This is a genomic window from Bacillus sp. BML-BC051, assembly GCF_019656175.1.
GTDB lineage: Bacteria > Bacillota > Bacilli > Bacillales > Bacillaceae_G > Bacillus_A > Bacillus_A mobilis.
In genome coordinates, this window is record NZ_BPLI01000077.1 from 57,244 (window position 1) to 101,804 (window position 44,561).

Below are 44,561 nucleotides of genomic sequence, written 5' to 3' on the forward strand. Positions count from 1 at the left end.
AGACGATATGTGTATCAATGTTTTTATTTACTGATGTATTTGCATTTAATTTTTTCTCTATTTCACCCATGATGAAAGTTAGTAATTTTTTTTGAAATGATAGTGTGCCGTTACTTTTAAATAACGCCGCGAAAAATGATTTGTGCTCTTTGAAGTATTCAAACCATATGATCGTTCCTTCTATAAACTCTTTGTTTTGCTTCTTGTAGCATATTTCTTTTAATTGGTCTAGATGATCGTCCACAATTTTATCTAATAAATTGTACTTATCTAGATAGTGTAAGTAGAACGTTTTTCTGCCGATGTTTGCTTTTTCGGTAATGTTTTTTACTGTGATTTTGTCAAATCCATCTGTAATTAACATTTCTATAAATGCCGATTGAATGGCGTTTTGTGATTTTATAATTCTTCTATCGATTTTCTCCATATGATGTTCCTCCGTTATTGATACACATATTTCGTTATGTGTGTATTATCACCCAAATGCGTAAATTTGGTCATTGAAACAAGTGGTTGCTCGCTTTATTATAAATATACACGTGAGTATTAACTCTCACAAGTGTAAATGAAAAATAAAGTAAGGGTGGTTTTATATATGGCAGTTACGAAGAGAAATGTTCATTTTTATGCAAGAGGATTACAAGTTGCAGGCATTTTAAATATTCCTGTAGGTGCTGAGGAAAAGAAACAAAATGCAGCGATTGTTTGTGTGCATCCAGGTAGTAGCTGTAAAGATCAAACGGCAGGATTATATGCAGAGAAGTTAGCAGAACAAGGTTATGTAACGCTTGCGTTTGATGCATCGTATCAAGGTGAAAGTGAAGGGGCACCGAGATATATGGAAGAACCAGCTGCGCGCGTTGAAGATATTCGCTCAGCGGTAGATTATGTAACTACTCTTCCTTATGTAGATGAAGAACGTATCGGTGTGTTAGGCGTTTGTGCAGGCGGTGGTTATGCGGTAAATGCCGCAATGACAGAGCGCCGTATTAAAGCAGTTGGCACAGTTGTTGGTGCAAATATCGGCCGATTAAATCGTGAAGCTGATCCAATCGGGGTGTTAGAGGCGATTGGTAAACAACGTACTGCTGAAGCACGCGGAGCAGAGGCGATGATTACAAACTGGATTCCTAAAAATCAAGAGGAATTAAAGGCAGCAGGTATGACGGATATAGATATTGTAGAAGCAGTTGAGTACTATACAACACCGCGAGGGCAAAGTGTTAACTCTCCAAATAAGTTAAACTTTACGAGCATGGGATCGGTAATTGGTTTTGATGCGTTCCATTTAACAGATACATTATTAACACAGCCGTTGCAAATTATTGTCGGCAGTAAGCAAGGTGCATTCGGTTCTTATAAGGATGGTCACGAGTTGTATGAGAAAGCAGCTTCAGAGAAAAAAGATTTACTTGTTGTGGAAGGTGCGAGTCATTACGATTTATACGATCAACCAGAACCAGTAAAAATTGCAGTTGAAAAATTAACAAGTTTCTATAACGAAAATCTGTAAAAGCAATTTTGTTTTGAATTGCACCTCTAATTGTTAGGTTTGCATCTAGCAGTTAGAGGTTTTTATTGTGCTTAATATTTACGCTATAAGTGCATAACAAGATATAATAGAAGAAATCAAGAAGGAGGCTGGCTGTGAAAAATCTTCGTTATTTCAATATATTCACTATTTTAATTGTATACACACTACTCATGTTTTACATCGGCTGGAACGGTTGGGTTTGGCTTCACGCGTTGTTTGGCTGGGAATCTTGGGGATATTACGCTTTCGTAGTCGGTTTTATTTCATATGCGTACATTCTCGTGCAAGTGTTTAAGTTTTTGCCATTTCTACGAACGATAGGTTCGATTTGGTTTGCGGTCATACAATATGCGCTTATGTTGTTGCCGTTAGCAAATATTACGGTCTTTCTTTTACAGTTTTCAGTGGAGAAAGAAGCAGCAATTATTTGGACAGGGACGGCCGTGTTACTTGCGTTTATCTTTATTTTTGCATATGGGGTATTCAACGCATATAGCCCAGTAGTTAGAAAGTACGAGGTGCACATACCGAAAAAAGTAGAGGGACGTAAAAGCTTACGCATTGCGATGGCTTCTGATATGCATTTCGGTAAATTATCTGGCATTTCGCATTTAAAAAGACTTGTCCGTCATGTAAATGAGATGGAGCCTGATATTATTTTACTGCCAGGTGATATTATCGATGATCATCCAGGTGTGTTCATTCAAAAAAATATGGGACCAATTATGAAGCAAATGAAGGCTCCATTAGGCGTATATGGTGTGTTAGGAAACCACGAATATTACGGCCGAGCGGTTCCTGAATTTTTACAAGAGATGGATAAGATTGATATTCGTATTCTGTTAGATGAAGTGATTACAATTGAAGATCATTTTTATCTCGTTGGAAGAAGAGATAAAACAGAGCGAGATCGTCAAAGCTTTGAAAATCTAATGAGTACGGTAGATAAATCTATGCCAGTTATCGCAATGGATCACCAACCATTTGAGTTGAAACAAGCAGCGGATGCTGGCGTCGATTTACTATTATCTGGCCACACGCACCGCGGACAAATGGCGCCGAATCATATTGTAACGAGAAGAATGTACGAATTAGACTGGGGATACGCACAAAAAGGTGCATTCCACGCGATTGTTTCGTCTGGTTTTGGATTCTGGGGGCCACCGCTTCGACTTGGAAGTAGATCTGAGATTGTGCAGGTGGAAGTTACGTTTGAATAGGTGTATAAAATAGAGAGCGAATTGCTCTCTATTTTTCAATAAAAAAAGGCTCCACATAAGGAGCGCTCAATAAAAATAAATGAATTAAAAGAAATAACAGACATGTATAATATACAACATTTATAATTTTATATCAATATATTTTGATTTATAATTTATGTTGATATCGATTTTATAAAAAAGGTACGATTAGAAGACGCTGCTGAAATGAAGGGGGATTATAAGTGGTTATATCAGATGTTATTTACGGTGAGTTTAAAGTGGATCAAGTAGTAGAAGAATTAATTGTAAGCAATCCTGTGCAAAGACTAAAAGGTATTCATCAAAATGGCGCAAGCTACTTACTAAATGAGAACTGGAATGTAACACGCTTTGATCATTCAGTTGGTGTTATGTTGTTGGTTAAAAAACTTGGTGGTTCAGTAGAAGAACAAATTGCAGGTTTACTGCATGACGTATCACATACTGCTTTTTCCCATGTGATTGATTACGTTTTTGATAATAGAAATGAAAGTTATCATGAAGAGATATTTAGTTCTGTTGTGAAAAACTCAGAAATTCCAGCGATCCTTGCGAAGTATGGTTATAACTATGAAGATATTTTGTTAGATGATTCGAAATGGACGTTACTCGAAAGGTCAGCACCAGAATTATGCGCAGACAGAGTGGATTATACGTTACGAGATATGTATACATATGGGTATGTTTCTTTAAAAGAAGTTCACAGTTTTTTAGAGGATATCATTGCTGTAGATGGGAAAATGGTTCTTCAAAGTGTCGAAATGGCAGAATGGTTTACAGAAACGTATTACAAAGAAGTAATTGATTTCTTTATGAAGCCAATGAATATTTACGGAAACGACATGTTAGCGAAAACGCTAAAGTTAGCTCTTCATAAAAGGATTATTCATGCAGATGACTTTCTTCTTGAAGATGATGCGCTTATTTCGAAATTGCAGCAATGTAGTGATCCAGAAGTACATGCTTTATTAAGCAAAGTTCATCCGAATGTAAACGTAAAAGAAGATAGAAACGATTATGATTTGTATCAGAAAAATAAAGTCCGTCTCATTGATCCTCCATTATTTCGTGAAGGTGAAGTTGTCCCATCGTCTGTGGTGTCGGAAAAAATAAGACAGATGAGCGAGGTCGCTTATGAAAAAGCGGTGAGAGGGATGTATGTGAAATTGATTTCGAATTAACAGAAAGAAGGTATCATCACATAAGATGATACCTTCTTTTTATTCATCTAATATTTTCCACTCATTTCCCCAGTCCTTCATCGCGTCAAAAATAGGACGGAGTGTTTTCCCTTTTTTTGTAAGTGAATATTCCACGTGAGGTGGCATAGTTGAATAGATTGTTCTCTTTATAATATTTTCTTGTTCAAGTTCTTTTAAGCGAAGAGAGAGTGTGCGTGGGCTAATGCCACTTAGACGTCTTTCAAGCTCAGCAAAACGTTTAGGACCATAAAATAAATCTCTTAAAATTAAGAAAGTCCACTTTCCACCTATTACAGACATTGTTTTTTCAATGGGGCATTTTAATAAAATCTCTTCATTTACATTTTCCATATAAACGCTCCTTACTATATAAAAGTATAGGTACTATATAAAAAATCAGTACTTTTATAATTAAAGTACTTTCTTTATTATAGTTCTAAAGGAATATATAGGTAAATTACTAATTTTTGAGAGGGGAGTTAGCAAGTGAATGGAGTGGCTAGTAGAAATTTAGATGTTCAAACAAAAGAGAAATCAGGTATCGTCATTTTAATAACTTTGGCAATGGGTTTTATTATGGCAACATTAGACGTAACAGTAGTAAATATTGCAGTGGTGAATATTCAAGAAACATTAGGACTGACATTATATAGTTCAACATGGATTGTCGACGGATATATTTTATCTTTTGCGGCATTATTACTCGCTGGAGGGGCATTGGCTAACCAATATGGAGCAAAAAATATGTATATGGTTGGTTTAATCATTTTTGTATTTGCATCTCTTTTATGTGCGATGGCCACAAATGGGAACACCCTCATTATCGGCCGAGTACTTCAAGGCGTTGGAGCGGCTTTATTTATGCCAAGTTCACTTAGTTTATTAGTAGTATCATTTCCGGATGAAAAGAAGAGAGCTAAAATGTTTGGTATATGGTCGGCAATTGTCTCTATCGCCTCTGGTACAGGTCCTTTTATTGGTGGTCTTTTAGTAAATACATTTGGTTGGCGGAGCATTTTTATTATAAACCTTCCAATTGGGGTTATCGGTGTTCTAATGGCCTTTGTAATTATTCCAAACGTTTTACCGAAAAAGGAGAAAATAAACGTATTAAATCATTTAATCGGTATAACTACAATAACATTATTGGCTTTTACTCTAATTGAAGGTCCAAGTTATGGATGGTCCTCGTTTCAAATTTTAGGAGGGGTAGTGGGAACGGTATTGACTGCTATTCTCTTTGTTTATGCAGAACGAAAATCAAAAAACTCGGTTGTACCAAGAGTATTGTTCCAGAACGAGACGTTTTCCTCAGCAAATATAGTTGGATTTCTATTAAACTTTGCTGTATTTGGCGGCATATTTATGTTTGGGCTCTTTTTGCAAAAAGCATATGGAGCAAGCCCGTTTGTAGCAGGACTACAACTATTGCCAATGATGAGTGTATTTGTTATTGGAAATTTATTATTTGCCAAAATGGTGACTAAGTTTGGTTCAAAATTGCTATTATTTATAGCGTTATTTATAGCTAGTATAGGGTCTTTATTATTAATGTTTATAGTAAATAATGTGAGTTACATAGGAATTGCATTCATATACAGTATTGTTAATCTTGGAATCGGTATAGCAGTGCCTGCCATGACTACCATCGTAATGAAATCTGCCGGTCGTGAAAATGGAAATATGGCTGGGGCAACTTTAAATGTAAATCGTCAAATTGGTGCATTAGTCGGTATAGCAATTATGGGAATCATTTTAAATGAATCATCGAATTGGTACAGAGGGGCAAGCTATAGTTTTTTAGTAATGGGGATCGCCTATTTATGTGCAACAATGTTAGTTTGGAAGTTTGTGGAGAGGAAATAAAAAAGTAGAGCACCACTCCTAGATGCTCTACTTTTTCACATCACTGATCAAACCAATTCCAAACCTCAATATCTCCAAGCGTCGCATAACGAACGTGGGGTGAGTTTTGTAATTTTAATAACTCTTTCGATGGACCAGTAATGACAATGCCGTATACTTTAACGCCGTTATCTTTTACATACTGATAGCGCTTATCTAAGTTCAGCTCTTTTTCAGAAGTCCAAGTAGTTTTACTTACAGTTTTTTTATGCTCAGAAAGAATGCGCATCATTTCGATTACTTCATCTTCTTTTGTCTTCGGTCGTTTTGCTTCACTATCAGGGAGGTTTATATGTTCTGGAAATCCGATAACCTCTCCGCCATGTAGGATGAAATCTTCCTCATCTATTCTTTCTTGCCCTGTGTCTAAAGCGTACCATAAAGGAGTTGGCGGCATTTCTTGTGCTTCAAATGCGCTGTATAGAATTGACTCTACTTCTTGTAAAGTGTAAGCTTTATCGAAAGATATGGCTATTTCTGCAACGGTCCCCTCATGTATCTTTCCAAGTGTATCCCAAATTTTTTTAGATGATTCTTTCAAAGAAGCTTCTTCCTTGATTTTTGGATGAACAAAGGAAAGTTTTTTGGAATAGGGTTTGTTTTCCCATGATTTATTTTTGACAGTTACAGATGATAAGAAGCTACGCGTTGTTACTGTACCAATTGGAATTTCTTTTTTGCCGACCGTTTTAAATAAATTCATTTCAGTTTCTGTACGGAAAAAGGGTTTAACCTTCGTACTTCCTCCAGCGGAACGACTATTCGGCATTGTTGCTTCTAGTGCGAGTGCTGGAATCTCATCTACTTCAGTTAATTTTTTCATATTATAGAAGTAAAAAGAAGATGAAAAATGACCAACAAAATAGATTGCTATACAAACGGCAAGGACAAAACTAACGGTTTGCCAACGCTGTTTCCATTTTATTTTCCAAAATGGGACTTTAAGATTTTGTGGTGGTAGTCTTTTCTTTATCGGTTCACTCTTCGAAAGCAACTCATCTAAGTAAACTTCACACTCTTCACATGTCTCAATATGACTTTCTAACTCTTCTTGTTCATCATGCGTGAGCGTTCCGTTTTCGTATTTCTCCCACAGTTTTTTAAACTCTGTACAACCCATCCTGATCACTCCTTTATGCTTTTCGTTTCTTTTCGTCCCCTGTGTAATTCAATTTTCACTTTCGCTAGTGAGAGACCGGTCATTTCTGCTATTTCCTTATATGAGAATCCGTAGTAATCTCGTAGTAGTAGGACATTTCGTCTTTCAAGGGGAAGAGAAGATAAGCTGTCTAACCAACTAGCAATCTCATGTTTTACGAAATAAGAGTGCTCTGTACTTGGTACGTTTGGTAAATGGAATTCTTCAACTGTCGTTGTTTTATATCTTTTTTCTTTTCGATACCAATCGATAAAGGCGTTGTAGGCAATCGTAAATAACCACGGCCTAATTTCTTCTCCTTTATAATAGTCAATATGGACGAGCATTCGATAAAATGTTTCTTGCATGAGATCTTCCGCGTAGTGGGGATCTCCGGTTAGGGAGAGAAGATAGCGAAATAAATCTTGCATATGTTCGGAGTAAATTTCTTCTAATGAGTGTTTGCTTTTCACTACATTTCCCTCCCTTCATACATAACAACGAAATACATATAAAAAAGTTACAATTTTTTATGGAATTATAGTAAAAAACGTCAAGAATTGGATAGGATTCTCTTTTATCATAATACATATAAGGCGGGTGAACAGAGATGGAAAGCTATGAAACACAAATTCAAAGGTCAATTGATTATATTGAAGAAGATGTCATGGAAAAACAGACGTTGCGTAATTTAGCACGTATTGCAGGTTTTTCTGAGTCGCATTTTCATCGTGTATTTCAGGCGTTAGTAGGTGATACAGTAATGGAGTATGTTCGAAAGAGGAGGTTAGCCCGGGCAGCTTATCAACTTTCTCATACGGATGAAAAAATTATTGATATCGCGTTTGAGCACGGCTTTCAATCTCACGAAACGTTCACGAGAGCCTTTAAAAAATTATTTCAAATGACACCGAGTGAATATCGAAAACAAGAAATTGAAACACCGATGTATTACAGCGTGAATGTAAAGCAAAGAAAATTAAATCCGTATTTAGGAGGCATACAAATGGAATATCGTATTGTAAATAAACCAGAATTTTTAATGGCGGGTTATGAACTGAAGACGACAAGTAAAGAAGGGAAAAACCATCAAGACATCCCAGCATTTTGGCAAGAATATTTACAGAAAGATCTTGGAACGACAATTCCGAATCGTAAAGATACGAGCCAATGGGTAGAGCTTGGATTATGTACTGATTTTAATTTAGAAACAGGGGACTTCACTTATATAATTGGAATGGAAGTTACAGGATTTGAAAATGTACCAAATGAAGTTGCGAAGCGTACTTTCCCAGCAGCGACATATGCTGTATTTACAACGCCGAAAGTTCCTCATGAAGAAATGGTATCGTCTATTCACCAAACGTGGAATGCTGTATTCTCAGAATGGTTCCCGCATTCTGGATACGAACATTGCGGCGTTAATGAATTTGAACTATACGATGAGCGTTCCCATGCAGATAAAAGTGAGTTTGCTCAAATTGAACTTTGGATACCGGTGAAGAAGAAGTAATAGAAGGAAAAGCGAACCATTGAGTGGTTCGCTTTTTTCATATAGGTTGTTATATTTGCCGATTTTTGTCGATAAGTCGATATATCTTGAAAATCGCTGATATATTTTGAGTTGCCCGATATAATTTCATAGACTGTTGAACTTCGCCAAAAGAAAAGACGCCACATAGCGCCTTTCCTACGAATGAAACGGGAACACAAGTATAATCGTCGTTCCTTTTCCAAGTTCGCTATCAATAGAAATTGTTCCGTTATGAGCATGAACGAGCTGTTTCGTAATGGCGAGACCAAGTCCAGTTCCGATGTTGCTTTCTTCTGTATTGGTTCCTCTGTAATATCGCTCAAAGAGAAGTTCTTTCGTTTTATCATCCATTCCTTTTCCGTTATCTGCAATAGAGAGTGTAAATGAAGTAGCGTTTTGGGAAAGTTTTACGCTGACATTTGTCGTTTCATTATTATGTTTTACAGCGTTTACCAGTAAGTTTTCGATAATACGCTGGAACCATTTTTCTTCAATGAAATATTGAATTTTGTTTGAGCTTGGTACGAATTCAATATTTTGATTTTGAAGTGTCGGATTATTAATGAATTGTAATAATACTTTTTGGACGAATTGATTCATTTCAATGTTCACATGCTGCGCAGGAAGACTGTTATTTTTTAATTGATACGTTAAGCTTAAGTCATCAATTAATGTCGTCATATATTGAGATTTCTCTTTCATAACGCTGCCGAATTGTTGAATGTCACGATCAGTCCAGTTGTACTGCTGTGATTCTAGTAATAATGCGTAGCCATATATAGAGCTAAGTGGCGTTTTTAAATCATGTGTTAGACCGGTAATCCATTCTTCACGTGTCTGCTGCAGTACTTGCCTCATCGCATCATTTTTTTTGAGTGTAATAGAAAGATGCTCTAGTGAATTTGTCACATCACTAAATAAACGGAATGACCATTTTTCTTTACCAGATCGCCGGAATCTGACAGGTTTCCCTTTTTTACTAACAGGCTCTTCGTACTTTCCACCAGCTATATTTTTAAGCCAGCGCATCGCATGTAATAACGGTTTTCCAAATTTATTACCGTACCAAATAGAAAGAATGACTAAATAAACAAATACGATAAGAAGGATTAATCCGCATCCGATTAGAAACTTTTTAGTAAATACATCGTCTATTTCATCATCTGGGTAGTAGTACTCATTTTTAGCAGTTACAACAAGAAGATGATTGCTATTTGTGTCGTAAAAGCTAGACGTGTTTTCTTTATGATTCCACGGTTCTTTTTCGCTAAGAGCAGCTTGTATGACAGAAAACGTTTTTTTCTTTCCATCTGGATAGGAGAATACTTCTTCGCCACCACTATTAAAGATTTGAAGTGTTGCTTTTTCTTTAGAAAGTAACTGTTTTTCTTGATCTGTTAATGTGAAAGAATCCATAGATACAGACGGGTGCTCTTTCTTGATTGTTTTCAGTAATACATTGCTTTTTAACATACCGCCGTATATAACAAGTACGTTCTTTTCTTCTAATTCAATTTCCCAATATGTAAATGTATAAGGGCTTTCTACATGATTCTGTATATACGAGAATAGAGATGTTTTCGTATAAGATGTCGGTACGTCACTTGGCGTATTAAAGTGATAGAGAACTTTTCCGTCTTCCTCTACAACTTGAATCCAATCATTTTTCTCTTTAATTAAGTCTTTTACTTCAGCTTTCAACGAAATATCGCCATCTTCTGAAGAGATATATCTTGCAATCATAAAATTCTCCGCATCTGGAATGTTCGGTTCGTATGAAGTACTAGTAACAAGAAAAATTAAATAAGTGAATGCAGCTACTACAGCAATTAGTAATGTAACTAAAACAAATACGTGTTGCATGATAAACTGGATAATGAGTCGTTTATTAAAGTTCATATCGTCACCCTACTTTGTAATGAACTTATAGCCAAGTCCGCGAACGGTTTTTATATATTCTGGTTTACTTGGGTCTTGTTCAATTTTTTCACGTAGTTTTCGAATGTGGACCATAACAGTATTGTCATCGCCATTATAGGCAGGTGCTCCCCAAACTTTTTCATATATTTCTTCTTTCGAAAATACGTAGTTCGGATTCTCGCAAAAGAAGAGTAGTAGCTGAAATAGCTGGGCGGAACATTCGACAACATGTCCATTTACTGTAAGCTCTGCGGAATATCGATCAATTTCAAATCTGCCAAACGAACTGGAGTGTGCTTTTTGTTCATTTGGTACTGCTTGTTTCATATGTCTACGGAGTTGTGCTTTCATACGAGCTACTACTTCAAGTGGATTAAATGGCTTCGTAATATAATCATCTGCACCTTGTGAAAATCCAGATATTTTATCTAAATCAGATGTTTTAGCTGTGAGGAAGAAAATAGGGCAATCTGTTTTTTTGCGAATGATGGGACAAATATCAAAACCAGACTGACCAGGAAGCATGACATCTAAAATAATTAAATCGTAATCGTTTTTTTCGGTGAGAGATAAAGCTATTTCAGCGGATGTTGCAGTTGTAATATGAGAAAAACCTTCTTTTTCAAGAATGGTAGTTAGTAATTGTAAAATTGCTGTTTCATCATCAACGAGCAAAATATTTGCTTCATACATAAAAATCCCTCCTAATTTCCTCGAATATCATATCATCTTTCGGTAACTTATGGAATTTTTAAGGAAATTTTAAGGTTTTCTTTCTCAAAAAATTAAGAATCAAATGATATGATAAAAGTAACATAGGGGAGGAGATGAGTGTGAATCCGTTTCAAACGATGCGAGCTAGATATTTTTTAATTGTATTTGCACTATTAACTTTAGTTGCAAGAGGCAGTAATGAATTGATAGAAAGTACATTTCATATACAAAATTCTACTTTTATAAATATTCTTATATTCTATATCCTTCCGATTACGTGGATTTTTTATGAATATAGAAAACACCGCGTTTCATTTTCATTATTTGTTAATAAAAATGAAACATTTAACCTGGTGCAAGTTTTATACATTGCGATTATGTTATGCGTGTTTAGTTATGGATATCTTATTTTGTACATGTATAGCTTTGCATGGATTACACCGGAATTTATTATGAGCGCGTTACGTGAACCGATTATAGATAGTACAGGGGGATATGTATATCAAGTTATTATGGTCGTATTCATCGCACCAATTATTGGTGAATTTGTTTTTCGGGGATTTTTACTGCAACGCTTTGCAGTAAAATGGGGAACGAGTATAGCAATCATTGTAGTAGCGATGTTGTTTGCGTTGCTACATGTTGATTTCCTAGGCGCAGTAGTATTTAGTGTTGTACTATCAATCGTATATATTCGTACAAATAGCTTACTCATGCCAATTGCTATTCACATGTTAAACAATGCATTTGTAATCGGTGCTTCTTTTCTAATAAATAAAGAAGAGATAATGAGTTTTGCAGATTTCTCAAATTATACGACGTTCTTTCCAGGACTTATTATTTTTATGACGGGATTAAACTTAGTACTCATCTTTCTATTTGTTAACCGCAAATATTGGAATAAAGAAATGCCAGCTATATATGTAGAGCAGGAAAAGAGCTTTTCAGACGTAGTGGGGGATAAATGAGATGAAGAAGACGATTGAAAAAATATTGAAAGACATTATAGATGCTACGTCTCTTACAGATATGTGTGATAAAAGCGTTTGTCATTGGGTGCAACCTGTAGTAGATACGATTGTGTTTCCAGAGTATTACTTATTTTCTAATACTCATGTAAAAGAAAATATTATTTCTCTTCTTATTGTGTTAGGGGTTTTACTACTATTTGGTTTAATTGTAGAAGAAATGATGAAGCGCATCTTCAAAAAAAATGAAGAGAAGTATACGTGGGTTCATAAAGTATTCGAGAAAGTAATGGTGGCTTTCCTTTTGTTTTATAGTATGAAAACAATCATTTACTTTATAGCTTTGAAACATCATTAATTCTAAATTTGAAAGGGATGTATAAAATTATATGAATGAAACAATATCATCAAATAAGTTTTTTTATTTGATTTTACTTAGCATTGTGCTGATCACGACAGTCAATGTTATTCTTCGCTGGGAGGAAGCTTATTTCTTTATGTATTTAGCACTCCATTTGTTAGGAATATTATGTATAAGCGGCGGAATAGTTGCTGAAAAAAAGAGTGAAGAAAGCGTTAATTATATGTGTGTGACCGGTCTTATTTTACTTTTAGCAGTGCAAGGTATTATGAAATATAGTTCTTTTTCTTTACAAGATTTTAGTTTATTAGTGGATGTACTTCCTTAAGGAGGAACGTTATGTTATCTAAGAAGCAAATAGGATACGTACTAGTTTTAATTGGTTTTTTTACGCTTATTGTAACGACGTTATTTTTTCAAGACTATGAATATATACGCTATATAAAAGGCGCTGGTTTCATATGTTGGGTTGTAAGTATATTTCTTATCCCAGAGTATGAACCGAAGAAAGTGTCTAAAGGTAGGTAAAACTCTTCTTTTTGTAGAAGAGTTTTTTTTGTAAGCAGAAGGCTCGCGAGCAATTCGCATAATAAGCTTGTTCTAATTTAGCATGTACGAACTTACAATAATAATAGACAGGCAGCATAGAGGAGGGAATAGCGTGAGGAAGGTTATTGGGTGGTCGCTTTTTTTGTACGTTGGGTTTGCGTTGCTTATATATTGGTATTTATTTGGATGGAATCATGAACTGATTCCGGACATGTATAAAGGAACAAAGGCAGATCCAGAAACGTTTATGAATGCAAGGGAGCTTACGCTAAGCCAAGATTATTCGCGCGTGAAAAATTTACTGTACTTTTTAGCGACGCCTCTGGAATGGATTATTTTATTATTTGTACTTGTGCTCGGTGTTTCAAGAAAGTTTGAGAAATGGTCGAAGGAAACGACGAAAATAAGTGTCCTGCAAGTTGCGATTTATTTCTTTTATTTATCACTACTCACAACAGTTCTTGCTCTGCCGATGCAATGGATTAGCCGAAAAGTGTCCGTTGATTACGGCATTTCAACGCAAAGTACACAAAGCTGGATAAAAGATCACGTTATCGATTTTTGGGTGAATTATGCGACTATGTTACTCATTGTTACTGTTTTGTTATGGCTTATCCGTAAATTCCCGAAGAGATGGTGGCTAGCAGGATGGGCGCTCTCTGTTCCATTTACAATCTTTTTAACATTTGTGCAGCCAGTCGTTATTGACCCACTTTATAATGACTTCTCGACGCTACAAAATAAAGAATTAGAAACGAAAATTTTAGCACTTGCAGATAAAGCTGATATTCCATCTGAACACGTATATGAAGTGAATATGTCAGAGAAAACGAATGCATTAAATGCATACGTAACGGGGCTTGGAAAAAATCTTCGCATTGTAATGTGGGATACAACGCTTAAGCAATTAAAAGATAAAGAGATTTTATTTATAATGGCCCATGAAATGGGGCATTATGTTATGAAACATATATATTGGGGCGTTGCGAGTTATGTATTGCTATCGTTTGTAGGGATGTATCTTATTAGCCGTATTATAAATATGTGTATTCGAAAATGGGGGGATACGCTAAAAATTTCAAAAGTAGCATGTTTCTCAATTTTACCTTTATTTTTCTTAATTTCTTCTGTACTATCTTTTGCATCGCAGCCAGCAACAAACTATGTTTCTCGTATAGAAGAACGAGCGGCAGATCAATATGCTTTAGATATGACGAAGGACGGGAAATCTGGTGTAAAAACGTTTCAATATTTATCAAAAACGAGTTTAAGCCAAGTAAATCCGCCTGCGTTAGTGAAGTTTTTCTTATACACACATCCACCAATTTTCGAAAGAATCCATGCGTTTGAACAATATGATAAACAAAGCAAAAAGAAGTAGCGATTATGCTACTTCTTTTTTAGAGATATAAGTTTTATATTGGGAATATTTATCATTGCTTTTTATTGCGATTTTGTAAATAATAAGCTATAAAATTCTAAAAATCTATATATAAAGGAATAAAGGTGGAAAAATGTATTTTTTAAAAAATTTAAAAGTGAAATATAAATTATTATCGCTTATTTCATTAGCAGTATTTAGCATGGTAATTATGAGCTGCGTAGCAATTAATTCTATTAACAAGATTAAGCATGATACAGAGGTTGTAGTAGATGATTATCAACATTCTGTAGTGTTATTAGAAGGAATGCTTCGTACACAAAATTCACTAGAGTATAACTTACTAGAATTAATTACAGCGTCACCAAATGAGGCGACAAATAAAGAGGGGATTATTGGTAATATTGAAAAGGATCTTGAAAAATATGATTCTTTATTAAAAGAATATGATGATGGCTTCAATTTAAGTAAGCAAGAGGATGAACTGTTTCAGAAGATGGAGAAATCTTTGCCAAGTTATATGGATACATATAAGAAGTTGTTTGATAAAGCGAAGCTAACAAATGAATCTCAAATGGTAAACGAATTTCATAAGGAATTAAAACCGAAGGGAGTAGAGTTAGCTAGTTATGCTGTAGATCTAGAAGCGTATGTTTCAAATTTAGCTGACCAAGTATTTAAAGATTCTCAAAAAATGATAGAGCGGTCTGTTATTACTTTTATCATTCTTGTAGTAGTTACTACAGTCATTATATGTATAGTAAGTTATATTATTAGCAAGCTTATAGTTGCCCCTTTACAAACGGTTAGTCTTATGATGGAAAGAGCAAAAGATGGGGATTTAACTGTACATGGTGAGTATAATGCTAAGGATGAATTAGGTGTATTAGTAAGTGATTTTAACGAAATGATTGCAGGGCTAAGAACAAATATGCAAGAAATAGAGAATAATATTCAGCTTTTATTCCAACATGCAGACGGAGTAGTATCTGCATCGGAAGTATCTAGTGGTGCAGCGAAGAAAATCACTATAGATATTGAAGAAGTTGCAAATGGCGCAGAGAGTCAAATGCAAGCAATGGAGCAAACTGCGGGTGCGATGGAAGAGTTGACACAAGGAATGCAGAGTATAGTGAATACAGCATCCTCTGTAAATGAATTGTCTGCTCAATCAGCATTAGATGCAGAGAGTGGTAACAAATTAATGAAACAAATGATTCAACAGATGGATACAATCCAAAATTCAGTACATAACGGTGTGAAACAAGTAGAGACTATGAAAGAACAATCAGAAGAAATTGTTAAAATCATTGATGTTATGCAAGGTATTACCTCTCAAATTAACTTATTAGCATTAAACGCCGCAATTGAGGCTGCACGTGCTGGGGAAAGTGGTAGAGGATTTGCAATTGTGGCAGATGAAGTAAGAAAATTAGCAGAACAATCCAGTGATTCTGCAAAACAAATTGAGAAGCTTATTACTCAAGTTATGGGAACAACGAACCATACGGTACATATGATGGGGAAAGTAGATAATGAGGTACAGGCAGGTACACAAGTAGTAATGCATACAGAAAAAGTATTTGGAAAAATTACAGAAAAAGTACAGCAAGTATCTGAGCAAATTCAAACGGTATCTATGTCTACAGATGAAATTGCAGCGAGTAGTGAAGAGATTTCGGCTTCTGCAGAAGACATGGCTCAAATTTCCCAAAGATCATCTGACCGAACTGATAGGGTAAAAGAGTCTATTCAACAGCAAGAAAAATCTGTTCAAGAGATCTCAGTTTCAATTGAACATATGCATAATGCAGCAGGAGGATTAAAACAAATAGTTGCCCAATTTACTCTTCAAAAGTAGTAGTATATTTAAGTTTTAATATAGAAAAATTCCATTCAATAAATAAAAAAATCATCCTATATAACAAAGGGTGATTTTTTTTATGGGAATTTTGTGCAGATATCACTTAATATATTCTAATTTTTTACAATTTTCCGATTGTAATATATAATAATACGTAATGTTTTGGAGATTTTTCATTTGTAAAAGATAGTTTATAGGAGGAGAGAAAGGGTGTTCAATAAAAAATCAATGCCGGCTATAAAAATGATCCTTTCGATGTCTATTTTCGGATCAATTGGATTTTTTTCTGTTCAAACAGGTTTACCGTCTTTTGAATTAGTATTCGTTCGTTGCATTTGTGCGACTATATTTTTAGCATTATGTTGGCTCGTAACAGGACAGTATAAAAGTGAGAAATGGAATAAAAAAGAAGTAATGCAAATATTAGCATGCGGTGTATTTCTCGTTTTTAACTGGGTATTTCTATTTAAAGCGTTTGAAGTTATGTCGATTACAATTGCGATTTCAGTTTACCACCTTGCACCTATTATCGTATTAATGATTGGTAGCATTGTATTTAAAGAGAGACTTACAGTATTTGCGGTTATGTCCATTGTCATTTGTTTTATCGGAACCGTTCTAGTAGCTGGAGTAGATGGAAGTCTATCGCTCGAAAAACTGATGTCATCTGGAATGGTATGGGCACTTCTTGCAGCTGTATTTTATGCTTTTACCACCTTATTAGGAAAAGGGATTCAGCATACGAGCGCATATGCGATGACATTTTTACAAACATTTTTAGGTATATTTTTATTGCTACCATTCGTAGATTTTGGCAAGTTTCAAGGGTTAACAGAGATGAACTGGATGATGATCACAGCGACAGGTCTTATACATACGGGATTTGTATATTACTTATTTTTTGACAGTTTAAGAGATTTATCGACGAGATTAATTTCGGTATTAGTGTTTTTAGATCCTGCGGTTGCAATACTATTAGATACAGTCTTTACCGGCTTTAGACCGACTAGTATGCAAGTAGTAGGGATTATTCTTATATTTGTAGGAATGGCATTTACTTTTCGAAAAACGAAGGAAGAAAAAATAGCGATAAAAGAAAATTTGTATTCTGAACTTTAAATATTCTCACCTACATTCTATTGATAATCTCCTAATTTTTTGTACAATAAAATTTGTAGGAAAATAAAGGGAAAAGTGGGTGGGAGAGATGAAAAAACTAGTAAAGATAATGTCATCATTAACTTTAATGGGAGGAATATTTGTAAGTGTAAATGGTGTGTCTGCAAATGCAGATATTATACAAAAATCTGGTCCGATGATAGAGTTTGATGATGTAACAACAAATCATTGGGCGTGTGATGATATTAAATATTTAGTATATCATCGAATTATGTTTGGATATGGAAATGGTAAGTTTGGTGTAGAAGATCATATAACACGTGAACAAGCGGCGGCAGTATTATATCGCGCACTTCATGTAAAAGGAACTGCGGATATTGGGAATCCATATAGAGATATTAGTGTGAAATCAACCATGTTCCCTTACGAAATTTTACGCTTAACACAGCTTGGTATTTTTAAAGGAGACGAAAATGGAGATTTCCGTCCGAAAGCAACACTGACTCGTGCAGAGTTATCACAAATTTTAACGAAAGCATATGAGTTGAAAACAAAGCGTCCGCATACATTTACAGACATCCCAGAAAACTATTGGGCAAGAGACGCAATTAGCGCATTACAGTCTAATAAAGTGGTGATTGGAACGGGAGATGGCAAGTTTGATCCTGAAATGCTCGTAACACGCGGGCAATTTGCGAAATTTTTAAAACGATCCATTGATAATTCTCCAGGGAAAATGGAATAGAGAAAGAGAAAGCTCATAATTTGTAGAGGAGACATCCTTCGCTCATTGTGAGCTTTTATTAATTAGGTAGGTTATTATTTTCGTATGTTGTAGTCCAGTTGATATCCTTTGTCGAAACGTCGATATACACGGAGTAACAACATATATTGGCGGTTTTTGTCTAGAAAATGAACTTTAAAAATGTGAAGGATTTCTTTTTAAAAAAGTAGAATATTTAATGTATAGAAACACCTTTAAATGACCATAGGAAAGGGATATGATTTGCGTACAATTCGGTATAAAAATTGAAATTGAGAGCGAATTGGCTCTCCTTTAGTAGTGATTTTCACAATAATAGATTTTTTAAATGTAATATATTGCATAATGGGTGTGGAGGCAACATATGTAATATTGGAAAGGATTTCATTCTATTATTTTCCGTTTTTTTTAATGGAGATAAAGGGGAGAGGGCAATGAAAAAGAACATGTTACGTATAATGGCAACGGTAACTATTATGGGCGGCTTGTTTGTAAGTACAAATGTTCCAAACGTAAAAGCAGAAGAATATCCAGAAATGATTGTGTTTGATGATGTTCCAGTAAATTACTGGGCATATGACGATATAATGGACGTAGTATACAATAAAGTAATGTTAGGCTATGGAAATGGTAAGTTTGGTGTAGGAGATAATGTAACACGAGAACAAGTAGCAGCAGTACTTTATCGTACATTGAATTTGAATAAAGAAGGACCCTTAAAAAATCCATACAAAGATATTTCTGAGAGGGCAACAATGTTTTTAGATGAAATTTTAGTATTAACAGAGCATGGTATTTTTAAAGGCGATGAAAAAGGAAACTTTAGACCAGCTGCACCAGTAACACGTGCAGAAATGGCGCAAATTCTTACGAATGCATTTACATTTGAGGTGAAGAAGAACCATACATTTAAAGATGTACCAAATAATCATTGGGCAAAAAATGCGATTAGTGCACTGCAGTCTAATCATGTCATAGTAGGAACAGGAAATGGGAAATTTGAACCGAATAAAGCTGTAACACGTGAGCAATATGCAACGTTTTTAAATAAAGCTGTTTTTTATTTTCCAGTAAAAGATGAGGATTATGAATAAAAGTTAAAATATAAGGATGTTTAAATTATATTAATATAATATTTATCGAGAAAAAAGCGCGGGAATTCCACGCTTTTTTCTTATTTTAAATTATTTATAATTATATCGATTTTCTATTCATAATTTAGTTTTTGGGATTTATTGGATAAGGAGAAATTGAATAAAGTAACTTTTTTCTGTTTAAATATATGGTTTAGTAACTTTATTGTTAATAGAGTGTAAATAAAATTATATGAAATATAGTTCATAAATCAGACAAAAATCACATGGGAATTGTATTGTTACGCTTCCATTAATTCTTTATATTAGAAAAAAATATGTTTTTAGGGAGAGAATACTTTGAAGAAAAAAGTTTTAAAAGTAGCAACAGCTTTAACAATTATGGGTGGAGTAGCATTTAGTGCTGAAGGTACAGTAAATGCTGCAGCAGCTCCGAAGTCACAACAAACAAGCCCGGCAATCTTTAAAGATGTACCAGCAGGACATTGGTCTTATGAAGCAATTCAAATTTTAGCAGAACAAGAAATTATGCTTGGTTATGGAAATGGTGTGTTTGGTTTTGGACATAACGTAACACGTGAACAAGTAGCTGCTTTAATTTATCGCACAATCGATTTCAGTGAAGCATTCGAGGAAGGCGATATTCTTGAAAATCCATATAAAGATATTAATGAAAAGTCAACAATGTTCTTAGAAGAAATTTTAGTATTAACAGAGTTAGGTATCTTTAATGGTGATGGAACTGGAAACTTTAGACCGAAAGATACATTAACACGCGCAGAAATGGCTCAAGTACTTACAGAAGCATATGAATTAGAAGTGAAAGAAACAAAAGGATTTAAAGATGTACCAAAGGGACATTGGGCAGAAAAAGCGATTAATGCAGTAGGTTCAAATGGTATTTCAGTAGGAGACGGGAAGGGTAACTTCGCTCCGAACATGAAAGTAACACGTGAACAATATGCGCAGTTCTTATTTAAAACAATTTTTGAATAAATAATAAAAAAGAAGCTGGTGTTGTATAACACTAGCTTCTTTTTTATGTGTAATACGGGTGGAAGAATACAGTTTTGTAAAAAAATCAATTAAATTTTCGAAAAAAACTTCCTTTTCTGAAGATTTGTTATATAATATAAATCATAAAATCAAATCTGTTATAAAACAGTTTAAGAAGGGGATGCTAATATGTCGACGCAAACTTCACGGGTTACATTGCCCGGAGAAATGTTACCAGCGTACAACGAAATATTGACACCTGAGGCGCTTAGTTTTTTGAAGGAACTACATGAAAATTTCAATGAGCGCCGCATAGAACTTTTACAAAAGCGTGCGGAGAAACAAAAGAGAATTGATACAGGAGAGTTTCCAAAGTTTTTAGAAGAAACAAAGCACATACGTGAAGCGGATTGGACAATTGCCAAATTGCCAAAAGATTTAGAGGATCGCCGCGTAGAGATTACTGGACCAGTAGATAGAAAGATGGTTATTAATGCTTTAAATTCAGGAGCACATCTTTTTATGGCAGATTTTGAAGATTCAAATTCACCAACTTGGCAGAATGCGATTGAAGGACAAATAAACTTACGAGATGCTGTGCAGGGGACGATTTCACATAAAAATGAAAACGGAAAAGAATATCGTTTAAATAGTAAAACAGCAGTATTAATTGTGCGTCCAAGAGGATGGCATTTAGAAGAAAAACATATGCAAGTTGATGGGAAAAATATGTCTGGTAGCTTAGTAGATTTCGGACTTTATTTTTTCCATAATGTGAAAGCTCTTTTAGCAAAAGGAAGCGGTCCATACTTTTACTTACCGAAAATGGAAAGCCATTTAGAAGCAAGGTTATGGAATGATGTTTTCGTATTTGCTCAAAAATATATCGGTATTCCAAACGGAACAATCAAAGCAACGGTACTACTGGAAACGATTCACGCTTCGTTTGAAATGGATGAAATTTTGTATGAGCTTAAAGATCATTCTGCTGGATTAAATTGCGGAAGATGGGATTATATTTTCAGCTTTTTAAAGAGTTTCCGTAATCATAATAAATTTTTACTTCCAGATAGAGCGCAAGTCACGATGACGGCGCCGTTTATGCGCGCGTATTCTTTGAAAGTCATTCAAACGTGTCACCGTCGTAATGCACCAGCTATTGGAGGAATGGCGGCACAAATTCCAATTAAAAACAATCCAGAAGCGAATGAAGCAGCTTTTGAAAAAGTACGTGCAGATAAAGAGCGCGAAGCTTTAGATGGTCATGATGGGACTTGGGTTGCCCACCCGGGACTTGTACCAGTCGCGATGGAAGTATTTAATCACATTATGAAAACACCAAATCAAATTTTTAGAAAACGTGAAGAAATACATGTTACAGAAAAGGATTTATTAGAAGTACCAGTGGGAACGATTACAGAAGAGGGACTTCGCCTAAATATTAGCGTAGGTATTCAATATATTGCATCTTGGTTAAGCGGACGGGGAGCGGCACCAATTTATAACTTAATGGAAGATGCGGCAACAGCGGAAATTTCTAGGGCACAAGTATGGCAATGGATTCGCCATGAAGGTGGAAAATTAAATGATGGCCGTAATATTACACTTGAATTAATGGAAGAGCTAAAAGAAGAAGAGTTAGCAAAAATAGAAAGAGAGATTGGTAAGGAAGCCTTTAAGAAAGGGAGATTCCAAGAGGCGACAACTTTGTTTACAAATCTCGTTCGGAATGATGAATTCGTACCATTTTTAACATTACCGGGTTATGAAATTTTATAAAAACGAAAAGGGGATGGAACAAATGAAAAACGAAAGAATTGAGAAATTACAAGAGAGTTGGGAATTAGATACGCGCTGGAAAGGGATCACACGTCCATATTCGGCACAAGATGTAATTCGCCTGCGCGGGTCAATTGATATTGAACATACGTTAGCGTGCCGCGGTGCTGAAAAGCTTTGGTCATCACTTCATACGGAAGATTACATTAACGCACTTGGCGCATTAACAGGAAACCAAGCGATGCAACAAGTAAAAGCTGGGCTAAAAGCAATTTATTTAAGTGGATGGCAAGTAGCAGCGGATGCGAACCTTTCGGGACATATGTATCCGGACCAAAGTTTATATCCAGCGAACAGCGTACCTGCTGTAGTAAAACGAATTAATCAAACACTGCAACGTGCGGATCAAATTCAGCATATGGAAGGAAGCGGTGATACAGATTATTTTGTGCCGATTGTAGCTGATGCAGAAGCTGGATTTGGCGGACAATTAAACGTCTTTGAACTAATGAAAGGTATGATTGAAGCAGGTGCATCAGGTGTGCACTTTGAAGATCAATTATCTTCAGAGAAAAAATGCGGGCATTTAGGCGGAAAAGTATTACTACCGACGCAAACAGCGGTACGTAATTTAATCTCGGCACGTCTTGCGGCAGATGTAATGGGAGTGCCGACAATTATCGTTGCAAGAACAGATGCGGATGCAGCAGATTTAATTACGAGCGATATCGATCCAGTTGATAAAGCGTTTATTACAGGAGAAAGAACACCAGAAGGATTTTACCGTACGAAAGCAGGTCTTGATCAAGCGATCGCACGTGGTTTAGCATACGCTCCATACGCAGACCTCGTTTGGTGCGAAACGTCTGAACCAAATTTAGAAGATGCAAAACGATTTGCAGAAGCAATTCATAAAGAGCATCCAGGGAAATTGCTTGCATACAACTGTTCACCTTCATTCAACTGGAAACAAAAACTAGATGAGAAAACAATTGCGAGCTTCCAAAAAGAAATCGCATCTTACGGTTATAAGTTCCAGTTCGTAACACTAGCTGGCTTCCACTCATTAAACTACGGCATGTTTGAACTAGCACGTGGCTATAAAGAGAGAGGCATGGCAGCGTACTCTGAACTACAACAAGCAGAATTCGCAGCAGAAAAACACGGCTACTCTGCAACTCGTCATCAACGCGAAGTAGGAACAGGTTACTTTGATGAAGTAGCACAAGTTATTACAGGCGGTACGTCATCAACGACAGCGCTAAAAGGATCTACAGAAGAAGCACAATTTACAAAATAAAAGGAAGGGGCCCCTTTTTGAAGGGTGCCCCTTGTTATTTTCGGAACGATTTTTCACATATATCGACTTACCGACAAACAAGAAGATATTATCAAATCCACTCAGCTCTATGATCGCGAATAAACTCCATATCTTTTTCATAATGCTCTAAATGTCCCTCATCAATCATTCTTTGGAAATTCACATCGCCTTCTTGTGCTTTTCTTTTCATATATGTACATAAAGCTTCTAATCGTAGTAAAACCATTCCTAAGTAATCTTCGTCCATACTTTTACCGTAGGACTGGACAAATAATTTCACTCTTTCTTTCATACGACCAGCATGTTGTGATGAGTCATAGTGAACTGCCTCACCCGATTCTGTATAATACGTTCTACTTAAAGGCACACAAGTATAAAGCGTATAAGCGATATCCCAAATTCTTGGACCAGGAGCAGCAACATCGAAATCAATAATGCCTACTGGTTTTTCTTGATTAAAAATAATGTTATATATAGCAAAATCATTGTGGCATACAACCTCAATGTCATTAGGAGTACAATCCATCGGTTGCCATTCATCTGATAAGGGGAAATCACTTACCGCATCATGATAAAGGCGGAGCATCTTTGCTATTTCTTTTAAAACAGCATTAGATCGCATATATTCTTTTAACGGATAATTCCCAGTTTCTCCTTCAATAAAGGATAAAATCTCTCTATTTTTTTCATCTACACCTAAAAACTTTGGAGCATGATGAAACCCTTTGTTTTCTAAGTGTTGTAATAATGTATGAATTTTTGCACTACCTGGCTTTAATTCTCGCCGAACAGTATTTTCAGAACGATACACATTTGATACATTTCCCCCTGTAAGCTTTTCTTCGTTGGCGTAGTTTGACATATAATCCCCTCCAATATAACGACTGTACGATTAGATTGTAACACTTCAGAACAAGAGATGTAATCGTATTCAAATGATGTTTGTGTGTACTTCATAGTGAAATCCGCACATACTACAATCAATTATTTACGAATGTACAATCAATTTAATTTGTCAGTTATTTTCAAAAAAGATTGTACATTTTATTTTAAGTATGCTATGATGAAGTCAGTTGAATAGTTAAATTAAGCAATCCATATATTATCAAGTGCCGAAAACGAACGAGAAAAAGTATGTGAGAACTAGTTTATGTTTCGTGTTTGATAATGTGTGGATTCTTTTTTTATACAGGAAGACTAAAATAAATTGTGTTTTCTTTAGGAGGAAATAATTATGGCAGTAACAGGACAAGTAAAATGGTTTAACAACGAAAAAGGCTTCGGTTTCATCGAAGTTCCAGGCGAAAACGATGTATTCGTACATTTCTCTGCAATCGAAACTGAAGGTTTCAAATCTCTAGAAGAAGGTCAAAAAGTTAGCTTCGAAATCGAAGATGGTAACCGTGGACCTCAAGCTAAAAACGTAATCAAACTATAATTTTATAGTTTATTATGGAAAAAAGGGATGGCTGCTGCCATCCCTTTTTTTGTTGTGGAGAAAGTCTTTCCATCTCTTTTTTTATGTCAAAATTGATGGAAAAGGAGAGATTTCTTATGATGGAGGTATTCAAAAATCATCGGGGTGAACGCGTATCAGTTTCTATAGAAGAATTAGTTCTGCAGGATCATTTTCTACGTACGATTGAAGTAACAATTCGTTTTCATTTCATTGAAGAAAAATTACGTCCTTATAACTGTGAAAATAATGGTCGTCTTTTTATCATGCACATTAACGGGCAGTTGGTTTCTCCTCTCAAAATTCGGCGGGAGACCAACTGTCTGTTAACGCCCAATTGTTGAGGACTGATTAAAGTTTCACTTTATAAATGAGAAAGTATTAAGTTTATTTGTTCTTAATTTTTTTCTTTACAATTCATTGTTTATTTGTTGTTCTGTCTACATCCGAAATGGGTAAATCTACGCCATATAGGCTTTGAGTAACATCTTTTTTATTAGTATTGTTGTTAGAATTTTGTTCGTCTTGAGATGACGTTTCTAACATTTGTTCTTGCTCTTTACTAGGGGTATTCAGAGCATCTGATGGGACGCTATTAATCTGTTGTCTTAATAGACTTTTTTTCTCCATATTATACAGCTCCTTTTTGGAATTAGATAAAAAACTAATGTAATCATAAATAATCACTTACATATTTTGTGTTTTGAAATGGAATTCTATACAAAACTTATATTGTAGATTTAACGAATTAAAAAGTTGCTAGTGATGTATAAAGTTGAAGTTCTTAATAAAAAATAAAAATGGGTAACACATACAAGTACTTTTTAACGTAGTGGATAATTTTTCATCGTTTTTTTTGTATGTAGTAATATTTTTAAAAAAGGATATGAGGACACTCGGAAGAAAATAGGAAGAAGAGTAAAAGGCTTTCCGAAATGGAAGGCCTTTTACTCTTCTTTTTCAACCTTTTTCTTCGCGCGTTTCTTACATTCAGGGCATTTCGATTTACGAAAAGGCTTTGCAAAAAATAGTAGAATGAAAAATAAGCCGAATATAATGCTAGCTGAGTTTTTCACGATCACAATGCTACTATTTTTCATTTGAATCGTTGGTTGCATTTCTTTTTCTTCCATAGTGGACCTCCATATATTGGATTTTTCTTTTAATTATAGCAAAGTTAATTGTCGTAATGATGAAAAATGAGGAAGCAGTTGTAAATATTTATAGGTAGTATAAATACATTTTGTATTAGTTTTTATCGCAAAATCACTATATCGTTATTTTGTAATTTAAAAGATATTTGATAAATGATAAAGTATTGTAAAAAAGCGGAATCTGTAAACCAATTCCTTTTCGTAGATGCTAAAATTATATATGCAGCTGCTAATATAAATGGAAAAAAAGGAGACAGTAGAATATGGAAAGTAAAGTAGAACGTTATGTTGAAAACTATGTGGTAAATAAAAATACAATGGCCTTACTTCCTGTTATTCTAAGTGAAAAGAAAATTGTTACACGAGTTGTTGAGAGGGAAGATTCCTTTTTCGTATTTCAAAAGCCTCTAGATATTATAGAAAGAAGTTGCCGCAAGCATGGTTCTAGTTTCTTAGGCAGAAAAGAAGGAAAGAAAGAGTTAACTCATATTACACATAAAGCACCGATTGCGATTAGTCCGACAGATCAACTTTATTTTTTTCCCACTTATTCATACTCTAGAAAAGAGTGCGCTTGGTTGTCTCATTTTTATATTGAAAGTAATAAAGAGTCAAAGGACGGAAATGTTATTGTTAGATTTATAAATGGCTTTGCTGTGAAATTAGAAATATCAAAAAGTAGTTTTGAAAATCAACAAAATCGTACAGCAAAATTGCGTACTGAATATGAAGATCGTAGGAAAAAACAAGGGAGCCCTTGTTTTAAAGAGATTGATAAAACTGAACAATCTAGATTAAAACCAGCATACGAGAAAGTATATTTTGTGAAAGAAGGCGAAGTGTAAGAGGATGGGGGACCCCCCATCCTTTTATTTGTCAGTTTTTGTCGGTAAGTCGATATATTCGAGAAATCGCCGATAAAAAGCGAGTTGTGGTTGATATATTCGAGAAATCGCTGATAAAAAGCGAGTTACGGTCGATATATTCAGAAAATTACCGATATAATTTCAGTTACCGAGGAATTTGCTACCAAAACAAAAGGACCACTTCCAAAATCGCGACACGTCCTGTCGAATATTGATAGATTATCATAGCATAATAATGAAGGAATTCTAATGAAAGATATGGAAACTTAATAATTACATCTCCATATGTCGTATCTACCATTTCCTCTTTCATATAAGCGATGATACAGTAGAGGTAGTACTTAGAGTAAAGGGGTAAAGTGTAGAATGGATTTTCAGACAATCAAAGAGTATTTTTCACCAGAAAATATGGATCATATTGTTGAAAGTTATAAAGCGTTCGGACCACTTCTTGGTATTGGTTTACCGATGATAGAAGCGTTGATTCCGGCATTGCCACTCATCGTATTTGTATTGGCGAATGCTGTTGCATTTGGATTTTGGCTCGGTTTTCTTTATTCGTGGCTTGGATCAGTAATGGGTGCTTTACTTGTCTTTTTCATTATCCGCCATTTTGGCCGAAGTCGTTTCTTTTCTTTTGTAAATAAGCATGAGAGAGTACGAAAGGCAATGGGATGGATTGAAAGGAAAGGGTTCGCGCCGATTTTCGTTATATTTTGTTTTCCGTTTACACCGTCTGCGCTTATAAATGTTGTTGCTGGTTTATCTCGCATTAGTGTAAAACAGTTTGGTCTTGCGCTCGCGTTCGGAAAACTTGTGATGATTTTTATTTTAACGTATATCGGTCATGATTTAATGTCATTTATTCATAATCCGGTGAAATCAGTCATTGTAGCAATTGGTATTTTTATTTTATGGTATGTCGGCAAGAAAATCGAAGTAAAGTTAGAACTACATTAAGAATAGTCTTCTTTGTAAAGGAAAGCTTCATTATTAAAGGGTAAGGGGAGAAGCGGATGAAGAAAACTTTGAAAAAAGAAGGCATAGAGTGGATACGAACAATTTTAATTGGTGTATTATTAGCTGTATTTTTTCGAACGTTTTTCTTTTCAACGTACGTTGTAGAGGGGAAGTCAATGATGCCGACATTGCAAGATGGCAATATGCTCGTTGTAAATAAGGTGAGTTATCAAGTAGGGGACTTGAACAGGTTTGATGTTGTTGTGTTTCATGCGAATAAAAAAGAGGACTATGTAAAACGAATTATCGGTTTACCTGGGGATCAAATTGAATATAAGCATGATAAACTGTATATAAACGGACAATTCGTGGATGAACCTTATTTAGAGACGTATAAGAAAGAGACAAATGGACGACAACTAACAGGTGATTTTAAACTAGAAGAGTTAACGAAAGAAAAGTCGGTACCACCTGGATATATTTTTGTAGTAGGCGATAATCGACTCGGAAGCTGGGATAGTAGACACTTTGGATTTGTAAAAGCTGATACAGTTGTCGGTAAAGTTGATTTACGATATTGGCCAATTCAAGAGGTGCAAACGAATTTTTCAAAAGGTTGATATAATAGGTAGAAGTATAGTAAAAGACAAACTACTCCGTTTGTCTTTTTTCGTGTCCTATAATACAATTATAGTAGCAAACTAACGTTCGTTATGTAAGTGAAAGGTGGGGTTACATGTCACTTCGATTTGTGATTGGTAGAGCGGGAAGTGGAAAAAGTACACTTTGTTTACACGAAGTGCAAGAAGAGTTAAAGCAGCGCCCAAGAGGGGAAACAATATTATATCTTGTGCCAGAACAGATGACATTCCAAACGCAGCAGGCGTTAATTGGTAGTGAGGATGTTAGAGGTTCTATTCGGGCACAAGTTTTTAGTTTTTCACGGTTAGCGTGGAAGGTGCTGCAAGAAGTTGGCGGAGCGAGTCGTCTTCACATTGATGAAGCAGGCGTACATATGCTACTTCGTAAAATTGTAGAGTCTCGTAAAGATGGATTATCAGTGTTCCAAAAAGCAGCGGAGCAAAACGGTTTCTTTGAACATCTTGGTAGTATGATTGCGGAGTTTAAACGTTACAACGTGACGCCATCTAACGTATATGAAATGTGGCAACAATTAGATGCGCATAGTAGCAGTGCCGAACAAAAGCTATTAGCGAATAAAGTGTATGATCTACAACTATTATATGATGATTTCGAACGTGCTTTAATCGGAAAATATTTAGATTCAGAAGACTACCTGCAATTGCTAGTCGAAAAGCTTCCGCAATCTGAATATGTAAATGGGGCTGAAATTTATATAGATGGATTTCATTCGTTCTCACCGCAAGAGCTAGAAATTGTAAGACAGCTTATGATTTGCGGAGCGAGAGTTACGATCACGTTAACGATAGATGAAAAAACGTTAGCGCAGCCAGTAAATGAACTAGATTTATTTTATGAAACGACGTTAACGTATGAAAAAATAAAACAAGTAGCACGTGAAGAGAAGATAGAAATTGAAAAAACGATTCCGCTTATGGAACAACCACGTTTTCATTCGCAAGCATTAGCGCATTTAGAAACGCATTATGAAGCACGACCAAATGAAAAGTTTCACGGGGAAGCAAGTGTAACGATTCATACAGCAGCGAATTTACGAGCTGAAGTAGAAGGTGTTGCTCGTGAAATTCGTAGACTTGTGGCGGACGAAGACTATCGTTACCGAGATATTGCGGTTCTTCTTCGTAATGGGGAAAGTTATTACGATGTGATGCGAACGTTATTTACAGATTATAATATCCCGCACTTCATCGATGAAAAACGCCCGATGTCACATCATCCGCTAGTAGAATGTATTCGTTCTGCACTAGAGATTATTAGTGGGAATTGGCGTTATGATGCAGTGTTTCGCTGCGTGAAAACAGAGCTTTTATATCCATTAGACGTAAGAAAAGAAACGATGCGCGAAGAGATGGATGAGTTTGAAAACTACTGTTTAGCGTACGGTGTACAAGGGAAGAGATGGACGTCTGAAGATCCATGGATGTATCGCCGCTATCGTTCTCTTGACGATACAGACGGGATGATTACAGACAGTGAACGTGAAATGGAAGAGAAAATAAATCGACTGCGCGACGTTGTAAGAACGCCTGTTATTCGTATGCAAAAAAGGCTGAAACGTGCGGGAACAGTTATGCAAATGTGCGAAGCTGTTTACTTATTTTTAGAAGAGCTTGATGTTCCGAAAAAACTAGAAGCATTACGTGTTCGTGCAGAAGAGAGCGGAGATTTCTTATTTGCGACAGATCATGAGCAAGTATGGGAAGAAGTAATGAGTCTTCTTGATACGTTCGTTGAAATGCTTGGCGAAGAGAAAATGTCACTTTCTATGTTCACAGACGTTATGTCGACAGGGCTTGAGGCGCTTCAATTCGCAAACATTCCGCCGTCATTAGACCAAGTGTTAATTGCGAATATTGATCGTTCTAGATTATCAAATGTGAAAGCAACATTTGTCATTGGCGTGAATGAAGGTGTAATTCCAGCAGCACCTATGGATGAAGGTATGCTTTCTGATGAAGAAAGAGATGTTCTTAGTGCTGCAGGTATCGAATTAGCACCAACGACGAGACAAACTTTATTAGAAGAACAGTTCGTTATGTACCAAATGGTAACGAGAGCGACAGAGAAATTATATATTTCTTGTCCGCTTGCAGATGAGGAAGGAAAGACGTTACTTGCGTCTAGCTTTATTAAGAAAATAAAAAGAATGTTCCCTGATGTGAAAGATACATTTATTACGAATGACGTAAATGATTTATCACGTTCGGAACAAATTTCATACGTAGCAACGCCAGAAGTAACGCTGTCATATGTAATGCAGCAACTTCAAACGTGGAAGCGATACGGATTTGAAGGGAATTTAGACTTTTGGTGGGACGTATATAATTTCTACGTTACTTCAGATGAATGGAAGCAAAAAAGTAGCCGCGTATTATCAAGCTTATTCTACCGAAATCGTGCGCAAAAGCTAAGTTCAGTTGTAAGTAGAGATTTATACGGAGACACAATAAAAGGAAGCGTCTCTCGTATGGAACTATTTAACCGTTGCGCATATGCTCATTTCGCGCAGCACGGTTTATCATTAAGAGAGCGTGATATTTTCAAACTGGATGCGCCAGATATCGGGGAATTATTCCATGCAGCGCTGAAGAGAATTGCAGACAGGCTATTACGTGAAAATCGTACTTGGGCGGATTTATCAATAAAAGAATGTGAGCATCTTTCTGTTTTAGTAATAGAAGAGATTGCACCGTTATTACAAAGACAAATTTTATTAAGTTCAAACCGTCATTTCTATTTAAAACAAAAACTACAACAAATCATTTTCCGTACGTCAATCATTCTTCGTGAGCACGCGAAATCAAGTGGTTTCGTACCAGTTGATTTAGAAGTGCCATTCGGTATGGGTGGTACAGGATCTCTTCCACCGATGGAATTCTCATTACCAAATGGTGTGAAGATGGAAGTAGTTGGCCGTATTGACCGTGTTGATAAGGCAGAAGATGAAAGTGGTACGTTCCTACGTATTATTGACTATAAATCAAGCTCAAAAGCGTTAGACTTAACGGAAGTGTATTACGGATTAGCACTTCAAATGTTAACGTATTTAGATGTTGTTACTTCAAATGCACATACGTGGATGAAAAAAGGCGGCACTGCATCACCGGCTGGTGTACTGTACTTCCATATTCATAACCCAATCGTTGAGATGAAAGGTGACGCATCTGAAGCAGAAATCGAAAAAGAAATTTTAAAGAAATTTAAAATGAAAGGACTCGTGCTAGGCGATGCTGATGTTGTTCGTTTAATGGATAATAAACTTTCAACAGGAAGCTCTGATATTATTTCTGCTGGCCTGAAAAAAGACGGTAGCTTTAGTGCGCGTTCGAGCATTGCAAGTGAACAAGAGTTTAACGTATTGCAAAAATACGTACACCATACGTTTGAAAATATCGGAAAAGACATTACAGAAGGCGTTATCGATATTGCTCCTTACAAAAAGGGGAATAAAGCGGCATGTACGTTCTGTAACTTCAAATCTGTTTGTCAGTTCGATGAATCACTTGAAGATAATCAATTCCGTACGCTAAAAGATATGAAAGATAGCGAAGCGATGGAGAAAATTAGAGAGGAGGTTGGCGGAGAATGATTGAAAATTGGCCTAAAAAACCAGAAGGTAGTCAGTGGACAGATGACCAGTGGAAAGCGGTTGTAGCGAACGGACGTGATATTTTAGTCGCAGCAGCAGCTGGATCAGGGAAAACAGCAGTATTAGTTGAACGTATTATTAAAAAGATTATAAGTGAAGAAAATCCAGTCGATGTCGACCGCCTGCTCGTTGTAACATTTACGAATGCAGCGGCGCAAGAGATGAAAAACAGAATTGGGGAAGCGTTAGAAAAAGTATTAATTGATGAGCCAGGGTCGCAGCACGTAAGAAAGCAACTTAGCTTATTAAATAAAGCTTCTATTTCAACGATTCACTCCTTTTGTTTACAAGTAATTAGAGGATACTACTACATGCTTGATGTTGATCCTCGTTTTCGCATTGCGAATCAAACAGAAAACGAATTATTAAAAGAAGAAGTATTAGACGACATATTAGAAGCAGAGTATGGAATTGAAGATAATACGATATTCTTTGAACTCGTTGATCGTTATACGAGTGATCGTAGTGATGATGACTTACAGCGTATGATTTTAGCACTTCATACAGAATCAAGAGCGCATCCAAATCCGGAAAAATGGCTCGATAAATTAGTAGAAGCATACGACGTAGAAGGAAAGACAATTGAAGATCTAGTGTATGCTTCTTACTTATTAGAAGATGTGAAATTCCAGCTTGAAACAGCAGAACAGCATATTCGTAAAGCAACCGAACTCGCAATGCTTCCTGACGGCCCGGCGCCTCGCGTTGAAACCTTGCAAGCTGATGCAGTTTTACTCGGAACGTTATCGTCAGCTGCTCGTGAGTCATGGACAAGTGTGTACGAAGCGATGCAAAACGTATCGTGGCAAACATTAAAGCGTATTAAGAAAAGTGATTACAACGAAGATGTTGTAAAACAAGTAGACTCTCTTCGTAATAAAGCGAAAGATGAAGTGAAGAAATTACAAGAAGAGTTATTTAGCCGCAAACCTGAAAGTTTCTTACGAGATTTTCAAGATATGCATCCTGTATTAGAAAAGCTTGTTCAACTTGTAAAAGTATTTACAGAGCGTTTCCAAGCGATGAAACGAGATAAAGGAATGGTCGATTTCACAGATTTAGAGCATTTCTGTTTACAAATTTTAAGTGAACAAAGTGAAAATGGTGAGATGAAGCCATCAGCAGTAGCGCTCCAATATCGCAATAAATTTGCTGAAGTATTAGTCGATGAATATCAAGATACGAACTTCGTACAGGAATCCATTATTAAATTTGTAACGAAAGATTCTGAGAGTGAAGGAAACTTGTTCATGGTAGGGGACGTAAAACAGTCGATTTATCGTTTCCGACTAGCAGAACCAGGTTTATTCCTAGGAAAGTATAAACGCTTCACACAAGAAGGATTGGGCGGCGGAATGAAAATTGATTTAGCGAAAAACTTCCGTAGTCGTCATGAAGTGTTAGCAGGTACGAACTTTATTTTTAAACAAATTATGGGTGAAGAAGTCGGAGAAATCGACTATGATGCAGACGCTGAATTAAAGTTAGGTGCTAGCTATCCAGAAGGTGAAGATGTAGCGGCAGAACTACTATGCATTCAGCAAACGGAAGAAGAAGTGCAAGACGGTGAAGAAGGTGCAGAAGTAGAAAAAGCGCAACTTGAAGCTCGTCTTATGGCGCAGCGCATTAAAGCGATGGTTGATTCAGGTTATGAAGTGTATGATCGTAAAACGGATAGTATGCGCCCTGTACAATACCGCGACTTCGTTATTTTACTTCGCTCTATGCCGTGGGCGCCGCAAATTATGGAAGAGTTAAAATTGCAAGGAATTCCAGTATACGCTGATCTTGCGACTGGTTACTTTGAAGCGACAGAAGTAAATATTATGATGAACGTATTCCGCGTAATCGATAATCCGATGCAAGATATTCCACTTGCCGCAGTGCTTCGTTCACCAATCGTTGGATTAAATGATGAAGAACTTGCGACGCTTCGTGCTCATGGGAAGAAAGGTTCGTTTTATGAAGTGATGAGCTCATTCTTAAAAGGGGCACCGCTTGAGGAAGAACAAGAACTACATGATAAATTAGAGTGGTTCTATAACTTACTGCAAGGATGGCGTGAATTTGCGCGTCAACAGTCTCTTTCTGATTTGATTTGGAAAGTGTACGGTGAGACAGGTTATTACGACTTTGTTGGCGGTTTACCAGCCGGAAAGCAAAGGCAAGCAAACCTGCGTGTACTTTATGACCGCGCAAGACAATATGAAGCAACATCGTTTAGAGGATTATTCCGCTTCTTACGCTTTATTGAGCGTATTTTAGAACGTGGTGACGATATGGGGACGGCGAGAGCTTTAGGTGAACAAGAAGATGTCGTTCGTATTATGACGATTCATAAAAGTAAAGGATTAGAGTTCCCAGTTGTATTCGTAGCGGGACTTGGTCGTCGTTTTAATACACAGGACTTAATGAAACGCTTCTTACTTCATAAAGACTTCGGTTTCGGTTCGCAATTTATCGATCCTCGTAAACGAATTAAATATACGACATTATCGCAACTAGCAATTAAGCGTAAAATGAAAATGGAATTAATCGCGGAAGAAATGCGCGTATTATACGTAGCGTTAACACGTGCAAAAGAGAAGTTAATTTTAATCGGAACGGTTAAGGATGCAAATAAGGAAATGGAAAAATGGCTTGATGCAAGGGAGCATAGTGAATGGTTATTACCAGATCATATACGTGCCGGAGCGTCTTGTTATTTAGACTGGATTGCACCTTCATTATATAGACATCGTGATAGTGAAATGCTTCTTGAATTAGGACAAGGTAGTATTCCGGGTGAAATTTATGACTATGACACGAGCTGGAAAGTCGAAGTTGTAGACGGTAGCACGTTACTTGCGCCAGAACCGGTTCAAGAAGAGAAACAAGAATTACTAGAAGCACTTCGTGAGAAAAAAGCTGTTCCCCTGCAAAGTGAACGAAAAGAAGAAGTGTACGATAGATTAATGTGGAAGTACGGATATGATGAAGCAACATCTCACCGCGCGAAACAATCTGTTACGGAAATAAAGAGAAATTATCAATCTGAAGAAGGTAGCGATAACGCTTTTATTAAAAAAATGCGTGCGCCAATTAAAACACGTCCTCGTTTTATGGAGAAAAAAGGATTAACATACGCTGAAAGAGGTACGGCAGTTCATGCTGTCATGCAACATGTTGATTTGAAGAAGCCGATTACAGAAGAAGTGATTCGGGAGCAAATTAGTGGCATGGTTAATAAAGAACTGTTAACATTCGAACAAGCCGAAGAAATAGCAATCGAAAAAGTCATTTCATTCTTTGACAGTGATCTAGGTAAAAGAGTATTAGCGGCGAAAAGCGTTGAGCGTGAAGTACCATTTACGATGATGCTTGCAGCAGAAGAAGCATATCAAGATTGGCAAGGACAGAGTGGGGAATCAATTCTTGTCCAAGGGGTTATCGACTGCATAATTGAAGAGGAAGACGGTATCACTTTAATCGACTTTAAAACAGATACGATTGAAGGGAAGTTCCCAGGCGGATTCGATCAAGCGAAACCGATTTTAGAAGATCGATACAAAGTGCAGCTTTCGTTGTATGCAAAGGCACTTGAAAAAAGCTTGCAACATCCTGTGAAAGAGAAATGCTTATACTTCTTTGATGGCAACCATGTTGTAAAAATTGAAGAATAGAGGGATTTGAAAATGGTGACGGAAAAAACGTTAAGAACGTGTGAAAAAGGACATGAATACTACAAAAGTAGCGATTGTCCAACTTGCCCAACTTGTGAGAAAGAAAAGAAACCAAAAACAGGATTTCTTTCACTTCTTTCATCACCAGCACGAAATGCGCTAGAGCACCATGGAATTCACACGATAGAAGAACTATCAAAGTATAGTGAAAAAGAAATTTTAAAACTGCATGGTATGGGACCTGCGTCTATGCCGAAGCTTAGAAAGGCTTTGGAGGAAGCTGGGTTATCGTTTAAATAAAATGAAATTGTAATAAGAAAAAAGTAGGAGATATTCTCCTACTTTTTTTACGCTGTTCCAATTTGATCTTGATCGGCCACATCAGAATCAAACGTATTTGTTGCACTAACACCGTTAAACGTATTCACGACAAATCCAACATTGGAAGCTCCGGAACCATTATAAGCTTTCGTATTTTCTTTCGGAGACACGTTATAAAAATCTCCTAAATTGAAAGAACCATTACTGTTTTGAACGACGAGATTTCCAACAACAGAAGGCATACCATCCACCTACTTTACTAAACTTTGTAATTACTATATGAATTATTGAGCGGAAGGTTCATCCGTAATATATTGGCGAATTTGCATAATACGAGAGTTATTAAAAACATAATCAACATTTCCAATTTGAAATCCACCAGAGTTTAAAAGTGTGCGCAATTCAACGTTATTCACTTCAATAAAAGGACATTCATTTACAATGTTTAATTTTACATCTGTCGTTCGTTTTGGGATTGTGACATGTTCATCTGTAAATATTTCAAATGCATCTAAGCGACCTTCGCCTTTTATATAACAAGGAATTTCCCTATGGACGGCAAGAGCTCTACTTTTTAATTCCATTTGATTTGCGTCTCCAACTTGAAATACGGCAGCAATACCTAAAGAAATAATAGAAACATTTTCGACAATAGATACATGATGTAACATAATTTCTCAGTCTCCTTAACCTGGAGTAGGAGGGACATCTGTAACTAACGGTACAAACGGACCCTCTGTAACAGTTTCAAATGGTGTATCAAGAATAGAAGATAGTATGAGGAGATTTGCATCTCCAATTAAAAAGAGTGCGGACGACGATACACCGTTCATTTTAATCTGTCCGACTTTCAATTCACGATTTACAACGTTAACATTCATACATACTTACTCCTTTCGGAAATTGCCCGGTATGTGTTGAATAAAAGAGAGGAAGGCTTTGTCAATATCTTGTTTCATTGCTTGAATAATGATATCTCGTAAGTAATCTGGATCTGTTGAAATCCCTTCATATGACTGCGCTTGTGATAAATAATAAGGAAGTCTATGCTCCATTTGTTTTTTTATGTCATCCACCATCATTTGTCGATACATTTCATCGAGCGGCGTTCTCTCTTCTTGTTCAAAATGGAGAATTCGGCTATATGCTTCTTCATCTAAGTAACGATGCATTTCTTGAAGGATGCCTTGGTAAAAGTCTGGGTTTGTTTCAGTTTCAGGATTGACCTTCAAAGTTTCTGTATCAACTTGAAAATCCTCGATTTGTTGCCCTTTTGCTGAAAATGGGTTTAAACCAATATTTAAAGTACCATTTAAATTTTCTACTTTTAATTGATCGAATTTGTATTCCACTTTTCCTACAGAAGAGGAGGGGCGATTTTTTAATTCGTTAAGCTCTTCTTGTAGTTGGCGCACTTGATCCTCTAAATTCAGGATGGATGCTTGTTGTATTTGAAGAGCTTGTTGAAGTTGGTGTAAGTAAGTATATATATCTTGATTCATTTTGTGAAACCTCCTTTTCAATAGGGAGGGTAAATACATTCCTGCTATATATTTATGACAAGGATGTCTTAAGAAGAACTAGTTGATGGTTTGATAGAAATAATTTGTCCTTTCGCCTGCAATGGACGGAGGGGCTCTGTAAATCCGCCAGTATTCGAGAATTTAGATAGAGCTTTAATACTTCCAGCAGTACCAATTTGAAATACAGAAGAGGTTGTAATGCTATCAATTTTAATGCTGTTAATGATGATGCTTTGGTTTACATAAAAATTCAATACAATCGCCCCCTTTAAGTTGAACCAATTATCGCTTGATCAACGACATCTGAATCATTAACAGTCGTTGCACTTTGATAATTGTAGACAGAAACGTTATCTCCAACATTAAAAGAGCCGGCCCCAGCGAAAGCGCGTGAATAACTAATAGGCCTAATCGCAAATACATCTCCAATATGAAAAATACCACTTGATCCAATATTGACGATACGAATATGTCCGACCATAGCTGGCATACAAAACACCTTTCGTTTTTAAAATTTTCTTTTCTACTATTGTATGGGCGTTTTCAATAAAATGTGTGTTTTTTTGAAATAAAAGAAACACACACGTTATTGCGTGTGTGTTTCGAGTGTTTGATTAGGGTGAAAATCCGTATGTACATGCCAAATTACATTTAAGAGCTTGTCCAGTTCTTGGCTACAATCCACTGTTTTTTGAGAAGTCATTCCATAGCGTTCAGCAAAATAAATCATTTTTTCACGTTTTTTTTCAATCGCTTGCTCAAACATTGAAATCGGCTCCATCTCTAAATGAAATTTTTAGTATATATGTAGTACATATTATACAAAAAAAACATAAAAAAGAAATGCCTTCGCTAAAAAAAGTAAAATTTCTACATTTTATGCCAAATGCATAGGAGTAACGAATAGGCTATGAGAAGAATATTGTAAAAATTAGCGTGTATGAGAAGGTTTTTTTCTTACGGATGCGAATACAATTAAAGGGTATGAGTTTTAGGATGGAGAGTGGAAATATTGCGTTTTGTAACGGCGAAAAAAGATGAAAAGGTATTTGTAGGTATTGTGGATGAAGAGGAAGAGAAGGTATTGCACTTAAGAGAAGCGCAAAGGCAAAAAGGGGAAAAGGTTACGGTTCCAATCACAATGTTAGAGTGTATTGAAAGAGGAACCGAATGTTTTGAAAAAATATGTGATATTGTAAATTGGGCAAAGGAAAATGAAGGAACGGCGTATTACCCGTTAACTGAGGTGAAAATATTAGCACCAATTCCAAGGCCAAGGAAGAATATTTTGTGCGTTGGAAAAAATTATCGTGAGCATGCGATAGAAATGGGCGGAGAAGAGTCAATTCCAGAAAATATAATGATCTTCACGAAAGCGCCAACGACAGTTATTGGAATGGATGAAAAAATTAATAGTCATCCCCACGCAACGAATGAACTAGACTATGAAGGCGAACTAGCTATCATCATCGGTAAGCGAGGGAAACAAATAAAAAAAGAAAAAGCGCTTGAGCATGTTTTTGGTTACACCATTATAAATGACATAACTGCTCGCGACATTCAAAGGAAGCATAAACAATTTTTCCTTGGAAAAAGTTTCGATACATTTTGTCCGATGGGACCGTATTTAATTCATAAATCAATGGTTGAAACGCCAAATGCGTTACACATTGAAACGGTAGTAAATGGAGAGATAAGACAAACTTCAAATACAAATAAAATGATTTTTTCACTAGAAGAAATTATTTCAACGATAAGTAAAGGTATGACGTTAGAACCAGGAGATATTATCGCAACAGGAACGCCGGCTGGAGTCGGCAAAGGTTTCACACCACCGAAGTTTTTGCATGCTGGTGATGAAGTTGTCATCACAGTAGAAGGAATTGGTACTTTGCGAAATGTAGTGAAATGAAAAAAGAGCTATCTTATCGAAGATAGCTCTTTTTTATGGCCTTGGGTGATAGAGGTAATCGATAACCGAAAAAGTGTAAAGACCAATGAATGCAAGTGTACAAATGCCAAATAGTATAACCGTAAGTGCACTTTTTTCTCGTCCAAAACCAATGATAGTAAGAATAACAGCAGTCCAAAATGATGCTTTCAGTAGTGTGAATGTAGTAGAAGTTGAGTAGTGACTAAGCAATGTTACGGAAAAGAGGAAGCCAAAGAATGTAACTAAAATAAAAGATGTAGCCAAATAGTTAATATGTTTACCATACCTTAATAACATATCGCACCTGCTTTCTAAAATAAAATACAGAAAATTACAATTTTATTTTAGTATAAATCAATATAAAAAGAAAGAGGTTGTCCCAACATGTAGGACAACCTCTCTATTATTACGATAATACCGCTTTAATTTTTTGGAATGCCCACTCTAAATCTTCTTCAGAGATTACTAGAGGTGGTGCGATACGAATTACATTTTCATGTGTTTCTTTACATAATAGACCAGCTGCTTTTAGTTGTTCACAGTAAGGACGCGCTGGCTCGTTTAATTCGATACCGATGAATAAGCCTTTACCGCGAACTTCAGTGATCATTGGGTTATCAATTTCTTTTAATTGCCCAACTAATTTTTCACCTAATTGAAGAGAACGCTCTGTTAATTTTTCTTCTTCTAACACTTCAAGAGCTGCGATAGAAACAGCACATGCAAGTGGGTTGCCACCGAATGTAGAACCGTGAGAACCTGGCTCGAATACGCCTAAAATGTCGCGGTTTGCTGCTACGCAAGAGATTGGGAATACGCCGCCGCCAAGTGCTTTACCAAGTATGTACATGTCAGGAGTTACATTGTCCCAGTCACAAGCAAATACTTTACCAGTACGGCCTAAACCAGTTTGGATTTCATCTGCTACAAATAAAACGTTTTCTTTTTTACATACTTCAAGAGCTTCTTTTAAGTAACCAGCTGGTGGGATGTTAATTCCTGCTTCACCTTGGATTGGCTCTAAAATGAATGCAGCTGTATTTGGTGTAATAGCAGCTTTTAACGCTTCTAAATCACCGTAAGGAATTACGATAATACCAGGAAGCATCGGACCGAATCCACGCTTGTATTCTTCGTTTGAAGACATAGAAACAGCACCCATCGTACGGCCGTGGAAGTTATCTTCACAAACGATAATTTCAGCACGGTTTGCTTCTACTTTCTTCACATCATAAGCCCAGCGGCGAGCTGTTTTAATTGCAGTTTCAACAGCTTCTGCACCTGTATTCATTGGAAGTACCATTTCTTTATTAGTTAGTTTCGCAACTTTTTCGTACCAAGGACCTAATTGATCGCTATGGAAAGCACGAGAAGTTAGCGTAACACGATTAGCTTGGTCAATTAAAGCGTTAATAATTTTTGGGTGACGATGACCTTGGTTTACTGCAGAATATGCACTTAATAAGTCCATATAGCGGTTTCCTTCAGGATCTTCTACCCAAACGCCTTCTGCTTTAGAAATAACGATTGGAAGTGGGTGATAGTTATTTGCCCCGTATGTGTCTGTAAGTTCGATAATATCCTTAGTTTGAATCATGATTGTTCCCCCTTTTGTTATTACAAGAAGTTTGTAAATACTCTAAATATTATATCATTTAAATGTAAAAAAGCGAAACATTTCCTGAAAATAAATGAACATGTTATCATATAGAGTGAAAAAGTGTGAAAAGAGGAGGTAGGGGATACGATGGTACATATGCATATTACAGCATGGGCGTTAGGTTTAATTTTATTCTTCGTTGCGTATTCACTTTATTCAGCAGGAAGAAAAGGTAAAGGTGTACATATGGGGCTTCGCCTAATGTATATCATCATTATTGTGACAGGATTCATGTTGTACATGAGTATTGTGAAGACAGCAACAGGTAGCATGCACATGTGGTACGGCATGAAAATGTTAGCTGGTATTTTGGTTATCGGCGGAATGGAAATGGTTCTTGTAAAAATGAGCAAAAACAAACCAACAGGGGCGGTTTGGGGCTTATTTATTGTTGCGTTAGTAGCGGTAATATACTTAGGACTAAAATTACCACTTGGCTGGTACGTATTCAAATAAAAATAAAACCACCTTATAATCTCAAATGTTTGGGAGATAAGGTGGTTTTTATTTTTATGTTGCATCGATATGCAACTCTTCTCCGTTTACTTTCGTAAAACGGAACATGTTTTTATTTGACGTAGCGTGACGAACGAAATGGTGCTGTAGTGTACAAATCATTTCTTCGTTATCAAACAAAAGAATATTTACTCCTTCGCATGCTTCCTCTTTCGGTAAGAAAGATAAATAATTATGACAATACATGCAATCATATAAAGAGTAATGAAGGGATTGCAATGATTCGCTTAATAACGTAAAGACAGAGTCAGGTAATTCTTCGAGCCATTCCGTATAGCTGAGAAGTAATTTCTTTCGAATTCGTATCATTTCCCCGTTTTGCAAATGGTGCTGTTCGTTGGCGATTTGTAATACATCTTGTTCATAGAAACGAGCTGGTAGCCAGTTGTTGTTATATAAAATCTCAAAGCCATCTTCGGCAATATCTTCTAATAAAAATGCTTCATCATTTTCATCATCAAAGAATACCCATTCATTGTTTATATATTCTACATTACCGACTGTATGAGCGCGAGGCTGGTTATATAAAATATGGTTACGTTGTATCATACACGATTTCTCCTTTATGAAAAGTAGTTATTTCTGTTATAGACAGTTCGTGCATTCTTTATAACTAGACACATCTAGACATAGGTGGGCATACAATAAAACACGTTTTACTGAGTGAAAATGCTATTCAGTATGTGGATAGTAGGTTATCGTCAAGTTTTTCATTTTTTGATCCGCACCCCTTAGGGTGGGGATTACTGCACGTTCAAGAAAAGAAATAAGATGGAAGGATGATTTATATGTGCGGGATTACAGGATGGGTGGATTATAAACGCTCATTAGAAGGAGAACGGGACGTCGTTACGAAGATGGCTGAGACGTTAGCGAAGCGTGGCCCAGATGATAATAAAGTTTGGATTAAAGGCAATGTCGCATTTGGGCACAAACGGTTAATCGTTGTTGACCCTGAGGGCGGGAAACAACCGATGACTTGTTTAAAAGATGAAACGAATTATGCAATTTGCTATAACGGTGAACTGTATAACACGGAAGATATTCGAAAGGAACTATTAAGAAGAGGATATACGTTCAAAGGTCATTCTGATACGGAAGTACTATTAGCGTCTTATATTGAATGGAAAGAAGAATGTGTCGATCATTTAAACGGTATATATGCGTTTGCCGTATGGGATGAACAGAAAGAACAAGTATTTATTGCGCGAGATCGACTAGGTGTAAAACCGCTATTTTATAAATATGATAGTGGGCGATTACTATTTGGTTCAGAGTTAAAAGCGATATTAGCGCATCCAGATGTGAAGGCGGAAGTAACGTTAGAAGGATTATCCGAAATATTCGGTCTTGGGCCGTCTAGAACACCTGGTCATGGCATTTATGCTGGTATAAAAGAATTACGTCCAGGGCATGCGATGACATTTTCAAAGAACGGTTTATGTATATGGAGATATTGGAATGTGGAAAGCAAAAAACATGAAGACTCCTTTGAAGAAACAGTAGAGAAAACACGCTTTTTATTACAAGATGCGATTACAAGGCAGCTCGTTTCTGATGTACCACTATGTACTTTTCTATCAGGCGGTGTAGATTCGAGCGCTATTACAGCAATTGCTGCGAAAGAATATGCAAGGTCAGGAAAAGGGCAATTACACACATATTCTGTTGATTATGAAGATAATGACAAATACTTTAAAGCGAATGCGTTTCAGCCTAATTCAGATGCGCCATTTATTCATTTGATGACGGAGACGTTTCAAACAATCCATCATCGCTGCGTCATTTCAAATGAACAATTAGCACAGTATTTAACAGAAGCAGTACTCGTTCGTGATTTGCCTGGTATGGCAGATATCGATTCGTCATTATTATGGTTTTGTCGTGAAATTAAACAAGATTTTGTCGTCGGTTTATCTGGGGAATGTGCAGACGAAATATTTGGTGGTTATCCGTGGTTTTATAGAGAAGATGATTTGCAATCGAGTGCATTTCCGTGGATGCGCTCTACAGAAGCACGTGAACAACTGCTAAAGAAAGAATGGAGAAATAAATTAAATTTACAACAATATGTACAGCAGCGTTATGAAGAATCTATTCAAGAAGTTCCTGTTTTAGAGGGAGAAAGCCCAATTGAAGCAAAGAGACGACAATTATTTTACTTGAATATGGTATGGTTTATGACAACATTATTAGACAGAAAAGACCGTATGAGTATGGGGGCAAGTTTAGAAGTACGTGTTCCATTTGCGGATCACCGACTTGTCGAATATGCGTGGAATATTCCTTGGGAAATGAAAATGTATAAAAACCGCGAAAAAGGTCTATTGCGCAAAGCGTTAGAAGGGTTACTTCCAAATGACATCTTATATAGAAAGAAGAGCCCATATCCGAAAACGCATAATCCGCACTATACGAAAGCAGTAACAGTATGGCTACAAAATTTATTAACGGATAAAGGCTCAATTTTGCACGAACTATTTGATAAAGAACAGCTGAGCGGATTAATTGAGTCAGGCGGTAGTGCATTTCAATCGCCTTGGTTCGGTCAATTAATGACTGGGCCGCAACTTTTAGCTCACTTAGCGCAAATTCACGTTTGGTTTAAAGAATATGGGGTAAATATTAAAGAATAGAAGAAAAGCGACTTACTTTTATGTAAGTCGCTTTTTATTAAATAAATTGTCATATAAAATTCAAAATCATATTAGAAAGAATACTTATTTAGAATAATTATTTTGACGTACTTATTATTAGTTGTTATAATTGGAAATAAATGTTCTTGAAAAAGATTCTCATTTATCCCGCTTTAATG

Annotated in this window: 46 protein-coding genes and 2 pseudogenes (1 of these 48 running past the window's edge); 29 read left to right on the forward strand and 19 right to left on the reverse strand. The window is 36.2% G+C overall.

The window, feature by feature from the left end; translation table 11 throughout:
- Window positions 1-427: the 5' portion of a TetR/AcrR family transcriptional regulator C-terminal domain-containing protein gene (locus tag K5S59_RS25705; protein WP_120449669.1), read on the reverse strand. Its footprint begins 119 nt before the window's first position; 427 of the gene's 546 nt are visible here — the first part of the coding sequence; its start codon is at window positions 425-427; the stop codon falls past the left edge of the window.
- Between the two features lie 168 nt (window positions 428-595).
- On the opposite strand from K5S59_RS25705, the gene K5S59_RS25710 reads away from it, so the two are divergent.
- The 3 genes from K5S59_RS25710 to K5S59_RS25720 all read left to right on the forward strand — a co-directional run bounded on the left by K5S59_RS25710 (window position 596) and on the right by K5S59_RS25720 (window position 3,956).
- Entirely contained in the window at window positions 596-1,513 is a 918-nt protein-coding gene (locus K5S59_RS25710) for an alpha/beta hydrolase (protein WP_000301561.1), read from the forward strand.
- A gap of 134 nt (window positions 1,514-1,647) precedes the next feature.
- On the forward strand, window positions 1,648-2,754 hold the full coding sequence (locus tag K5S59_RS25715) for a metallophosphoesterase (RefSeq protein ID WP_098258468.1): 1,107 nt from the start codon (window positions 1,648-1,650) through the stop codon (window positions 2,752-2,754).
- Window positions 2,755-2,978: 224 nt separating this feature from the next.
- Window positions 2,979-3,956 (forward strand): HD domain-containing protein, encoded by a 978-nt coding sequence (locus K5S59_RS25720; RefSeq protein WP_000236943.1) that lies wholly within the window; start codon window positions 2,979-2,981, stop codon window positions 3,954-3,956.
- 39 nt (window positions 3,957-3,995) lie between these two features.
- On the opposite strand, the gene K5S59_RS25725 is transcribed toward K5S59_RS25720, so the two are convergent.
- Window positions 3,996-4,328, reverse strand: coding sequence for a winged helix-turn-helix transcriptional regulator (locus K5S59_RS25725; protein WP_120449673.1), 333 nt, complete (start codon window positions 4,326-4,328; stop codon window positions 3,996-3,998).
- Window positions 4,329-4,463: 135 nt separating this feature from the next.
- On the opposite strand from K5S59_RS25725, the gene K5S59_RS25730 reads away from it, so the two are divergent.
- Entirely contained in the window at window positions 4,464-5,843 is a 1,380-nt protein-coding gene (locus tag K5S59_RS25730) for an MFS transporter (protein ID WP_001014654.1), read from the forward strand.
- A gap of 40 nt (window positions 5,844-5,883) precedes the next feature.
- Here the strand turns inward: K5S59_RS25730 and K5S59_RS25735 are convergent, their stop codons facing one another.
- The gene (locus K5S59_RS25735; protein ID WP_000501925.1) at window positions 5,884-7,002 is read right to left on the reverse strand and encodes an anti-sigma factor; all 1,119 of its coding nucleotides are present in this window, start codon (window positions 7,000-7,002) and stop codon (window positions 5,884-5,886) included.
- A gap of 5 nt (window positions 7,003-7,007) precedes the next feature.
- Window positions 7,008-7,493, reverse strand: coding sequence for an RNA polymerase sigma factor (locus K5S59_RS25740; protein WP_098258465.1), 486 nt, complete (start codon window positions 7,491-7,493; stop codon window positions 7,008-7,010).
- Window positions 7,494-7,630: 137 nt separating this feature from the next.
- Between K5S59_RS25740 and K5S59_RS25745 the strand changes: the two genes are divergently transcribed.
- Complete coding sequence (locus tag K5S59_RS25745) at window positions 7,631-8,533, forward strand: AraC family transcriptional regulator (RefSeq protein ID WP_000446834.1); 903 nt, start codon at window positions 7,631-7,633, stop codon at window positions 8,531-8,533.
- Between the two features lie 177 nt (window positions 8,534-8,710).
- On the opposite strand, the gene K5S59_RS25750 is transcribed toward K5S59_RS25745, so the two are convergent.
- Together K5S59_RS25750 and K5S59_RS25755 are read right to left on the reverse strand one after the other, a co-directional pair.
- Entirely contained in the window at window positions 8,711-10,453 is a 1,743-nt protein-coding gene (locus tag K5S59_RS25750) for a sensor histidine kinase (protein ID WP_001010462.1), read from the reverse strand.
- Between the two features lie 9 nt (window positions 10,454-10,462).
- On the reverse strand, window positions 10,463-11,167 hold the full coding sequence (locus tag K5S59_RS25755; RefSeq protein WP_000272682.1) for a response regulator transcription factor: 705 nt from the start codon (window positions 11,165-11,167) through the stop codon (window positions 10,463-10,465).
- Window positions 11,168-11,301: 134 nt separating this feature from the next.
- Between K5S59_RS25755 and K5S59_RS25760 the strand changes: the two genes are divergently transcribed.
- From K5S59_RS25760 to aceA, 13 genes and pseudogenes are all read left to right on the forward strand, one after another.
- On the forward strand, window positions 11,302-12,156 hold the full coding sequence (locus K5S59_RS25760) for a CPBP family intramembrane glutamic endopeptidase (protein ID WP_120449675.1): 855 nt from the start codon (window positions 11,302-11,304) through the stop codon (window positions 12,154-12,156).
- A gap of 1 nt (window position 12,157) precedes the next feature.
- Window positions 12,158-12,514, forward strand: coding sequence for a hypothetical protein (locus K5S59_RS25765; RefSeq protein WP_000750874.1), 357 nt, complete (start codon window positions 12,158-12,160; stop codon window positions 12,512-12,514).
- 31 nt (window positions 12,515-12,545) lie between these two features.
- A complete protein-coding gene (locus tag K5S59_RS25770) occupies window positions 12,546-12,845 on the forward strand; it encodes a hypothetical protein (protein ID WP_001006046.1) in 300 nt (99 codons plus the stop codon).
- An 11-nt stretch (window positions 12,846-12,856) separates the two neighbouring features.
- The gene (locus K5S59_RS25775) at window positions 12,857-13,045 is read left to right on the forward strand and encodes a hypothetical protein (protein WP_000949418.1); all 189 of its coding nucleotides are present in this window, start codon (window positions 12,857-12,859) and stop codon (window positions 13,043-13,045) included.
- A 133-nt stretch (window positions 13,046-13,178) separates the two neighbouring features.
- A complete protein-coding gene (locus K5S59_RS25780) occupies window positions 13,179-14,447 on the forward strand; it encodes a M48 family metallopeptidase (RefSeq protein WP_001233303.1) in 1,269 nt (422 codons plus the stop codon).
- A 133-nt stretch (window positions 14,448-14,580) separates the two neighbouring features.
- Window positions 14,581-15,360, forward strand: a pseudogene (locus K5S59_RS30755) (MCP four helix bundle domain-containing protein); the annotation flags it as partial.
- A 156-nt stretch (window positions 15,361-15,516) separates the two neighbouring features.
- Window positions 15,517-16,308, forward strand: a complete 792-nt coding sequence (locus K5S59_RS30760; protein ID WP_429681603.1) for a methyl-accepting chemotaxis protein — start codon at window positions 15,517-15,519, stop codon at window positions 16,306-16,308.
- Between the two features lie 213 nt (window positions 16,309-16,521).
- Window positions 16,522-17,430, forward strand: coding sequence for a DMT family transporter (locus tag K5S59_RS25790; RefSeq protein WP_000482319.1), 909 nt, complete (start codon window positions 16,522-16,524; stop codon window positions 17,428-17,430).
- Window positions 17,431-17,518: 88 nt separating this feature from the next.
- Entirely contained in the window at window positions 17,519-18,175 is a 657-nt protein-coding gene (locus K5S59_RS25795) for an S-layer homology domain-containing protein (RefSeq protein ID WP_174718022.1), read from the forward strand.
- A 452-nt stretch (window positions 18,176-18,627) separates the two neighbouring features.
- Window positions 18,628-19,287, forward strand: a complete 660-nt coding sequence (locus tag K5S59_RS25800) for an S-layer homology domain-containing protein (protein WP_120449681.1) — start codon at window positions 18,628-18,630, stop codon at window positions 19,285-19,287.
- A gap of 339 nt (window positions 19,288-19,626) precedes the next feature.
- Window positions 19,627-20,283 carry an S-layer homology domain-containing protein gene (locus K5S59_RS25805; RefSeq protein ID WP_000731026.1) on the forward strand — a complete coding sequence of 219 codons (657 nt, stop codon included), beginning with the start codon at window positions 19,627-19,629 and terminating at the stop codon, window positions 20,281-20,283.
- Window positions 20,284-20,472: 189 nt separating this feature from the next.
- The gene (gene aceB, locus K5S59_RS25810) at window positions 20,473-22,062 is read left to right on the forward strand and encodes a malate synthase A (RefSeq protein WP_000107299.1); all 1,590 of its coding nucleotides are present in this window, start codon (window positions 20,473-20,475) and stop codon (window positions 22,060-22,062) included.
- A gap of 22 nt (window positions 22,063-22,084) precedes the next feature.
- Window positions 22,085-23,362 carry an isocitrate lyase gene (gene aceA / locus K5S59_RS25815; RefSeq protein WP_000787362.1) on the forward strand — a complete coding sequence of 426 codons (1,278 nt, stop codon included), beginning with the start codon at window positions 22,085-22,087 and terminating at the stop codon, window positions 23,360-23,362.
- A 91-nt stretch (window positions 23,363-23,453) separates the two neighbouring features.
- Here aceA and K5S59_RS25820 read toward each other — a convergent pair whose 3' ends face one another.
- The gene (locus tag K5S59_RS25820) at window positions 23,454-24,245 is read right to left on the reverse strand and encodes a phosphotransferase (protein WP_000073804.1); all 792 of its coding nucleotides are present in this window, start codon (window positions 24,243-24,245) and stop codon (window positions 23,454-23,456) included.
- Window positions 24,246-24,617: 372 nt separating this feature from the next.
- Between K5S59_RS25820 and cspA the strand changes: the two genes are divergently transcribed.
- A complete protein-coding gene (cspA, locus tag K5S59_RS25825) occupies window positions 24,618-24,821 on the forward strand; it encodes an RNA chaperone/antiterminator CspA (protein WP_000301521.1) in 204 nt (67 codons plus the stop codon).
- A 116-nt stretch (window positions 24,822-24,937) separates the two neighbouring features.
- Window positions 24,938-25,096, forward strand: a pseudogene (locus tag K5S59_RS25830) (IS5/IS1182 family transposase); the annotation flags it as partial.
- 160 nt (window positions 25,097-25,256) lie between these two features.
- On the opposite strand, the gene K5S59_RS25835 reads toward K5S59_RS25830, so the two are convergent.
- Both K5S59_RS25835 and K5S59_RS25840 read right to left on the reverse strand, forming a co-directional pair.
- Window positions 25,257-25,469 carry a hypothetical protein gene (locus K5S59_RS25835; RefSeq protein WP_000412666.1) on the reverse strand — a complete coding sequence of 71 codons (213 nt, stop codon included), beginning with the start codon at window positions 25,467-25,469 and terminating at the stop codon, window positions 25,257-25,259.
- Window positions 25,470-25,786: 317 nt separating this feature from the next.
- Window positions 25,787-25,972 (reverse strand): hypothetical protein, encoded by a 186-nt coding sequence (locus K5S59_RS25840; RefSeq protein ID WP_000391436.1) that lies wholly within the window; start codon window positions 25,970-25,972, stop codon window positions 25,787-25,789.
- 284 nt (window positions 25,973-26,256) lie between these two features.
- On the opposite strand from K5S59_RS25840, the gene K5S59_RS25845 reads away from it, so the two are divergent.
- The 6 genes from K5S59_RS25845 to K5S59_RS25870 all read left to right on the forward strand — a co-directional run bounded on the left by K5S59_RS25845 (window position 26,257) and on the right by K5S59_RS25870 (window position 36,093).
- Window positions 26,257-26,838 (forward strand): competence protein ComK, encoded by a 582-nt coding sequence (locus K5S59_RS25845; protein ID WP_212981852.1) that lies wholly within the window; start codon window positions 26,257-26,259, stop codon window positions 26,836-26,838.
- 387 nt (window positions 26,839-27,225) lie between these two features.
- Complete coding sequence (locus K5S59_RS25850) at window positions 27,226-27,819, forward strand: TVP38/TMEM64 family protein (RefSeq protein WP_000347517.1); 594 nt, start codon at window positions 27,226-27,228, stop codon at window positions 27,817-27,819.
- Window positions 27,820-27,875: 56 nt separating this feature from the next.
- Window positions 27,876-28,439 (forward strand): signal peptidase I, encoded by a 564-nt coding sequence (gene lepB, locus K5S59_RS25855; protein WP_048545235.1) that lies wholly within the window; start codon window positions 27,876-27,878, stop codon window positions 28,437-28,439.
- Window positions 28,440-28,555: 116 nt separating this feature from the next.
- The gene (addB, locus tag K5S59_RS25860) at window positions 28,556-32,071 is read left to right on the forward strand and encodes a helicase-exonuclease AddAB subunit AddB (protein ID WP_000058566.1); all 3,516 of its coding nucleotides are present in this window, start codon (window positions 28,556-28,558) and stop codon (window positions 32,069-32,071) included.
- The gene (addA, locus tag K5S59_RS25865; RefSeq protein WP_120449683.1) at window positions 32,068-35,793 is read left to right on the forward strand and encodes a helicase-exonuclease AddAB subunit AddA; all 3,726 of its coding nucleotides are present in this window, start codon (window positions 32,068-32,070) and stop codon (window positions 35,791-35,793) included. The genes addB and addA overlap by 4 nt, the downstream gene beginning before the upstream one ends.
- 12 nt (window positions 35,794-35,805) lie before the next feature.
- Entirely contained in the window at window positions 35,806-36,093 is a 288-nt protein-coding gene (locus K5S59_RS25870) for an RNA polymerase alpha subunit C-terminal domain-containing protein (RefSeq protein ID WP_098258256.1), read from the forward strand.
- A gap of 47 nt (window positions 36,094-36,140) precedes the next feature.
- On the opposite strand, the gene gerPF is transcribed toward K5S59_RS25870, so the two are convergent.
- The 7 genes from gerPF to K5S59_RS25905 form a co-directional block, all read right to left on the reverse strand.
- Entirely contained in the window at window positions 36,141-36,356 is a 216-nt protein-coding gene (gene gerPF / locus K5S59_RS25875) for a spore germination protein GerPF (RefSeq protein WP_001141566.1), read from the reverse strand.
- A 42-nt stretch (window positions 36,357-36,398) separates the two neighbouring features.
- The gene (locus K5S59_RS25880) at window positions 36,399-36,785 is read right to left on the reverse strand and encodes a spore germination protein GerPE (RefSeq protein WP_000902318.1); all 387 of its coding nucleotides are present in this window, start codon (window positions 36,783-36,785) and stop codon (window positions 36,399-36,401) included.
- Window positions 36,786-36,800: 15 nt separating this feature from the next.
- Complete coding sequence (gerPD, locus tag K5S59_RS25885; RefSeq protein WP_001102342.1) at window positions 36,801-36,995, reverse strand: spore germination protein GerPD; 195 nt, start codon at window positions 36,993-36,995, stop codon at window positions 36,801-36,803.
- Between the two features lie 6 nt (window positions 36,996-37,001).
- Window positions 37,002-37,616: a spore germination protein GerPC gene (gerPC, locus tag K5S59_RS25890; protein WP_001070752.1), complete on the reverse strand. Its 615-nt coding sequence runs from the start codon at window positions 37,614-37,616 to the stop codon at window positions 37,002-37,004.
- A 68-nt stretch (window positions 37,617-37,684) separates the two neighbouring features.
- A complete protein-coding gene (gerPB, locus tag K5S59_RS25895) occupies window positions 37,685-37,891 on the reverse strand; it encodes a spore germination protein GerPB (protein WP_001012508.1) in 207 nt (68 codons plus the stop codon).
- A gap of 14 nt (window positions 37,892-37,905) precedes the next feature.
- Window positions 37,906-38,127, reverse strand: a complete 222-nt coding sequence (gerPA, locus tag K5S59_RS25900; protein ID WP_001111188.1) for a spore germination protein GerPA — start codon at window positions 38,125-38,127, stop codon at window positions 37,906-37,908.
- Between the two features lie 96 nt (window positions 38,128-38,223).
- Window positions 38,224-38,403: an aspartyl-phosphate phosphatase Spo0E family protein gene (locus K5S59_RS25905; protein ID WP_098258255.1), complete on the reverse strand. Its 180-nt coding sequence runs from the start codon at window positions 38,401-38,403 to the stop codon at window positions 38,224-38,226.
- 246 nt (window positions 38,404-38,649) lie between these two features.
- Here K5S59_RS25905 and K5S59_RS25910 point away from each other — a divergent pair, with 246 nt between their 5' ends.
- On the forward strand, window positions 38,650-39,549 hold the full coding sequence (locus K5S59_RS25910; RefSeq protein WP_001213066.1) for a fumarylacetoacetate hydrolase family protein: 900 nt from the start codon (window positions 38,650-38,652) through the stop codon (window positions 39,547-39,549).
- Window positions 39,550-39,582: 33 nt separating this feature from the next.
- On the opposite strand, the gene K5S59_RS25915 is transcribed toward K5S59_RS25910, so the two are convergent.
- Together K5S59_RS25915 and rocD are read right to left on the reverse strand one after the other, a co-directional pair.
- Entirely contained in the window at window positions 39,583-39,867 is a 285-nt protein-coding gene (locus tag K5S59_RS25915) for a hypothetical protein (protein WP_076535967.1), read from the reverse strand.
- Between the two features lie 109 nt (window positions 39,868-39,976).
- A complete protein-coding gene (rocD, locus tag K5S59_RS25920; RefSeq protein WP_000616654.1) occupies window positions 39,977-41,167 on the reverse strand; it encodes an ornithine aminotransferase in 1,191 nt (396 codons plus the stop codon).
- Between the two features lie 150 nt (window positions 41,168-41,317).
- Between rocD and K5S59_RS25925 the strand changes: the two genes are divergently transcribed.
- The gene (locus K5S59_RS25925; RefSeq protein ID WP_000233499.1) at window positions 41,318-41,686 is read left to right on the forward strand and encodes a YisL family protein; all 369 of its coding nucleotides are present in this window, start codon (window positions 41,318-41,320) and stop codon (window positions 41,684-41,686) included.
- Between the two features lie 54 nt (window positions 41,687-41,740).
- Here K5S59_RS25925 and K5S59_RS25930 read toward each other — a convergent pair whose 3' ends face one another.
- On the reverse strand, window positions 41,741-42,295 hold the full coding sequence (locus K5S59_RS25930; protein ID WP_000616067.1) for a DUF2777 domain-containing protein: 555 nt from the start codon (window positions 42,293-42,295) through the stop codon (window positions 41,741-41,743).
- Between the two features lie 239 nt (window positions 42,296-42,534).
- Between K5S59_RS25930 and asnB the strand changes: the two genes are divergently transcribed.
- Window positions 42,535-44,382, forward strand: a complete 1,848-nt coding sequence (asnB, locus tag K5S59_RS25935; RefSeq protein WP_000333989.1) for an asparagine synthase (glutamine-hydrolyzing) — start codon at window positions 42,535-42,537, stop codon at window positions 44,380-44,382.
- The last annotated feature ends 179 nt before the right edge of the window (window positions 44,383-44,561 follow it).

Bases quoted from the DNA above. Each gene is read 5' to 3' on its own strand.
- K5S59_RS25750 (WP_001010462.1), bottom strand. From the start codon at position 10,453: ATGAACTTTAATAAACGACTCATTATCCAGTTTATCATGCAACACGTA.
- K5S59_RS25755 (WP_000272682.1), bottom strand. From the start codon at position 11,167: ATGTATGAAGCAAATATTTTGCTCGTTGATGATGAAACAGCAATTTTA.
- K5S59_RS25800 (WP_120449681.1), top strand. From the start codon at position 18,628: ATGAAAAAGAACATGTTACGTATAATGGCAACGGTAACTATTATGGGC.
- K5S59_RS25710 (WP_000301561.1), top strand. From the start codon at position 596: ATGGCAGTTACGAAGAGAAATGTTCATTTTTATGCAAGAGGATTACAA.
- cspA (WP_000301521.1), top strand. From the start codon at position 24,618: ATGGCAGTAACAGGACAAGTAAAATGGTTTAACAACGAAAAAGGCTTC.
- gerPA (WP_001111188.1), bottom strand. From the start codon at position 38,127: ATGCCAGCTATGGTCGGACATATTCGTATCGTCAATATTGGATCAAGT.
- K5S59_RS25765 (WP_000750874.1), top strand. From the start codon at position 12,158: ATGAAGAAGACGATTGAAAAAATATTGAAAGACATTATAGATGCTACG.
- aceA (WP_000787362.1), top strand. From the start codon at position 22,085: ATGAAAAACGAAAGAATTGAGAAATTACAAGAGAGTTGGGAATTAGAT.
- K5S59_RS25845 (WP_212981852.1), top strand. From the start codon at position 26,257: ATGGAAAGTAAAGTAGAACGTTATGTTGAAAACTATGTGGTAAATAAA.
- gerPF (WP_001141566.1), bottom strand. From the start codon at position 36,356: ATGCCTTCTGTTGTTGGAAATCTCGTCGTTCAAAACAGTAATGGTTCT.
- gerPC (WP_001070752.1), bottom strand. From the start codon at position 37,616: ATGAATCAAGATATATATACTTACTTACACCAACTTCAACAAGCTCTT.
- K5S59_RS25905 (WP_098258255.1), bottom strand. From the start codon at position 38,403: ATGTTTGAGCAAGCGATTGAAAAAAAACGTGAAAAAATGATTTATTTT.
- K5S59_RS25820 (WP_000073804.1), bottom strand. From the start codon at position 24,245: ATGTCAAACTACGCCAACGAAGAAAAGCTTACAGGGGGAAATGTATCA.
- K5S59_RS25925 (WP_000233499.1), top strand. From the start codon at position 41,318: ATGGTACATATGCATATTACAGCATGGGCGTTAGGTTTAATTTTATTC.
- K5S59_RS25770 (WP_001006046.1), top strand. From the start codon at position 12,546: ATGAATGAAACAATATCATCAAATAAGTTTTTTTATTTGATTTTACTT.
- K5S59_RS25735 (WP_000501925.1), bottom strand. From the start codon at position 7,002: ATGGGTTGTACAGAGTTTAAAAAACTGTGGGAGAAATACGAAAACGGA.
- K5S59_RS25850 (WP_000347517.1), top strand. From the start codon at position 27,226: ATGGATTTTCAGACAATCAAAGAGTATTTTTCACCAGAAAATATGGAT.
- K5S59_RS25775 (WP_000949418.1), top strand. From the start codon at position 12,857: ATGTTATCTAAGAAGCAAATAGGATACGTACTAGTTTTAATTGGTTTT.
- K5S59_RS25745 (WP_000446834.1), top strand. From the start codon at position 7,631: ATGGAAAGCTATGAAACACAAATTCAAAGGTCAATTGATTATATTGAA.
- K5S59_RS25725 (WP_120449673.1), bottom strand. From the start codon at position 4,328: ATGGAAAATGTAAATGAAGAGATTTTATTAAAATGCCCCATTGAAAAA.
- K5S59_RS25760 (WP_120449675.1), top strand. From the start codon at position 11,302: ATGAGTGTGAATCCGTTTCAAACGATGCGAGCTAGATATTTTTTAATT.
- lepB (WP_048545235.1), top strand. From the start codon at position 27,876: ATGAAGAAAACTTTGAAAAAAGAAGGCATAGAGTGGATACGAACAATT.
- aceB (WP_000107299.1), top strand. From the start codon at position 20,473: ATGTCGACGCAAACTTCACGGGTTACATTGCCCGGAGAAATGTTACCA.
- K5S59_RS30760 (WP_429681603.1), top strand. From the start codon at position 15,517: ATGCAAGCAATGGAGCAAACTGCGGGTGCGATGGAAGAGTTGACACAA.
- K5S59_RS25915 (WP_076535967.1), bottom strand. From the start codon at position 39,867: ATGTTATTAAGGTATGGTAAACATATTAACTATTTGGCTACATCTTTT.
- K5S59_RS25870 (WP_098258256.1), top strand. From the start codon at position 35,806: ATGGTGACGGAAAAAACGTTAAGAACGTGTGAAAAAGGACATGAATAC.
- addA (WP_120449683.1), top strand. From the start codon at position 32,068: ATGATTGAAAATTGGCCTAAAAAACCAGAAGGTAGTCAGTGGACAGAT.
- addB (WP_000058566.1), top strand. From the start codon at position 28,556: ATGTCACTTCGATTTGTGATTGGTAGAGCGGGAAGTGGAAAAAGTACA.
- asnB (WP_000333989.1), top strand. From the start codon at position 42,535: ATGTGCGGGATTACAGGATGGGTGGATTATAAACGCTCATTAGAAGGA.
- K5S59_RS25930 (WP_000616067.1), bottom strand. From the start codon at position 42,295: ATGATACAACGTAACCATATTTTATATAACCAGCCTCGCGCTCATACA.
- K5S59_RS25835 (WP_000412666.1), bottom strand. From the start codon at position 25,469: ATGGAGAAAAAAAGTCTATTAAGACAACAGATTAATAGCGTCCCATCA.
- gerPD (WP_001102342.1), bottom strand. From the start codon at position 36,995: ATGAATGTTAACGTTGTAAATCGTGAATTGAAAGTCGGACAGATTAAA.
- rocD (WP_000616654.1), bottom strand. From the start codon at position 41,167: ATGATTCAAACTAAGGATATTATCGAACTTACAGACACATACGGGGCA.
- K5S59_RS25840 (WP_000391436.1), bottom strand. From the start codon at position 25,972: ATGGAAGAAAAAGAAATGCAACCAACGATTCAAATGAAAAATAGTAGC.
- K5S59_RS25795 (WP_174718022.1), top strand. From the start codon at position 17,519: ATGAAAAAACTAGTAAAGATAATGTCATCATTAACTTTAATGGGAGGA.
- K5S59_RS25880 (WP_000902318.1), bottom strand. From the start codon at position 36,785: ATGTTACATCATGTATCTATTGTCGAAAATGTTTCTATTATTTCTTTA.